Genomic DNA, 57671 nt, shown 5'->3' on the forward strand with positions numbered 1-57671 from the left:
GAGGCGCATTATAGGGAGTTCCTGACAGGCTGCAACCCCTAATTTCAAATAATTTTCCAACCGGCTATAAATGCGTCAAAAACGGTGTTTTTGGGTAAAAAGAAAACAAAAAGGGGCGATAAATCGCCCCTTTCCATTTCACTATTACTGTTTGGCCACGATGTGCCCGTCTTCAACATCTAATACGACAGGGATACCTGGTAATAATTTGCCAGAAAGTATCTGCTGCGCCAGTGGGTTTTCAATTTCCTGCTGGATGGCACGTTTCAACGGTCGCGCCCCATATACAGGATCGAACCCAGCTTCGCCCAGGAACTCCAGGGCCGGTTCGGTAATAGTGACTTCGTAGCCACGTTCTTCCAGACGTTTGTACAAACGCTCCAATTGAATCTTGGCAATAGAAGCCAATTGCGCCCGACCCAACGGATGGAAGACGACGACTTCATCTATACGGTTAATGAATTCAGGACGGAAGTGATGGCTGACCACTTCCATAACCATGTTTTTCATTTCCGTATAGCTTCTTTCACCGAAGCGTTCCTGAATTAAATCAGACCCCAAGTTAGACGTCATGATGACGACGGTATTACGGAAATCTACTGTTCTACCTTGACCATCGGTCAGGCGGCCATCATCCAACACCTGCAATAAGATGTTGAACACATCCGGATGCGCTTTCTCGACTTCATCCAGCAGAATCACTGAATAAGGACGACGACGTACCGCTTCGGTGAGATAACCCCCTTCTTCATAACCGACGTAGCCCGGAGGTGCCCCGACCAAACGAGATACGGAATGTTTCTCCATAAACTCGGACATATCGATACGAACCATCGCGTCATCGCTGTCGAACAAGAAAGTCGCCAGCGCTTTACACAATTCGGTTTTACCTACCCCAGTTGGGCCGAGGAATAGGAATGAACCGATCGGACGGTTAGGATCTGACAAACCGGCACGGCTACGACGAATTGCGTTAGAGACGGCCTCAACCGCTTCGTTCTGGCCAATAACTCGCTGATGCAGGTCTTGTTCCATACGCAACAGCTTGTCGCGCTCGCTTTCCAGCATCCGCGCAACCGGGATCCCGGTCCAGCGCGCCAGTACGTCGGCAATTTCCGTTTCAGTTACCCGGTTACGCAGCAACTTCATGGTTTTGCCTTCGGCCTGAGTGGCTGCAGCCAGCTGTTTCTCCAGCTCAGGAATTTTTCCGTACTGCAATTCGGACATCTTGCCAAGATCGCCAACGCGACGAGCCTGCTCCAAGCTGATTTTGGCCTGTTCCAGTTCGGTTTTAATATTCTGAGTACCAGTTAAAGAGGCTTTTTCGGCTTTCCACTCTTCTTCCAACTCTGAATATTCACGTTCTTTTTGTTCTAATTCAGCATTGAGCATTTCCAAACGTTTCTTACTGGCGTCGTCAGACTCTTTATTCAGCGCCTGCTGTTCCAGTTTCAGCTGGATAATCCGACGTTCCAGACGATCCAGAGATTCCGGTTTGGAGTCCATCTGCATACGCAGACTAGAACCGGCCTCATCTATAAGGTCGATGGCTTTATCTGGCAACTGACGGTCGGCAATATAACGATGCGATAAGGTCGCAGCCGCCACAATCGCTGGGTCAGTAATTTGCACATGATGGTGCAATTCATAACGCTCTTTCAGACCACGCAAGATGGCAATGGTGTCTTCTACCGTCGGTTCTGCTACAAATACTTTCTGGAATCGACGCTCTAACGCCGCATCCTTTTCTATATACTGACGATATTCATCCAGCGTAGTGGCACCGACGCAGTGCAATTCACCGCGAGCCAACGCCGGTTTCAGCATGTTGCCTGCATCCATTGCACCGTCGCCTTTACCTGCGCCGACCATGGTGTGCAACTCGTCAATAAACAGAATGACGCTACCTTCCTGCTTGGCTAGGTCGTTCAATACGCCTTTCAGCCGTTCTTCAAACTCACCGCGATACTTAGCACCAGCAATCAACGCGCCCATATCTAATGAAAGCACGCGTTTATGTTTCAAACCTTCCGGCACTTCACCGTTGACAATTCGCTGAGCCAAACCTTCCACAATGGCGGTTTTACCCACCCCTGGCTCACCAATCAGTACCGGGTTGTTTTTGGTACGACGCTGTAATACTTGAATGGTGCGACGAATTTCTTCATCACGGCCAATAACCGGATCGAGTTTGCCGGACTCCGCGCGCTCGGTCAGATCAATGGTGTATTTTTTCAATGCTTGGCGCTGATCTTCCGCACCAGCGTCATCAACGGTTTCTCCACCACGCATTTGTTCGATTGCCTTGCTGATTTTATCGGTTGTTGCACCTGCGGCTTTCAATAGATCGGTCAACGAACCGCGATCTTCAAGCACCGCCAGAACAAATAATTCTGAAGAAATAAATTTATCTGCGCGTTTTTGCGCCAGTTTGTCGCAAAGATTAAGCACCCGCACTAATTCGTGGGATGGCTGAACATCGCCGCCGGTACCTTCAACCTGCGGCAGACGTCCTAGAGCCTGATCGATTTCCGTGCGCAAACGCGCAACGTCGATACCGGCTGAGGTTAACAATGGACGAACCGTGCCCCCATCCTGAGTGAGCAAAGCGCTCATCAAATGTAACGGTTCAATAAACTGGTTGTCGCGCCCAAGGGCCAAAGACTGGGCATCGGCGAGGGCAAGCTGGAATTTACTGGTAAGACGATCCAGACGCATAACACCTCCAATACTGGTCAAAATTGCTACTGGAGATTAGATGAGGTCATCCCTCAGCTTTTCAAGGTTATCTTAGCCAATATATTTGAGTTTTGTGGTATGCGTCATTGGATCGTCCTAATTCAATAGGTTAGATCAACCAGATTAAACTTGCCAAGCGGCCGGTAATTCCTTCGCGTCGATAAGAGAAAAATTGTTGCTCATCACTCACTGTACAAAGGTCGCCACCGTACACTGCGTGGATACCCGCAGACTCTAGCCGCTGACGGGCTAGTAGGTAAATGTCTGCCAGATATTTGTCACCAAACGGAGTAAACGCCAGCGCAGCTTGGGGGTCTGCGCTAACGAATGCCTGTTTTACTTCGGCTCCCACTTCAAATTGCCGAGGCCCAATCGCCGGACCTAGCCAGGCAATAATCGAGGAAGGTTTCGCGCTGAATTCTGCCAAAGTCTGTTCAAGAACGCCGGCACATAAGCCACGCCAGCCAGCATGCGTCGCCGCCACTTCGTCTCCCGACAGCGAACAGAACAAGACAGGTAGGCAGTCTGCAGTCATCACCGCGCAAACCTGCCCTGGCACATTACTGTATACCGCATCGGCCTGAATATCCGCAGCAGGCTCGCCGGTCAGGCGTAGAACTCGCGTGCCATGCACCTGCTCTAGCCATTGCGGAGCCTGTGGCAGCGCCGCCTGCGTAATTAATTGCTGGCGATTCTGCTCCACATCAGCCGGGTTATCACCTACGTGCGCCCCTAAATTCAGAGAATTATAAGGCGGCACACTAACACCACCGCTGCGGGTGGTGCTACACGACTTAACGCTGGATGGCTGTGGCCATTGCGGCAGAATCAGTGACTTCATTACCAATCCATCTGATCTTTAAATTCTAAAGTATCGGCTTTCAAAGCGGTGATCAGCTCAATCATGTCTTCCGGCAGAGCGGCATGCCACTCCATCTGAACGCCACTGATTGGATGATACAAACGCAGCATGGTGGCATGCAGCGCCTGGCGATCGAAACCACGCAGCACGGCAATGAAATTATCCGATGCGCCTCTTGGCGGACGCGGACGACCACCGTAAAGCTGATCGCCCACCAGCGGATGGTTAATATGCGACATATGCACGCGGATCTGGTGAGTACGGCCCGTTTCCAAGCGCAAGCGCAAGCGCGTGTGCGCGCGGAAATGTTCCATAATACGGTAATGTGTCACCGCGGGTTTACCCATAGGATGAACCGCCATGTGAGTACGTTTAGTCGAGTGACGAGAAATTGGCTCATCAACCAGACCGCCAGCTGTCATTTTGCCAATGGCAACAGCTTCGTATTCACGAGTGATTTCGCGCGCCTGAAGCGCTTCAACCAAACGCGTCTGAGCCGGGACGGTTTTCGCCACGACCATCAAACCTGTGGTGTCTTTATCCAGACGATGAACGATACCAGCGCGGGGAACATCCACTATTTCAGGGTAATAATGCAATAACGCATTTAATACCGTGCCATCAGGATTACCAGCGCCGGGATGCACCACCAAACCACGCGGTTTGTTGATAACCAGAATATCGCTATCTTCGTACACAATATCTAATGGAATTTCCTGCGGTTCCCAGCGAGCTTCTTCTTCTATTTGAGCGTCAATCGCGACGATCTCGCCACCCAACACTTTTTCTTTTGGCTTATTAATTGTCTTACCATCGACCGAGACCCTATCATCCAAAATCCACTCTTTTATGCGAGATCGTGAATAATCAGGGAACAATTCGGCCAAAGCCTGATCTAAACGTTGACCGAGTTGAGATTCGGCCACCGTTGCGCTGAGTTGTACTTGTTGTGCCATATGCAGCTTCTTCGTTAACGTTGGGTTTTGACGGCGATGCCGTTTAATATAATGTGCTATTGTATCTAGATCTTTGTCGGGAGCTTAACGGACAGTCTCCCGGAATAACACTTCGAGGATAATCAAAACGTCATGACGCGTATGAAATATCTGGTGGCTGCCGCCACGTTGAGCCTGGTGCTGACCGGTTGCTCCAGTAACAAGGACGTGGTTCCCGACAACCCGCCTTCTGAGCTCTATGCTACCGCACAGCAAAAACTGCAGGACGGTAACTTTAAGGGAGCTATTACGCAACTAGAAGCGTTAGATAATCGCTATCCTTTCGGGCCTTACTCCCAGCAAGTGCAGTTGGATTTGATTTATGCTTATTATAAATCTGCCGATTTGCCGCTGGCTCAGGCCTCGATCGATCGCTTTATGCGCCTCAATCCCACACATCCTAACATTGATTACGTATTATATATGCGTGGTCTGACTGACATGGCTCTGGATGACAGTGCATTACAAGGCTTCTTCGGGATTGACCGTTCAGACCGCGACCCTCAGCATGCAAGAGCTGCTTTCCGCGATTTTAACCAGTTAATTCAAAGCTATCCTAACAGTCAGTATGCTACGGATGCCCAAAAACGCCTGGTGTTCTTGAAAGACCGACTGGCCAAGCATGAATTGGCCGTTGCTAAATACTACACTAAGCGCGGTGCTTACGTTGCGGTAATTAACCGCGTTGAGCAAATGATGCGCGATTACCCAGACACAAAAGCGACTCGCGATGCACTGCCGTTAATGGAAAATGCCTACAAGCAGATTCAGTTGAATGCGCAGGCAGATAAAGTCAGTAAAGTGATTGCAGCCAACCCGGCATAATGGAATGACTGCGCTGGCGTGAGCCTATGAGACAAAACAACGGTAGCTTCGGCTGCCGTTTTTGTTTCCATTAGTCGCAAAATTGAACGCCCATCTTGCCTTAATTGATAAAACGGCCTTTCTCCCTATTCCCAAAATAGGGAAACCTGCACGGCAATTTGAGTCACGGGGGAGCATACAAAACCCAACCCGACCTGGATCTGAAAGTTTGGGGGAGACTAAGCCATTGAAGGGGGTAGTAAAAGCAGAATTTCGGCTCCATTATCGCTGGCCGATCTTATCGATAGTGCGATATTTACCCCAATGATTCAAGCCCTTAAATCACTTTCCTAATACTGGCTCACAGTTCAGGCCGTCTTTGCAAAAAGTGACAAAAAAATGTGATTTAGATCATTCTATTTGCCGAAAAGAGAGGTATGCTGAAGTTATCCAAGACGGAGAAGACAACGAGGTAAACCATATGACAGTAGTCAATATTACTAGCAAACAAATGGATATCACCCCTGCAATTCGTAAGCATGTTGAAGACCGTCTAACCAAACTGGATAAGTGGCAGGCTCAGCTAATAAATCCGCATATCGTGCTGTCTAAAGACCCTGAAGGATTTGTTGTTGATGCCACCATAGGTACGCCAAACGGCCCTCTGGTAGCCAGTGCCAAGCACGATGATATGTATGCCGCAATCAACGAGCTGATCGCGAAATTAGAACGACAACTAAACAAAGTTCAGCACAAAGGTGAGGCAAAACGTACCGCCGCGAGTATCAAAAATGTCAATCTGATAGAGGAGCCTGAGCAAGAAGAGTAACGGGTTAACCATCTTATTGAGGATCTAACGCGCCTTCGGGCGCGTTTTTTATTGACGCCATAACCGGCGGCAGTTAAGTTAACTTCATTCGTGACTATTAGGCCATCAACCATCACATGAGCTACAAACCGTTTTTCTTCGCATTCTTTTTTACCTTCCCCTAATTGGGAGGCGTTTCGTCGTGTGATAAAGAATGCGAAGACGAACAAACAAGCCTCCCAACCGGGAGGCTTTTTTTATGCATAAATCATTTGGCAAAAATAATAAGGCAGACCCTATGACAGACAATCCGTTACTGGTGCTACGAGAACGTATCAGCGCATTAGACTTAAAGCTGTTGGCGTTACTGGCAGAACGCCGCGAGTTGGCAATCGAAGTGGCCCGAGCCAAGCAACATAGCCATCGTCCAATCCGTGATAAAGAACGTGAAAAGGATTTACTGCAGGCTTTGATTACTGCTGCTAAACCTTACGATCTCGACGGATTTTATATCACCCGTCTGTTCCAACTGATTATTGAAGACTCGGTATTGACCCAACAGACACTGCTGCAACACCAGTTGAATCAAACTACCGCTCATTCAGCACGCATCGCATTTCTTGGCCCAAAAGGCTCTTACTCTCATTTAGCCGCGCGTCAATACGCCGCCCGTCATTTTGATAACCTGATTGAATGCGGCTGCCTGAAATTCCAAGATATCTTTACTCAAGTAGAAACCGGTCAGGCGGATTACGCGATTTTACCGATCGAAAATACCAGTTCAGGCTCTATCAATGATGTTTACGATCTGCTGCAACATACAAGCCTGTCGATAGTCGGAGAATTAACCAACCCGATCGAGCACTGCATTCTGACGGCTACGGATACCGATTTAAGTCAGATTGAAACGGTTTACAGCCACCCGCAGCCTTTCCAACAATGTAGCCAGTTCATTAACCGTTTTCCACACTGGAAAATCGAATATTGCGAAAGCACCGCCGCCGCAATGGAAAAAGTTGCACAGCTGAACTCCCCAAAAGCCGCCGCATTGGGCAGTGAAGCCGGTGGCGCGCTCTATGGTTTGCAGGTACTGGAACACAACTTGGCCAATCAGCAGCAAAACATCACTCGTTTCATCGTGCTGGCGCGTAAAGCTATTGATGTTTCTGAGCAGATTCCAGCTAAAACCACGTTGATTATGGCTACCGGTCAACAATCAGGGGCATTAGTCGAAGCTCTGCTGGTCTTGAAAGAACACGACATCATTATGACCAAGCTAGAATCTCGGCCAATCAACGGGAATCCGTGGGAAGAAATGTTTTATATTGATGTGCAAGCTAACCTGCGTTCCGAAGCGATGCAAAAGGCGCTCAGCGATTTGACGCCAATAACCCGTTCACTAAAAGTTCTGGGCTGCTATCCGAGTGAGAACGTGGTACCGGTTAACCCAAGTTAATCGCCGATCGCTACCTATTTTTGCCTATAAAAAAAGTCATCCCAAGCGAGCGGGATGACTTTTTTACTGGCTAACAGCATAAATATTAACGATTACTGCCGATTATCATTTGCCTGGCGCAGCAAAGAGCGACTTTCCAGCAGGAAGCGCTCAGCATAATCACCGAACCAATGCTCCACCTTCTGGAAGCTGGAAACAAACGCCTGCTTGTCACTTTGTTCTAACAGCTTAATCGCATCACCAAATCGCTGGTAGTAACGCTTAATCAGCGCCAGGTTATCTTCCGACGACATAATAATATCTGCGTACAACTGCGGATCCTGAGCAAACAGTCGCCCGACCATCGCCAACTCCAACCGGTAAATCGGCGAGGACAGAGCCAAAAGCTGTTCAAGCTGAACATTTTCTTCCGCCAAATGCAGACCATAGGCAAAAGTGGCAAAGTGGCGCAGCGCTTGGATAAAGGCCATATTCTGGTCATGTTCAACCGCGCTGATACGATGCAGCCGCGCCCCCCATACCTGCAACTGTTCCAATAACCATTGGTAAGCTTCTGGCTGACGACCATCACAATACACCACGACCTGCTTCGCCAGACTGCCCACATCCGGACCAAACATCGGATGCAGACCAACAACTGGCCCTTCATGCGCTGCCAGCATCGATTGCAGCGGACGATTCTTCACCGATGCCAAATCCAGCAAAATGCAGTCTGCCGGTAGCTTAGGTAATCTAGCAATCACTTCTTCTGTTGCGTGGATAGGTACGCTGACAATCACCATTCCAGCATCGTCCAGAATCGATTCCGCCTGCGACCAGTCTTCTTGCTCCAGCGTTTTTACCTGATAACCCGAAAGTAATAACATCCGACCAAATAACTGCCCCATCTGCCCTTTACCACCGATAATCACGACGGGACGCAGCTGTGGGTACAGGGTTTTAAAGCCTTTGTCATTCTCGCTGGTATATGACTCTCGCATCACCCGGCGTAAAACGTCTTCAATTAAATCGGGTGGAACACCCAGCGCCTCGGCCTCTTTGCGGCGAGACGCCAGCATGGCAGACTCACGATCCGGCACATAAATCGGCAAACCAAAGCGGCTTTTGACTTCTCCCACCTCAGCCACCAGACTCAAGCGCTTCGCCAGCAAATCCAGCAGCGCTTTATCCACTTCATCAATTTGATCGCGCAATGCGGTCAACTCAGCCACCATAACGACTATTCCTCTACAGTCCGCGCCGCCAGCGCCGGGCTTAATTCTTTATGCATCGAACGTAACAGCGTTTCCGTTGTTTCCCAGTTAATACAGGCATCGGTCACGGAAACACCGTAGCGCATCGTTTCTCGCGGTTGCTCAGATGACTGGTTCCCCTCATGCAGATGACTTTCCAGCATCACTCCGATAATCGAACGATTACCTGCTTTGATCTGCTCAACAACCGATTCAGCTACTGCAGTCTGGCGACGGAAATCTTTATTCGAATTTCCATGACTGCAATCTATCATCAAGGATGGAGTGAGTCCCGCGTCCTGCATTTGTTTTTCACACTGCGCCACGTCTTCCGCGCTATAGTTAGGCGTTTTACCGCCGCGCAGAATCACATGACCGTCTGGGTTGCCCTGAGTTTGCAACAGACACACCTGCCCAGACTGATTAATACCAACAAAACGATGTGGCATAGATGCGGCACGCATCGCATTAATCGCCGTACCTAAGCTTCCGTCAGTTCCGTTTTTAAAACCGACAGGCATAGATAAGCCCGATGCCATTTCACGGTGAGTCTGGGATTCAGTGGTACGAGCACCAATGGCCGACCAGCTGAACAGATCGCCGAGGTATTGCGGGCTATTCGGGTCAAGTGCTTCAGTCGCCAGCGGCAATCCCATTCCAACTAAATCTAGCAGCAGACGCCGAGCGATATGCAGGCCTGCTTCCATATCAAAAGATCCGTCCATGTACGGGTCGTTAATCAAACCTTTCCAACCTACGGTAGTTCTTGGTTTTTCAAAGTACACGCGCATAACGATGTACAGGCTATCGCTCAATTCAGCAGAGAGGAGTTTTAGACGACGAGCATAATCCAACGCAGCATCCACATCGTGAATGGAACAAGGACCGCAAACCACCAACAAACGCGGGTCGCGCCCCTGAACGATATCAGCAATGGTTTTGCGCGCCGAAGCAATTGCATATTGATCATTTTCACTCAATGGGAACTGATTCTTCAGTTCTTCCGGCGTAATCAGTATTTGTTCAGCACTGATATGAACGTTATTGAGTGCGTCTTTTTGCATGATCATATTTCCTACCTACCTCTGTTAAGCGAGTATCGTTTCATTTGCGGTGTCGTTTCTGAGTTCCACAATATCATGCCATGTAAACTTTTCAATCCATAACTGTAAATAAATAATTACCGTTAACTTTACACCCACAATATGACTAACTTTTGCGGGATGTCGCAGTTTGTACAGTTGGTTCTCCAAGCAGCAAATCGCCATGATAAAATGAGCAAAATTTGTGGAGGAAGTATGCTGAGAGCGATCATCGTTGATGATGAACAACCTGCGCGCGAAGATTTACGCGAGCGATTAAGTGAAGAGCAAGACATTGAGGTTATCGCTGAATGCAGTAACGCTATAGAAGCTATCCCCGCAATTCAGCGGCTCCAGCCGGATGTCGTATTTCTCGATATTCAGATGCCCCGGATCAACGGACTGGAGCTCGTGAGCATGCTAAACCCAGAGAGCATGCCCCACATTGTGTTTGTCACTGCCTTTGATGAGTACGCTGTTCGCGCCTTCGAAGAACATGCTTTCGACTATCTGCTCAAACCCCTCGACCAGCAACGATTGGCTAAGACTCTCATTCGTCTACGTCGAGGTCTAGCTGTAAATAATAACTTACACAAGATCACCGAGCCGATGCTACGTCACATCCCCTGCTCAGGGCACAATCGTATCTTTCTATTGAAAATAGAAGAGGTCGAATATCTCAGTTCAGAACTTAGTGGTGTACACGTGGTGGGCATGGTGCAATCAGGTTATACCCAACTCTCTTTGAAAACGCTGGAAGAAAAAACGCCTTTTATTCGCTGTCACCGCCAATATATGGTGAACACGGAACAGCTAGGCGAAATACAACTTATGGATAACGGTTCAGCAGAAGTTGTCACCCGTACCGGAAAGCACATACCGGTTAGCCGACGTTATCTAAAACCACTTAAAGAGAAGTTAGGCATAGCCTGATATCATCATCTAAAACAGCTATCGTAAAACAGCTATCGCAAATCGGTTGCAGAAGAACTTAACCATGAAATATAAGCAGATGATGATCGTTGCGCTGTTACTTAGCGGCTGTAGCCATTCTCTTGGCCCTAATGATGGCGTCAAAGACCCGACGAGCTGGTATGACATCGGATTCAGTGATGCTCAGGGCGGGTTGATTGTCAGGGATAATGAGACGCTGGCCGAATGGTATGGCAATCCACACATTAATCGCGACTATTACCTATCAGGTTATCATGCTGGGCAACAGGATCTTTGCCAGCCTGCCCGCTTGAAAATTCGCTTTGAACGGGGCGATAATTTCCCTACCAGCTGTGATTCAGTTAAAGATGCCGAAATACTTCAGCAAATCTGGATTAATTAAATAGCTAATTAAAGCCTGCCTCAACAATATATCGAACAATATTAAAACAAACGTTTTACATGAATAACCATCAGGGATAACTAATATTACCCCTTTCTTTTTTCTCGACTAAAAATTATAAAAAACAGATCTTCCTCTCGGTTTTAATTCATTCAATAAATAAGAAGCGCTCTCTTGATATTAGCCAAGTTTTTGCTTTAGCGATCTGTGCTTTGATGGCTATAGCAAAGAAAAATATGACATTTTAAAAACAGGATTGGCTAACAAGCTTTTTTCATACAGAAAAATACAAGGGATCGTTATGATAACACTGCAATTTGCAATTATTATTCTGTGCCTATTAATCGGCACTCGCTTTGGGGGCATGGGGCTGGGCCTTATTAGTGGCATCGGCTTATTTATTTTAACCTTTATATTTGGCCTTGAACCGGGTAAACCACCGGTTGATGTAATGCTGACGATATTAGCGGTTATTGGCTGCGCTTCGGTATTACAAACCGCTGGCGGATTAAATGTCATGATGCAGTTTGCCGAACGCTTATTACGTCGACATCCGCAACATATAACGCTATTAGCCCCGTTCACAACCTGGTCATTAACCTTTTTATGCGGTACCGGACATGTGGTTTATACCATGTTCCCGATTATTTCAGATATCGCAATCAAGAAAGGAATCCGTCCCGAGCGCCCAATGGCCGTCGCTTCCGTTGCTTCGCAGATGGCTATTACCGCATCGCCGGTATCAGTGGCCGTAGTTTCTCTGGTGTCTATTATTGGCGCGGCTCATGGCATCGGGCATGCCTATAGCATACTGGAAATTTTGGCGATTTCTGTTCCTGCGTCATTAGTGGGCGTGTTAGCCGCGGCGCTGTGGAGCCTACGCCGCGGTAAAGATTTAGATAAAGATCCTGATTTTCAGGCCCGAATAAAAGATCCGGAGCAACGCGCCTTCATATATGGCAGTACTGATACGCTGCTGAATCAGGTTTTCCCGAAACAGGCTTACTGGTCAACCTGGATATTCTTTAGCGCCATCGCCATCGTCGTATTACTCGGTGCATTTGGAGATTTACGTCCAGCGTATGAAGTTAAAGGCGTACTTAAACCGCTCTCTATGAATCTGGTTATTCAGATGATGATGTTAATTGCCGGTGCAGTGATTCTAATGGGCTGTAAAGTTAAACCGAGCGATATTTCAAGCGGTGCTGTATTCAAAGCGGGCATGGTAGCGATTTTCTCGGTATTCGGCGTCGCCTGGATGAGTGATACTTTTTTCCAGGCACATATGGGAGATTTAAAACTGGTGCTGGAAGACGTGGTAAAAAGCCAGCCGTGGACCTATGCCATTGTACTGTTTTTGGTTTCTAAACTGGTAAACAGTCAGGCGGCGGCATTGGCAGCGATTGCTCCTATGGGGTTGCAATTGGGTGTCGATCCTAAAATGCTGATCGCCTTCTTCCCTGCGGCCTACGGTTACTTTGTATTACCGACTTATCCCAGCGATCTGGCCTGCATCGGTTTTGACCGCTCCGGCACGACAAAAATTGGCCGTTTTATCATTAACCATAGTTTTATCATCCCTGGTTTAATCGGCGTGGTGTGTTCCTGTATTACCGGTTATCTGCTGGTAAATACCTTTATGTAATAAAGTCCGTTGAAAAATCGTCAAGGGGTAAGAAATTGCCCCTCTACCTATAAAAATAAACTTAAGTCAGAAGACTCAGTAAACACGAAGGAGATAAAGCTAAAAAATTAAATTTATTGCCCCATCCCCTGATATTTTATCCAATTATCACAAACAAAATATGGTTTATTGCCGGTTCATCTTCCCTGTTTCCTGCCATAAAAAATAATTGCTAATAATAATCTTATATGTGAAATGCGTTTATTATAATTTATTTGAAGATTGGCAATATCTTATGAATAACTTTGATCGCAAGTTGATACAATGCCGGCCGCATTATCAATCTTATTCTTTTTTACCATGGAAGCATTATGTTCTCTTTGCGTCATACCAGGGCGTTACCTTTTTATTTCAGTACCTTAGCAATCTCTATGTTCAGCGCATCAGCTTTGGCCGATGCTACCGTGTTTACCGCACTTGATGATCCTGCTACTGCTAAACACAGTTTTGTCGGTAATGTCGAAGCGGGTTATAACGCTCAATCGGGGAATACTAATAACTCAACCCTGACGGCCAATTCCACTTTGACCTGGTTCCAACCCAATACGGCTTATAGCCTTTGGGGTTCCGCAAGAAACACCAGCTCCAATGAGGTAAGATCTTCAGAGCGCTATCAGTTAGGTGGACGTACTCGCTATAATCTAACCGATCGCAACTACCTGTTCGGTCAAGCCAGCTGGTTGAACGATCGTTATAACGGCTACGATTCTCGCTCCGTACTCACAACCGGTTATGGTCGGCAGATTCTTACCGGCGCTTTACATAATCTGCGTGTGGAATTCGGTCCAGGCGTTCGTCATGACGAATTCTATCGTGGTGGTCGTGCCACTAAAGCATTGGCCTATGCTGGCGCCAACTATACCTATCAGTTGACCGATAACACCGTGTTTAGCGAAGGCGTTTCAGCTTTAGCCAACGAAGAAACTACTCTGAACTCTGAAACCGCGTTAAACGTGGCAATCAATAAGAGTTTTGCCCTGCGTCTGGCTTATGTTGTTACTTACAACACCAAGCCTCCGGCCAGCGCCCCCAAAAATACCGACACTACAACCTCAGTCACGCTGGTTTACGGTCTGTAATAGTCTGAATATTCTTAGCGTGGCGCAGTCACGCTAAGATTTTCCTCGCTGGCTCTCCCCTTCTTATGACTAACTCATCCGTTTATCCCAACTGTTCACGGCTCGGCCCCTGAAAATGAATCGCGTTGATATGGCAACTACGCGGCTGAGTGACGACAAATTTAACCGTTTGCCAAATAGATTGGCCGGTTAACAAGCGTTGGTTAGTCTGATTATGATGAGAAATATTTTCGTCAAACCCAAAGGTTTCAAAATCTGGGGGATACAGCGCGGTCACGCGGATATTTTCAGCGGCTAAGCTCTGGGAAATATTGTGGCAAAAACCGCTAAAACCCTGCTTAGCGGCGAAAAATGCGGGATGAGCGTTAGATTGAGTGAAATTCGGCACGCCACAGACAGAAACCATCGCGATAATATCGCTGCCCTGCTCTCTATTCATCCTCGGTAGCAACGCTTTGGTCAGTAAAATAGACCCCGTTAAACCGGTATTAATAGTGCTAACAATATCCTCATCGCCACCACCGGTTTGTAAATCCCCTTCCAACCATTGAGCCGCACTTAGCAATAGGATGTCTATCGGCTTTTCATGTTTTAGTAAACCATGAGAAAACTGCCGGACTGAGTTCACATCGGAAATATCACACTCATAGGCCTCGGCACTACCACCTTCGGCGCGAATAATCTCCACGGTTGCCTGCGCCTGAGCGATAACTCGACTACATAAAGCAACTTCAACACCTTCCCGCGCTAACCATACTGAAACTGCCTGACCAAAATCGCGCCCACCGCCGGTCACCACAGCTCTTTTTCCTTGCAGCATTTTCTTCCTCTTATTGGCTTTAGCTTTCAATTGATTGAGATACAGCCTAGCCAGAGTCAACCTCATTATCAAAGCATTTACTTGGTTTATTCGAGGCGACGCGCAAAAAATATAAACAAAATAACGGAGGTAGCCGGAATGGCGGTTTATATCAATAAGAAAGGTAAGCGGGAACATTGAGAGACTTTACAGATAAAAAAAGGGGTCAGCCAATGGCCAACCCCTTGATAACTATTAACTATTGGATGAAGCCTGAGCTGTATCTTAGTTAATACGGTTAAGACGCTCTTTGATACGAGCAGACTTACCAGTACGCTCACGCAGGTAGTACAGTTTCGCTTGACGAACGGCACCACGGCGCTTAACAGTAATGCTGTCGATTACTGGGGAGTGAGTTTGGAATACACGCTCAACACCTTCGCCGTTGGAAATTTTACGAACAGTGAATGCAGAGTGCAGACCGCGGTTACGGATTGCGATAACCACGCCCTCGAATGCCTGCAGACGTTTTTTAGCACCTTCAACGACCCATACCTTAACTTCCACGGAATCACCCGGACGGAATGCAGGTACGTCTTGCTTCATCTGCTCTTGTTCGATTTGCTTGATAATATTGCTCATAATAAGTCTCTTACCCTAGGTAAACTGATATATCAGGATCGTTTGCACACGGCGAAACGTTCCTTTCATAGTTCTGTCGCTCAGGCCTCTTGCTCCTTTCGGAACTCAGCCAGCAACACCATTTGCTCGTCAGTCAGAGCTAGGCTTTCTAGAAGTTCAGGTCTTCTAAGCCAGGTACGGCCCAGCGACTGCTTTAAGCGCCAGCGACGAATCTCAGCATGGTTGCCCGACAGTAATACTGGCGGAACTTCCATCCCTTCCAACACCTCCGGACGGGTATAGTGCGGGCAATCCAGCAATCCATCAGCGAAGGAATCTTCCTCAGCCGAGGCCTGATGACCCAGTACGCCCGGTATAAAGCGGGATACAGAATCGATCAGAGTCATTGCCGGCAGCTCACCGCCGCTGAGAACGTAATCCCCAATTGACCATTCTTCATCAATTTCGGTTTTGATTACGCGCTCATCAATACCTTCGTACCGACCACACACCAAAATCATCTTCTGGTTGGTTGCCAGTTCGCAGACACCCTGTTGGTCCAGTTTGCGTCCTTGAGGTGACAGATAAATCACCTTTGCTCCCTCGCCTGCCGCTGCTTTTGCTGCATGAATGGCTTCCCTTAACGGTTGCACCATCATCAGCATTCCCGGGCCACCGCCGTATGGGCGGTCATCCACGGTACGATGCCGATCGTAGGTAAAGTCACGAGGACTCCAACACTGCACGCTCAGCAGGCCATTTTTTACTGCCCGGCCAGTTACCCCAAAATCGGTTATTGCGCGGAACATCTCAGGAAACAGGCTGATAACACCAATCCACATCGTTTTGTTCCACTCGCCGTTGCCGTTTAATTCAGAGGTCAAAAACCAGGATCCCAATCTACTTCAACACGTTGAGCAGTGAGATCGACATTCTTGATAACCTGCCCATGAAGAAACGGGACCAACCGCTCCTTCATACCGAATGCATCTTTCAGGTTTGCTTTGACTACCATTACATCGTTAGAACCGGTTTCCATCATATCGATGATTTTACCCAGTTCATAACCGGTTGTGGTTACTACCTGACAGCCCATAAGGTCTTTCCAGTAGTAATCATCACCTTCTAGTTCTGGTAATTGTTTCGAATCCACCATAATTTCGCAATTAGTTAGCAGATTCGCAGCATCCCGATCGTCAACGCCTTTGACTTTGATGATCAAATCCTGACTGTGGCGCTTCCAGTCTTCCAACTCGACGTGCTGCCACTTACCGGCCTGCTGGATAAACCACGGCTGATAGTCAAAAATGCTTTCGGCGTTCTCGGTGGATGAAAATACTCTGAGCCAACCGCGAATGCCGTAAGTTGAACCCATTTTGCCGAGAACAATCGGCTGCTCGGGAACCACTGGATTGAGTTGTTTGCTCATAATAACCACCACCGCGACAGATTAAGCTGCTTTCTTAGCGTCTTTGATCAGCGCAGAAACGCGATCAGAAACGGTTGCGCCCAGGCCGATCCAATGTTCGATACGGTCCAGGTCCAAACGCAGTGCTTCAGCCTGACCAGATGCGATCGGGTTAAAGAAGCCTACACGTTCGATGAAACGACCGTCACGAGCATTACGGCTGTCGGTCACTACTACTTGATAGAACGGACGCTTTTTAGCGCCGCCACGAGCCAAACGAATTGTTACCATAACATCCTCTTTAGTTAATAAAACAACTGAACCCCATCGGGGAACGGGGTTCAGTTGCAATATAAAAAGCCCGAAAATTTTACTCATTTTGGCGCAAAAAGCAATCTAAAGCGTAGATTCCTGTCCGCTACTTTTATAATGAGGCCAATTTTCATCGTTTACCGCCGTTTCTGGCGGGAAATTGATAACCCTTTTCTCCTGAATGCTTATCAGAGCGAATGAGGGCATTAACGGCCAGGGAAACCCGGTGGCATCATACCTTTCATGCCACGCATCATTTTGGCCAGACCGCCGTTTTTCATTTTCTTCATCATGCGCTGCATGTCATCGAACTGTTTCAGCAGGCGGTTCACATCCTGAACCTGCATACCGGAACCCGCTGCGATGCGGCGCTTGCGAGAACCTTTGATGATTTCCGGCTTGGCACGTTCTTTCAGCGTCATCGAGTTGATGATGGCCTCCATCCGCACCGTCACTTTGTCATCCATTTGAGATTTCACGTTATCAGGCAACTGGCCTGCACCGGGCATCTTGCTCAACATGCTGGCCATGCCACCCATATTGCGCATTTGTTTTAACTGATCTAGGAAGTCGTTCAGGTCAAACCCGTCGCCTTTCTTCAGCTTGGTCGCTAATTTTTCCGCCTGTGCGCGGTCAACTTTGCTTTCAATGTCTTCAATCAGGGAGAGAACATCGCCCATCCCCAAAATACGGGAAGCGACGCGATCCGGATGGAATGGCTCCAACGCTTCGGTTTTCTCGCCCACACCGAGGAATTTAATCGGCTTACCGGTGATATGACGAATCGACAGCGCGGCACCACCACGAGCATCACCGTCTACCTTGGTCAGTACCACGCCAGTCAACGGCAGCGCTTCGTTAAACGCTTTCGCCGTGTTGGCAGCATCCTGACCGGTCATGGCATCGACAACAAACAGCGTTTCTACCGGATTAATCGCGGCATGAATCTGTTTGATTTCGTCCATCATGGCTTCATCAACGTGCAAACGACCGGCAGTATCGACGATCAGCACATCAAAGAATTTCAGTTTCGCCTGCTGTAAAGCCCGATTAACAATATCAATCGGTTTTTCCTGCACATCCGACGGGAAGAATTCAACGCCAACCTGTTGCGCCAGCGTTTCCAACTGTTTAATCGCCGCAGGGCGATAAACGTCGGCAGAAACCACCAGCACTTTTTTCTTCTGTTTTTCTCTCAGGAACTTACCCAGCTTAGCTACGCTGGTTGTTTTACCCGCGCCTTGCAGACCGGCCATCAAAACGACCGCCGGCGGTTGGGCTGCCAGATTGAGCTCATTATTGATCTCGCCCATGGCGCCAATCAGCTCATTCTTAACAATTTTTACGAATTCCTGGCCCGGCGTAAGGCTTTTATTGACCTCATGGCCAACTGCACGCTCTTTAACACGGTTGATAAAGTCGCGAACCACCGGCAAGGCAACGTCGGCCTCAAGCAATGCCATGCGGACTTCACGCAGGGTTTCTTTAATATTTTCTTCTGTCAGCCGGCCACGGCCGCTGATATTGCGCAGTGTGCGCGATAATCGATCGGTTAAGTTCTCAAACATCGTCTCATGCTCAACGTGGAAACAGGCCGCCCGGGCGACACAATGGCGGGATTATAACACGAAGCGCGCGCGATCTCTGCCTTCACGTAGGAGAACGGTTGGAGCATGGCGCAGCTAACGTTATACTGGTTATCTAATTCACTCAGCCGATACCTATTAACCGCTATGCCCGTGTTCTCTATTTTGGCTCTAGTTGCCTATTTACTTAGTCTGGGACTGATTATTCCCAGTTTGGTGAGGAAGAGCAGCGCTTACCGACGGCTAGCCCTGGTTTCTGCCGTAGTGGCGCTGGTTTGCCATGGCATTGCACTGAAACATCAAATATTTGATGTTGGCGATGGTCAAAACCTGACTTTGCTGAATATTGGCTCTATTGTCGGTTTGATGATCTGCTCGATCATGACATTCGTTGCCTCTCGTGGGCGCGGCTGGTTCCTGCTGCCGATCGTTTACAGCTTTGCCATGATCAATCTGGCCCTCGCCAGTCTGATGCCCGGCGAATTCATTACCCATCTGGAAGGCAGCCCGGCGTTATTTATCCATATTGGGCTTGCGCTATTGGGTTATGCCACGCTGATTATTGCCGCGCTGTATGCCATGCAGCTCGCCTGGCTGGATTATCTGCTAAAGAATAAAAAGCTGACATTCACCGCCGATATGCCGCCACTGATGAGCATTGAGCGAAAAATGTTTCACATTACGCAAATTGGCGTAGTGCTGCTGACGTTAACGCTCTGTACCGGTTTGTTATATATGGATAATTTGTTCAGCAAAGAGAATATCCATAAAGCCGTGCTGTCGATTATGGCGTGGTTTGTCTACATTATTCTACTGTGGGGTCATTATCACGAAGGGTGGCGCGGCCGCCGCGTGGTCTGGTTCAGCTTTGCCGGTGCATTCTTACTGACTCTAGCCTATTTCGGCAGCCGCCTGCTGCAAGAAATCATGATCGGCTAACGACTAACGACACTCTTCCGCCCAACCTACGGCTCCTGTTACCCTGACCGGAGCCTTCATCTATCGCTATAAGGAATATTGCGTTGGACCAGGTCTCTACCAGTACACTTATCATCATTCTGATCATTATGGTCGTGGTATCGGCGTACTTCTCAGCCTCAGAAACCGGCATGATGACGCTAAACCGCTACCGCCTACGCCATTTGGCCAAGCAAGGAAACCGTTCTGCCCGCCGTGTGGAAAAACTATTACGCCGCCCGGACCGACTAATTAGTCTGGTTCTTATTGGCAATAACCTGGTTAACATTCTCGCATCGGCGCTAGCTACCATCGTTGGAATTCGACTGTACGGTAACGCAGGCGTGGCAGTTGCCACTGGCGTATTGACCTTTGTGGTGCTGATTTTTGCTGAAGTGATGCCAAAAACCATCGCTGCGCTCTATCCTGAGCGCGTCGCCTTCCCTAGTAGCGTACTATTGGCTCCTTTGCAGAAAATCATGCTGCCGCTGGTCTGGTTGCTGAACAGCATTACGCGCTTGCTGATGCGCCTGTGCGGTATCAAAGGCAATGTTCATGTCAGCGATGCAGTAAGTAAAGACGAATTACGCAGTATCGTGAATGAATCACACTCGCAAATTTCCCGTCGTAATCAGGACATGCTGATATCGGTGCTGGATCTGGAAAAAGTCACAGTCAGCGACATTATGGTGCCGCGCAATGAAGTGGTTGGCATCGATATCAATGATGACTGGAAGTCCATTATGCGCCAGCTAACTCATTCCCCTCACGGACGCATTGTGCTGTATCGCCAATCGCTGGATGACGCGATTGGGATGCTACGAGTGCGTGAAGCCTACCGACTGATGACCGAGAAAAAAGAGTTCAACAAAGAAAACCTACTGCGCGCGGCGGATGAAATCTATTTCATTCCAGAAGGCACACCGCTGAACGTTCAACTGGTCAAATTCCAGCGCAATAAAGAAAAAGTCGGCATGATTGTCGATGAATACGGCGATATTCAAGGACTGGTTACGGTAGAAGATATCCTGGAAGAAATTGTCGGAGATTTCACTACATCAATGTCCCCTACGTTAGCGGAAGAAGTGAATCCACAAAGTGATGGCTCAGTAATTATCGACGGCACCGCCAATGTTCGGGAACTGAATAAAGCCTTTAATTGGTCGCTGCCGGTCGACGCCCGCACCATTAACGGCATGCTACTGGAAACGCTGGAAGATATCCCTGAAATTAACGCTCAGGTCCGCATCGGCCATTACGAGATCGAAGTATTGGACGTACAGGACAATATGATTAAACAGGTCAGAGTGACTCCGGTCGATCATCCGCATTCATCGCTTAATCCGCAGGAATAACCGTAGAGTGATTAACTCGCGCGCGATAAACATACTCTCAATAAAAAAGACGCTCTCGCGTCTTTTTTGTTTTCCGGCATACCAACGGTGCTAGATATGCAGTTCAGTCAGTTTCTCTTTCGGTAATGCCAACTCATCGTTATGGTTTATCCGCACACCACGCTCTATGATGTTTTTGGCAATTTCCTGCGCTTCTTCCAGTGAATGCATTTGGTAAGTCCCACACTGATATTCATTCAGCTCAGGAATTTTACGCTGGTCGGTGACTTTCAGCACATCAGCCATCGCCGCTTTCCACGCTTCTGCCACACGCTGCTCGTCAGGTGTGCCAATCAGGCTCATATAGAAACCGGTACGGCAGCCCATTGGGGAGATATCAATAATTTCCACGCCCTGACCATTCAGATGATCACGCATAAAACCTGCGAATAAATGCTCCAGCGTATGAATACCTTTCTCCGGCAAAACTTCTTTATTTGGCACGCAGAAACGTAAATCAAACACGGTGATTGCATCGCCGTGAGAGGTTTTCATCGTCTTAGCAACGCGAACGGCCGGTGCTTTCATAATGGTGTGGTCAACTGTAAAACTGTCCAATAATGGCATCTTGTTACCTCCTCAAAAAAAATCATTTCTCGCAGAAGAATTTTTTTTCGAACCCAATGAAACTTTTTTAAATCACCGCCGTCTTAATATGTGAAAGACGCGCATTTGTTATCATCATCCCTGTATACAGCGATGTTAATTTGGCCACATTGATTGTGGCCTTTTCTTTTTCTAGCGACCTGCGTGTATCGCCAGATACTCTTCAAAGCTTAGCTCATCACCACGTTCTAGCTCACCTTGCCGAATCCAGGAACTGTCACGTTCAGCTGACAGCTGTTCTTCAGTCAATATTTCCAACGGCTCACTGCGTAATATTTCGCGATAGCGTTCAGCCAAATCCAGCCCAACACCGCCGATTCCTTCCGCTTTCATTGCCTGTAAAATACGAGCAGAGAATGTCAGATCCGGATTATCGAAGGAAGCAACTAGCTCATCACATACATCCTGATAAGCCCGGCTGTCTTTGCCGTCCAGCACTTCTGCCACCCGGCGCAGGTCGTTAAACAGCGCTTTACCGACTTTATCTAACGGTTCACGAGTGCTATCGCAGCCAATACCAATAGTCTGACCGGGTTTACGCCCTTCCAGAATCACACGATTCCAGTTTTTACGCGTACAAAGTAGCTCATCGCTGCTCATTTCCGGCGCATCGGCCAGCACGCACCAGATCAAAAATAGATCGAGGAAACGAGCCTGTACGGCATCAACACCAATTGGAGAGAACGGATTGATATCCAGCGAGCGCACTTCGATATATTCGATCCCGCCGCGCAGCAACGCGTCTGAAGGTGACTCACCTGATTTAGTTACGCGTTTTGGTCGAATCGGAGCATATAGCTCATTTTCGATTTGCAATACATTGCTATTGAGCTGTAAGTAGCGATCGCCATCTTTCAGCCCCAGCGCAGCATACTCTTCCGAAGGCGTATGGATTGCACGTTTCAATCCATCAACATAAGTATTCAAATCATTAAAAGTAATGCCCAAATTGCTCTGTGATTTATTGGTGTAACCCAAATCACTCAGGCGTAAAGACGTGGCATAAGGCAAATAGCACATACCGTTATCATTACGCTCAAAAGGCAATGCGGTCTCACGTCCTTGCAAAAATGAAGAGCAAATCGCTGGCGAAGCACCAAACAGATACGGAATCACCCAGCCAAAGCGATAATAGTTACGGATCAGGCGGAAATAACCGGCAGAGATCTCTTCTTTACCACTTTGTTCGTCTTCCACACCCGCCCACGCCTGCCAAAACTCAATAGGCAGTGAGAAGTTGTAATGTACGCCGGAAATGGTTTGCATCAGCGCGCCATAGCGGTTTTTCAATCCTTCACGGTACAGCGTCTTGAAGCGTCCAACGTTGGAAGAACCGTATTTAGCGAGTTCGATATCCTGCTCAGCACCGATAAAGCACGGCATGCTGAGTGGCCACATACGCTCATCGCCAAGTTTACGCGCAGTGTAACGATGAATATCACGCAAAAAAGCCAGCAAATGATCGATATCGCCGTCTACCGGAGTGATAAACTCCAGTAAAGCTTCGGCAAAATCAGTCGTGATCCATTGATGTGTCAACGCCGCCCCGAGTGACTCAGGGTGTCCCGTCGCAGCCAGTTGGCCATCAGCGGTCACACGCAATGTTTCCCGCTCAATGCCGCGGCGGATTCCTTTTAATGCATTAGGATGCGCTTCCAACCAAGAAAGCGCCTGTGATACGTCCGGGATCAAATCGACCTCCCGCTCTTAAAAACCATAGCCCGTAAGCATACTGAAACTGCGTCAATGTGACTATGTGAAGTCATCACATCTTTATTGCCACCAGGCAATCCCTTCCAGCGTTAACACAGTAATAACGATGTAACGCACGGCTTTTCCCACACACAGAAAAAAAACCACCAGAGCCCAGGGCATACGCAGCCAGCCTGCCAACACACACATCAAATCGCCTACCACCGGCAACCAACTCAGCAAGAGAGCGGCTGGGCCAAAACGCTGGAGCCAGCCCAACGTCATATCCAGCCCGCGCTGCGGTTTTAACGCCGGTAACAGGCGGCCTATAACTACATTTGTTAAGCCACCCAGCGTATTACCTACGGTCGCAGATAACACTAATATCACCGCGGGCGCACTGCCCGCAGTTAGCAAGGTCACTAATAGAATTTCGGAACTTCCAGGTAAGAGCGTCGCGCTAAGAAAACTGCTACCAAATAACGATACTACAGCCAGCGTGCTACTCACAGCAGACGTACATCCACCACGTCCATCTTCGCCCGCTTTGCCGCTTCTACGCCGAAATCAGCGTCTTCGAACACGACACAGCGCTCCGGCACCACGCCGAGCAATTCGGCACAGCGCAAAAATGTGTCGGGTTCCGGCTTATGCCGGGTAACGTCATCAGCACCGACGATGACATCGAAGTAATCCCGAAGGCCCAAATGTCGCAACAGCGCCTCAGCCATACTGTGCTCGCTTCCGGTTCCCACCGCCATAGGTCTGCGGCCATGATAAGCCTTAACCACGTCAATGAGCGGGAGCGGCTTGACGTTATCCAACAGCATCGCCCTCACCGCTGCCGTTTTCTCCGCGGCTAACAGATGAGGATCTAACTTCAACCGATGATTATGAATAATCACCTCAGCAATTCGCCAGGTTGGAGAGCCATTGAGCGCCACCATAGCTTGCTCATCAAATTGAATACCGTGGGGCATCAACACCCTCCGCCAGGCTTGGCGATGGGTGGATTCAGTATCCAAAATCGTGCCATCCATATCGAAGATCAAGCCGTCATAGCGATCGTACATCTTTATCCCAGGATCATTGAGAAAAGGAAAAGCTACTTTATCGCAAACTCATTAAATTGTCGCTTACTGTATAACCATCTGTATTTAATCATAAAAAGCGTTATTTCGGTTAAAGATGGTCATTAGGTGAGCGTAATAAAATCAACTGGATGGGAATTCATTATCCAGTACAAGCAATTTGATGAGGTATAGAACTGGTGAATTTATAACCGCATCGTCCAATCTTGATATTTTCCATAGGTAGGAGAAATTCAGATAGCGGAAAAAAAGTCTGTGGCGTTCTACTGGCACTCGCGGGGTCTAGCCGACCAAATCAGGCTGGATGCTATTTCAAATAGCCAGAAAACAGAAAACCCCGCCGTAGCGAGGTTTCTTAATATGGTGCACCCAGGAAGATGACTCGGCTAACGCCTCGCCCTTCGGGCCGTTGCTGAAGCAACGTTGTCTCGCTACGCTCGGCTCGAACTTCCGACCGCTCGGTTCTACCGCGTTCTCCGAGACTTAAAAACAGAAAACCCCGCCGTAGCGAGGTCTCTTAATATGGTGCACCCAGGAAGATTCGAACTTCCGACCGCTCGGTTCGTAGCCGAGTACTCTATCCAGCTGAGCTATGGGTGCGTTTGATTTTTACTGCGAAGCGTTTCACCAAGTGAAACTATAACAACAAAGATGGTGCACCCAGGAAGATTCGAACTTCCGACCGCTCGGTTCGTAGCCGAGTACTCTATCCAGCTGAGCTATGGGTGCAAATAAATCTCTGATACTATCTGACAGTCATTTAACTATTTCACCATACTGCAAAATATGGTGCACCCAGGAAGATTCGAACTTCCGACCGCTCGGTTCGTAGCCGAGTACTCTATCCAGCTGAGCTATGGGTGCATAGTAAATGGCGGTGAGGGAGGGATTCGAACCCTCGATACAGCTTTTGACCGTATACTCCCTTAGCAGGGGAGCGCCTTCAGCCTCTCGGCCACCTCACCATACGCTTCTTTCGAATTGTGCCTAACTTGCTTTTAAAGAAGCTCATCGGCACTGCGTGGCGCACATATTACTTTCCTGCACTTATAAGTCAAACAATTTTTCCCAACAAACGTTTACTTGCACAATTCACAGCCAAGATGCGCAATTTGACATCGAAAAGAGTATTTTATCAACAGGCGAGATAAGGGTGCCTGTGAAATAGCGCTGTAAAAGAATTGAAGGAATATTACTGAGGCGAGTTAGATCTTGGAAGAAAAGCGAGAAAATAGCGATGAGCGAGTGAGAAATGATGCAGGGAATAGAATTTGGGGAGAGAGCAGTAGCGTCTCGCATACCACGAGACGCTGCTTCAATATCAGTAAGTCGTCGGTTGAGACTTCTCTGCTTGAATACGTTGGTAGATTTCTTCACGGTGAACAGAAACTTCTTTCGGAGCATTCACACCAATTCGAACTTGGTTGCCTTTAACTCCTAATACAGTAACCGTAACCTCATCGCCAATCATGAGTGTTTCACCAACTCGACGAGTCAGAATAAGCATTCTTTGCTCCTTGAAAAATTAAAAGAGTCGGGTCTCTCAGTTTCCCCGCCATTATCCATCATACACCGTGAAAACGTAAGCCATCGCCCCCACATAAAATGTAAGTAGCTTGGTCGCGCCTCTAACTAATACAAGTTTAGACGACACGAACAAATTTGCGTTTAACTTTGTAACCGACCTATGACAAGAAAATTGAAAAGCGCCATACTCTTCTTTGAGGTATGGCGCATTTATTTTACACGATCATTGCATGCTTACAGCCGAGACGCGACCCACGCTTCTACGCTAGCCAGCGCGGCGGGCAGAGCCTGAACATCCGAACCTCCAGCCTGAGCCATATCAGGGCGTCCACCACCTTTACCGCCCACCTGCTGGGCAATATCGGCAATCAACTCACCTGCTTTGACTCGGTTGGTCAAATCTTTGGTCACACCTACAATCAGGCTTACCTTATCGTCTGCGGTCGTAGCCAGAACGATAATGGCAGAACCCAGCTGATTCTTCAGATCGTCAACCATGGTACGCAGCATTTTCGCTTCAACGTTATCCAGTTTGCTAACCAACAGTTTTACGCCCTTCACTTCTTTCGCAGAGGAGGACAATGAAGCACTCTCCTGCGCTGCCTGCTGGTCTTTCAACTGCTGTAGCTCTCTTTCCAACGCTTTGCTGCGATCCAATACGGCACGAATCTTATCTGTCAGATTATTGCTATCCCCCTTCACCAGGTGGGCAACATCCTGTAACAGATCGCTTTGCTGATGCAGCAAAGCAATAGCACCTTCACCCGTTACGGCTTCGATACGACGAATACCTGCTGCCGTACCTGATTCAGCCAGAATACGGAACAGACCAATATCACCGGTACGATTGGCGTGGATACCACCGCAAAGTTCGGTTGAGAAATCGCCCATGGTCAATACGCGCACCTGATCGTCATATTTCTCGCCGAACAGAGCCATTGCGCCTTTTTCTTTCGCTGTATCCAATTCCATAACTTCTGTTTGAATTGGCAGGTTGCGGCGAATTTGTGCATTCACCAGGTCTTCAACCTGACGAATTTGTTCCGGCTTCATGGCTTCAAAATGAGAGAAGTCAAAACGCAGGTATTTATCGTTAACCAATGAGCCTTTCTGAGCCACATGCTCACCCAGTATTTTACGCAATGCAGCGTGCAATAAGTGGGTCGCGGAGTGGTTCAGACGAATACGATTACGGCGAGCGCTATCTACAATAGCATCAACGCTATCGTTGATACGCAAAGTACCTTGAGATAACTGGCCTAAATGACCAATCGCCTGGCCGTATTTCTGCGTGTCGGAGACAATAAAATCAGCCATAGCGCTTTTCAGTTGGCCTTTGTCGCCAACCTGACCGCCAGACTCACCGTAGAACGGAGTCTGATTCAAGATCACCACGGCATCTTCACCAGCATGAATCTCATCAACGGCTTCGCCATTGCGGAATAATGCAGTAACGGTAGCTTTCTGCTCTGCATGGTCATAGCCAGAGAATTCACTCGCGGTATCCACACGGATCAGGCTGTTATAGTCAGCACCAAAACCGCTGGATTCACGAGCACGACGGCGTTGAGCTTCCATTGCCTGCTCAAAACCAGCTTCATCAACCTTCAGATTGCGCTCACGGCATACGTCCGCGGTCAAATCAACCGGGAAACCATAGGTATCATACAGGCGGAATGCAGTTTCACCGTCCAGCGTATCGCCGGTCAGCTTGTTCAACTCTTCATCCAGCAATGCCAGACCACGTTCCAGAGTCCGTGCAAACTGCTCTTCTTCAGTTTTCAGAACCTGCTCTACCATCGCCTGCTGTTGTTTCAATTCATCAGCGGCTGAACCCATAACGGCAATCAATGGCGCTACAAGTTTGTAGAAGAAGGTATCTTTGGCGCCCAAAATATTTCCGTGACGAATAGCACGACGAATGATGCGACGCAGCACATAACCGCGGTTTTCATTCGAAGGAATAACACCGTCTGAAATCAGGAACGCGCATGAGCGGATATGATCGGCAATCACGCGCAGTGATTTGCTATTAAGATCGGTAGCGCCGGTCACTTCGGCAACGGCCGCAATCAGATCGCGGAACAGATCGATTTCATAGTTAGTATTCACGTGCTGCAATACAGCGGCAATACGCTCCAACCCCATACCGGTATCTACGGATGGTTTAGGCAGCGGCAACATGGTGCCATCTGACTGACGGTTGAATTGCATGAAAACGATGTTCCAGATCTCAATGTAGCGATCGCCATCTTCTTCTGGTGAGCCAGGAGGGCCGCCCCAGATATGGTCGCCGTGATCGTAGAAGATTTCGCTGCATGGGCCGCAAGGGCCGGTATCACCCATCTGCCAGAAGTTATCCGAGGCAAAAGGCGCGCCTTTGTCGCCGATACGGATGATACGTTCACGCGGTACGCCAACGTCATTTGCCCAGATGTTATAGGCTTCGTCATCGGTTTCGTAAACGGTAACCCACAGTTTTTCTTTCGGCAGGTTGAACCAATTTTCGCTGGTCAGTAGTTCCCATGCGAAGTTAATCGCATCATGTTTGAAGTAATCGCCAAAGCTAAAGTTACCCAACATTTCAAAGAACGTGTGGTGACGTGCGGTATAACCGACGTTTTCCAGATCGTTATGCTTACCGCCGGCGCGAACACAGCGTTGGGAAGTCGTGGCACGGGTATAGGCCCGTTTGTCCAAGCCCAAGAAAACATCTTTGAACTGGTTCATCCCGGCATTGGTAAATAACAATGTCGGGTCATTATTAGGGACCAATGAGCTGCTTGATACAACCTGGTGTCCCTTGCTATGGAAGAAATCGAGAAACGCTTGACGGATCTCAGCGGTGCTCTTGCTCATAATTGTCCCGGAATCAAGCTAAAAGAATGGCCCGCGAGCCAATAGCGCCCCCCCTTAATAAAGGGGGCTACCGGTCAGCTCACAAACAAAAAGTGGGAATAAGATAAATTTTCTTCAGAGGGAAGTAAAATCCCGTGTGCATTCATTCGATAAAATCATTGTAAATCGACTGAATTTCTTCTTGAAAGAAGCCACGATAGAGGAGATAACGCTGAACTTTTGCCTTTTCCTTCCATTCAACAGGTAAGGTTTCACCGAATTTGCGCTGAGCGACTTCCTTTGCCAGCTGACACCAGTCGATCTCACTTATTTCAAAAGCAGCCTGTGCTTGTTCTTTTTCTATGCCCTTCTGCAACAGTTCAGAGCGAATGCGCTGAACACCATATCCTTTGCGACTACGGCTGTTGATATAACTGGTAGCAAAACGAGCATCATCCAGCCAGTTGTGTTGATAGCAATAAGCAATGACTTCATCAATAGCTTTTGGGTCAATAGCCTCAGCCGCGTCATGGCTGTCAGTCAGTTCATGGGTATCGTTGTCAGTCTCTTTTTCTTCGTTGCTGCTACCACCAGAACTATAGCTGCGATGATAAAAGCTATTTTTAGCGCTTTGACCGTCGTGGCTATCGCCACCGCCATTATTCAGGTTTTGACCCCGTTTAGCGGTAGATGGGGATTTCTTCTGTCCGCGTCCCCAATTGCCTTTTACCGAAAATGACTGCGCCGCAAGTTTGCGGCGCAGTTCGGTCTCACTATGATCTCGTTGAGAGAGCAATCTCATCGCACGGCTTAACAGGTCATTCATTACTTTTAATCACAAGTAGAGAATCCCATCCCCTTAAATTTCGAGTTGCGGCAGTGACAGCGCTAACATTCTCACGGATTCCAGAAACTGAGTTAACTCAATCCAGAATTTGTCTAATTGCTGCATTACCGCAATACAAAGCTTATCGGGTTGATATTTTGCCAAGTAATAGGATTATGACTATGCGGCTATCACTTCAGCTTCAGCCTATTAAAACTCTTCGCTAGTCTCATCATTAGCTTCATCGGCAAAATCACCGGCTGCCGCAGTCGATTGTTCACCTGCACCACTCAGCAACATTTCACGCAGTTTCTTATCGATCTCTGTTGCAATAGCTGGGTTTTCTTTCAAATAATTACTGGCGTTAGCTTTACCTTGACCGATTTTGTCACCGTTGTAGCTATACCATGCACCGGCTTTCTCAATCAGCTTATGTTTAACACCCAAGTCCACCAATTCACCGTTGATGTTAATGCCTTCACCGTAAAGAATCTGGAATTCAGCCTGTTTGAACGGCGCAGCAATTTTGTTTTTAACCACTTTGACGCGAGTTTCACTGCCCACAACCACATCGCCTTCTTTCACCGCACCGATGCGGCGAATATCCAAACGAACGGAAGCATAGAACTTCAGGGCGTTACCACCGGTGGTGGTTTCCGGGTTACCGAACATCACACCAATTTTCATACGAATCTGGTTAATGAAGATCAGCAAGGTGTTGGCATTTTTCAGGTTACCCGCCAGCTTACGCATAGCCTGGCTCATCATACGAGCAGCAAGGCCCATGTGAGAATCGCCAATTTCGCCTTCAATTTCTGCTTTTGGCGTCAGAGCGGCTACGGAGTCAACGATGATCACATCAACCGCACCTGAACGAGTCAACGCATCGCAAATTTCCAACGCTTGCTCACCGGTATCAGGCTGCGAACACAGAAGATTATCGATATCTACGCCTAGTTTTTTCGCGTAAATCGGGTCAAGGGCGTGCTCGGCATCAATAAAGGCACAGGTTTTACCTTCACGTTGCGCTGCGGCGATAACCTGCAGCGTCAAGGTAGTTTTACCTGATGATTCAGGGCCATAGATCTCAACAATGCGACCCATTGGCAAACCACCGGCTCCCAGAGCGATATCTAATGATAATGAGCCGGTAGAAATCGTTTCAACATCCATTGAGCGGTCTTCGCCAAGGCGCATAATAGCGCCTTTGCCGAATTGTTTTTCAATCTGGCCCAGTGCTGCTGCTAATGCCTTTTGTTTGTTCTCATCAATAGCCATTTTTACTCCCTCTCTGGCAAGGTAAGGTCGCCCTTATCGTCACCACTGAATGTTGTTTTGTGCAGGAAATTAGCGCTAATTATACTGTACAATCATACAGTATCAAGCCTATTTTTTTAGAAATTTATCAACCAGCGTCTGAAGCGCGAAAATAGTGGCCTGCAAACGTATCTCATCGCGATTACCATTAAAAGCGCGCTTCTCCGCCGATACCTGTCCAGCCTTTGTTGCAAAACCGAACCAGACGGTACCTACGGGCTTAAATTCAGTACCGCCGTCAGGCCCTGCAATCCCACTAACGGAGAGTGCGAAATCAGCCTGCGCCGCGTGTAATGCCCCCACGGCCATCTCACGTACTACCTCTTCGCTGACTGCACCATACGCATCCAGGGTGGTTTCCGCTACGCCAAGCAAATCGTGTTTTGCTTCATTACTGTAAGTCACAAATCCGCGATCGAAATAAGCCGAACTACCGGCGATATCCGTCAAGGCTTTCGCTATCCATCCGCCGGTGCAAGATTCAGCGCAGGTAACGCTGGCCCCGCGAGCCTTGAGCAACTCACCGGCGTCAATGCTGAGCTGACGCAGTTGTTGTTCGTTCATCATGCCCCCTTATTCTATGAAAATATTTCAGTGGCGATAGTAGCACTTCTCTTAGTTTGTGCTGCACTTCTGCCAATAGATGCGAGGCGTTTCGCATGTGGAATTCAAAGTGCTTGTCCGGACAGCGCTTTACCTATCATGCTTAGCTGGTAGTATCAAAGAAGCTTATAAATCATCTAATTGATTGCAGAGAGGTAATACCCGAGCAGGCTGGCGTGACGTGATTTCTCTATCTGACTGATTTTACGTCCGACTTTTAGGCCTGTACGCCGACGATCATTTCAGGACACAAAAACCAGGACGATATAGTGAAAAAAATTCTGAACGCATTCTTCCCACTTTACACCGCGACGGTGCTCATGTTGTTGGGTTCTGGCCTGCTGACGACCTATATCTCACTGCGTTTAACATCGATTAACGTATCCGGAGCCCTGATCGGGGCCATTATTGCCGCTAACTACATCGGATTGGTTATTGGCGGCAAAGTCGGTCATTTTCTTATTGCCAGAGTCGGGCATATTCGCGCCTATGTCGCCTGTGCTGGTATCATTACCGCGGCAGTATTGAGCCACGGATTAACGGAATACATACCCGCATGGGTCATACTAAGGCTAATTATTGGCCTGTGTCTGATGTGCCAGTTTATGGTACTAGAAAGCTGGTTGAACGATCAGTCATCCTCGAACCAACGTGGCGCGGTATTCGGTTTTTATATGGCAGCGACCTACGCCGGTATGGCGCTAGGTCAGGTAGTTCTGATGCTACAGCCCGATCTGGGCCTCAGCACATTGATGGTGATAGCTTTATTCTTTGCTCTTTGCCTGGTTCCTATCGCACTAACAACCCGTAGTAATGCCCAGCAAATGTCACCAGCGCCAATGGAATTAAAATTCTTTATCCGTTCTATCCCAAAAATTCTAGCCTCAACCTTGGTTATTGGCATGATTGTCGGCTCTTTTTACGGGCTTGCGCCGGTCTATTCCAGTCTGCAATCGCTGACAACTGAGCAAACGGGTCTGTTCATGGCACTGTCAATTTTTGCTGGACTGGTTGCCCAGCTTCCATTGAGTTGGTTATCCGATCGTTATAACCGAACTTTATTGATTCGTATCAACGCCATATTACTTGCCATCACCGCGCTGCCGCTGGCCATCTGGCCGCATATTCCTTTTCGTTTATTAATAGGTCTAGGGTTCATCGTTAGCATGTTGCAATTTACCCTTTACCCATTAGTCGTCGCGCTGGCTAACGATATGATTGAGCCGGAACGACGCGTTTCTTTGGCTGCTTGTTTACTGATGTCATTTGGCGTGGGAGCCAGTATCGGACCACTGGCGGTCGGTGCGCTGATTGCGCCTTTGGGGGGCAATATTCTATATGCTTTCTTTGCTTTATGCGGTGTAGCGCTGGTTTCTCTCAGTCGCACAGTGAAACAGGATGAATCAGACTTTGTGAATGACGCACCGGTGCCTCATATCGCAATGCCCGATAGCCTAGTCAGTTCTCCCCTTTCACCGGCTCTTAACCCTAGTTTTGACGAACAGATGATTCAAGATATTATGCCTCCGTTAGAGGCGGTAGAACCGAATGGCGTAAAAACCGTCCAGACAGTGCATCCTTAACATCGTTTAAAAAGCCTGTTACGGCAGGCTATTTTATTGGTTTATTGCCGATGAGAGGTAAATAGAACCAATAAAAATTTAAAAATAACACCTGCAAATTGATAAAAAAGGAAATGTGAAATGACATTAACCGAGTGGATTTTGACCGGAATTGTGCTTGGGTTGGTTGTCGGCGGTGTAATGACTTTTTTCAAAAATAAGAAATAATCCACTGGGATTCAAAGCAACGACAGATTATTTCTGGTTACGCCATAAATACATACGGAAAATGCGATCTATCCCCTATAAAAGAAATGGCGTCATCGCTTAGCTGACGCCACATATAGTAGGATCGGAGCCAAAGGATACTTAAAAAAAATATACCGGCTTGATTTACCTTAGTTTCGATAACTGATGTTGCAAGTGAGAGAAAATGTCTAATAAACCGTTCCACTATCAAGACCCCTTCCCTTTAAAGGAAGATGATACCGAGTATTACCTGGTCAGCAATAATCATGTCTCCGTCTCGCAGTTTGAAGGTCATGATATTCTCAAAGTCGAACCAGAAGCCCTCACCCTACTCGCCCAACAAGCTTTCCACGACGCATCGTTTTTACTCCGCCCAGCCCATCAAAAACAAGTCGCCGCAATTCTTGACGATCCTGATGCCAGTGAAAACGATAAGTACGTTGCTCTGCAATTTCTGCGTAACTCGGAAATCGCGGCCAAAGGTATTTTGCCAACCTGTCAGGATACCGGCACAGCGATTATCGTAGGGAAAAAAGGCCAGCGCGTCTGGACCGGCGGTAATGATGCGGAAGCCTTGTCCCGTGGGGTATACAACACCTTTATTGAAGATAACTTACGTTACTCGCAAAACGCCGCACTGGACATGTATAAAGAGGTCAATACCGGCAGCAATCTGCCTGCGCAAATCGACCTGTACAGTACCGAAGGGGAAGACTATAAATTCCTGTTCGTCACCAAGGGGGGAGGTTCAGCAAACAAAACTTATCTGTATCAGGAAACGAAAGCACTGTTGTCTCCCGGCAAACTCAAAACCTTCCTCGTTGAGAAAATGCGCACTTTGGGAACCGCCGCCTGCCCGCCCTACCATATCGCTTTTGTCATCGGCGGTACTTCGGCGGAAAGCACGCTGAAGACGGTAAAACTGGCTTCCACCAAATATTACGATGGTTTGCCAACCGAAGGTAACGAGCATGGGCAAGCTTTCCGCGATATTCAGTTGGAAGAGGAATTACTGAAAGAAGCTCAGGAATTAGGGTTAGGCGCGCAGTTCGGTGGCAAATATTTTGCCCACGATGTACGCGTAATCCGCTTGCCACGCCACGGCGCATCTTGCCCAGTAGGAATGGGAGTGTCTTGTTCCGCCGATCGCAATATTAAAGGCAAAATTAACCGTAAAGGCATCTGGCTGGAAAAACTGGAACATAACCCAGGGCAATATATCCCCGAACATTTACGTCAGGCCACGGAAGGTAAAGTCGTAAAAATCGATCTGAACCGGCCGATGAAAGAGATCCTAAAAGAGCTGTCACAGTATCCGGTATCTACGCGCCTATCTCTGAGCGGTACAATTATTGTTGGCCGTGATATTGCCCACGCCAAATTGGAAGAACGCCTGAAAAATGGTGAGGGATTGCCGCAATATGTCAAAGATCACCCGATCTATTACGCAGGCCCAGCAAAGACACCGGAAGGTTATGCATCTGGTTCCCTAGGACCCACCACCGCAGGCCGAATGGATTCCTATGTGGATCTACTGCAATCCCACGGCGGCAGTATGATCATGCTCGCCAAAGGCAACCGCAGTAAACAGGTAACGGACGCCTGCCAGAAGCATGGCGGCTTCTATCTCGGCAGTATTGGTGGTCCAGCTGCAGTATTGGCGCAAAACAGTATTAAAAGTCTGGAATGCGTGGAGTATCCCGAGCTGGGTATGGAGGCCATCTGGAAAATCGAAGTAGAAGATTTCCCGGCTTTTATTCTGGTCGATGATAAAGGCAATGATTTCTTCCAGATTATCCAAGCATCTAAATGTAATCGCTGCGGCTGATCATTAGCCGCAGGTAGATTGACTCTTATCGTCCGGCAGAAATCTGTCGGGCTTTATTTTACAAAAATAAAAAAATATTTTCTTGATAAAACCCTGCCAATACTCATTCTAAATATTAACTATCGCATACTGTTTGACATATTTTAAATTCATCTTAGTTTAGCGAAAAGCCGCCCCTCTAAAATAAAAATATATATATCAAAAACTATATCCACAATAATATTAATCACCTCTTAGATATATCATGATTTCTCCAATTAGGTACCATAGCGCTTAAATCTTATAGCAAATATAAAACCTAATTATTCGTACTCATCTTAAGCTCTACACAAGTCAGCCTGTCGCCCCAAAAAACTAATTAATGATATTTAAGCCAAAGATAAGAGAAAGGCATCAGCAATTAGAATAATTTATATGCACTAAATCGCTAATGGCACCTATGATATTTCAATATTTTATCTATCAGTCCATGCAGATAGACACCAAATTTATTAATTCACCACATTGGAATAATTCAACTATGTTAAATATACTTTATAGCTTACAAACCGTCGCTCCACTATGGTGGGGTAGCTTGGCAATACTTGGCCTTTGCATCGGTAGTTTTCTTAATGTCGTCATTCATCGACTACCGATTATGCTCAAGAACAATAATCATCATGAATTTAACTTGTGTATACCGCGTTCGTTTTGCCCACATTGTAATCATTCACTGAAATGGCATGATAACATTCCTATATTCAGCTGGTTTCTACTAAAGGCACAATGCCGACAGTGCCAAAATAAAATCTCTCTCCGTTATCCCATGATCGAGTTAGCGACTGTGGCTTTAACATTATTTATCAGCATGATTATTCCTGCCGGATATACGCTTCTGGCTGCATTAGTCTTTACATGGGCATTAATAGCGTTAACCGCAATTGATATTGAGCATTTGCTATTGCCGGATAACCTCACGCTTTCTTTGCTATGGGGTGGCCTGATTTTTCATTTATTCGATCAAACCTTGGCACTCAGTGATGCCGTTATCGGTGCAGTGGGTGGATATTTGGTCTTATGGTGCCTTTACTGGACATTTTGGCTGACAACGCGCCGTGAAGCCCTAGGCTATGGCGACTTTAAATTACTAGCGGCCTTAGGCGCTTGGCTCGGCTGGATGGACCTACCGGCCTTGCTTTTGATTGCGTCCCTGGCTGGGAGCAGTTTTACATTCATCACATATTTGCTTAGAAATAGGCCGCTAAGCACGCCTTTACCTTTCGGCCCATTCTTGGCATTCGCCGGTTGGTTATTGTTCCTGCATAATTACCATGAAATTAATGACGATAGCATACTGTCATTTCATATTGCGCCGAGCTTCATAGGCAAAATCAGCCAGTAACAGATTAAGAGAAGAACATTGATTATTATCGATGCCAATTTCTTCCACCAGAGCCTGATAGCGTGTTTGACTTTTCCCTTTTAGCGCTTGATAAACGGGTGCTTTGGTATCCCAATTTCGCTCCATTGCCAGTTTCATCGCCGTTTGCATGAGTATTGATTCATCGGGAATATCTTCCCTTTGGCATTCTTGTCGCAAATACATAGCACCAGAAATCAGTGCAGATAGCTGTTCGATCTGCTGTGGTGACCCCACTACTGGAGCCCTATTTGTTGGCCGCTGACATCCATTAACGAGCAATAATGGTAATAGCAGGAGCAATGGATATTTAACTGATGGCATTGATTAACTCATCGTAAAAAGATGGATTTATCATATTAGAATAGAAACTAGTCGCATAGAACCACAACATGCTTATTAAAGTTTAATATACTGATTAGGTTTTTATAATGACGAAATTTGAAATAACAAATAATATAGAATAGACATTTATTTCATTCCGTCACCTTAGTCAGCATTATATATTCTACAATATCATTTATCGTATTCCATTGTAGCCAGACATCATCAGCCAACGGTTTAGCCGTTTTTTTCTCCACCTCAATAACTAACTCTAATATTTCCAGAGAATCTATATGCAAATCTAGTATTAGTCTCGCATCCGGATTTATTTTTGATAACGGACAATTAGTTATCATAACAAGGTTTTTCTGCAACCATTGTAATATGTCTACGTATAAAATGTTGGCAGATCTATCTGTAACAGACATAACATCCTTTGGCTACGCTAAAATTCTTAACGTTGGTTCATTAGATTTTGCGTGATCTTCTATCGCTCTAATCAAGAACTGGATTAGGTTTTCCAACTTATTGAGATGGTGGCCATACTTTTCCGTTAGCTGGTTAAGAGCATTTTGCTGTCGGTTCTTTATGCTGTCGTTCCCTGCCTGCCAGGCTTGATAAGTTGCTGTAGCGATATCATCATTTCCACTATGGTTATTCCTTATTACCCCATCAGAATTCTCAAGACTTTTAAATATACTCTTTAAATTATCCAAGTTAGGTAAAATATAAATACAACCTTTTTCTTCATCCCAAGTTACATTTAACTCTGGTGACAGTTCTTTCTTCCAATAATTAAATCTTTTTTCATCCCCCGTTAATGTATAAAGTGCTTTTACGTTTGAAAAAGCATTTTCATTTAACCTTCCAGTTTCTGTATTATAAAAACTCGATTCATTACTATAGATAATGAGTTTATCGTTTAGACTAGCGGCAAAACTCCTTTTTTTAAAATCAATTTTATTTGCATCACTCCCAGCCCCAACATATTTTGACTGCGTACTTAGCCCCTCGCTAAAAGCTTCGTAATACTTGCTATATTTCTCAACTATTTCTTTATGCTTACTCTGAAAATCTTCATAACCGATATCGACAACTTCAATAAGACTTTTTATATGTGGCGGTATATTGATCTCATCATGACTATAATCTGAAGATAACACCTCATATTTCTCATCAATATCATCTGAGAGTCGATTGATTAAACGTTGAGTATCACCCTTCGTTACACCCGTTTTTTCCAAGGTGGTAAATTTTCTTACCCCATAATCTTCACTCGCCAATAAATTTAACCAATCACGCCTTAAATTAGAAGAATCATTATCATCTGAGTAACGTGATATTATAGAATCAAAAAAGTCATTATTGATCACATCACCGCCCCCACTATTTAGCTGGGAATGTAAAGATTCAGTTTGACTAGCATTCGGTTTGATCGACGCTGCGCTCCCTGAAGATATTATCATAACTATTACTCCCTAATTTGAATAATCTAGCCGCGAATGATTTTCGCAGATGTCATATTTTGACCAGAAATTATCCCGTTGATCGTGTCCTGCATGCTTTTAAACATCGCATTAATATCGCTAGCGGCCCTTTCTTTTTCACGCAAAATAGTCTGTGTTATATCTGAGGCAGTATTTTGCATCATCTTGTTGGCTTCAATAGTTTTAACTTCCGCCATGTTGATACCCGAAACCATCTGGCCACCATTAGTCGCCATATTAGAAATAGCACCGCCCACTATCTCCAATTTACGCCCAGTATTGCTGTTTGGTTTGACCGCACTCAACGATGAATTGAGATCTTGGGGAAGTTCCCTAGCCGGTTTTATTTGTATCTTATCTTTGGGGTGATTATGTATCTCTTTGGAAGACATCATATCTCTTGGTTCATTCAGCGTTCTTATTTTATTATTTTTCATTGATCCAACCGCATTCATGCTTGCACCTCCTGAATCCGTAATATTGACGTTCTGCCTGACATCACTAACTTTATTAGTCGCAATATTCGGCTGCTGCGGTTTGATTTCTGCATTTAGCATCTTATTTTGCTTATTTAAGCCGCCTAGCTGTATACCGCTACCGGCGCCAACCATGACAGAACCTATAACAAAGCTGAATATGGCCCCGAGCAGTTGCTGCTTGCCCTCTTTTACTGTTGATTCTGCGGCATTTTCAGCCATTGTAGCGCTTAGCGAAGCCAGGAAAATGTTTATCTTGGCGTTGCTTTCATCCGCTGTCATCCGTTGCCTCTGTATCATAGCTCTGATGAATATCATTAAATTATCCGAAGTAAACCCATCAAAGTAGGACACGTTATCTACACCAACCTCGCGTGCAATCAAGGCTCCAGAAATTTCGTGTAAGAACTCAGGTACGGGTACGTTTGTAAAATAATCTAGCTGCGTCTGTTGTAGCGCTGAGTGTGGAAAAGGTCTTTTATTAGGAGTGTCCTGAGAATACAGCTCCATGAATTCATTTAGATTTTTTGATAAACCAAACAAAACACTTTCATCGATTTCTCTCTGAGGGGATGCAAGAGTCACCCCCGAATATGGGAATTTTAATGATCCCTCCTGCAAACCAGATAAAGCATTTAAATTCAGGCTATTTATTGTTCCCTCATCTGATACACTAGAATTTATTGGAATATTTTTCTGATTGGAATTTATCGCAAGATGATAAAGATGAGTTTGGGATTTGACATTAAAGTTTGAACTCATAATAACTCCATTTATCGAGATTAAACTGTTTTAATAATCAGGTTCTATCGCAAAATAATTAATTCGCAATACTTCTAACCACGGCCAATTGATTTTGTTGAGATTGATGCATCCCTTCAATCATACTATCCAAATGTTCAGCGCCTACTTTCGTAAATGTTGAAAGTGCCTCCATCATGCGCCGAATCAATTCGTTTATTGAACGAATAAACTCTGTATTTAATGTTAAATCTGCAAATATATTTTTTGCATCCAAGTTATAATCAGCAGAAATAATATTTAGCGTTCCAGATATCGCTACGTTGTTCACATTCACCGCGGCACCCGTTACTTTTGAACCAATTTCTACCTTGCGCAAAGTCGTCTCACCAAGATTCACTGAGTTATTAATTGCCTTTCCTACACGGCTAATGCTTTGGCTCAGGCTATCCCCCACCTTTCCAGCAGTATTCCTTACAGCCTGCGCTGCGGCTTTGGGCAGCAATTTTGCACCTGCTTTAAGCACACCATTGCCTATGAATTTCGCAAGAGACGATGCCATATTTTTCACGAAGGATGACAATGAAACCAGAGAAATCAGAAGGAAAGCAACAGCCGCTAATACCACGCCAACAATTTTACCAATCTCCTCCGCTTTATCCTTGGGTACGCCGCAAGCAACCAGGACCTTGGTTATACCAGTGGCGATTTCTTTGGCGAGCATTTGCATTAAGCTGCTATTTCCTGTTGCTTCAAGCACTACATCTGCCACCGCCATAGCGATACCGACCGCGGCCACACAAACCATTAACGCAGACGCAGCACCGAGAGTAGCAACCGTGGCAACAACTGAAACAGCTATCATCACGTAACTAAGAATTTTACTCGCGCAGGATGCCGCCTTACTGGTCTCTTCGGCTTTTTTTTGCGATGCCTCACACTCTTTAGCTTTTTTTTCTGCATCACGGCAGGCGGTTTCGTCTATCTTTTCCAGCACAGCCTTTTGTCGTAACGCATTATCAAGATTCAATTTCCCAATCAGCTCTTTCAGCAGAGCAGAAAGAATCGCAAGTTGGCCTAACGCACTTATATGTCTTTCCTTATCGATGCTTCCGGGTGCGCGGTTACCTACTTCTGTAAGAAACCGTTCTATTTCCTCATGCGAGGTAGACGCTTTTTTTGCTATGACTAAGGCATCAGTAACTGCGTAAGCGGCCTGTTTCTCTTTTGCATCCAAACGTAGTTGAACCGTAGCAATTTCCTTATCTAAACGAGTCAATCCAGATTGTGGATGAGAGGCAGTTTGAGCATCAGCACCCATGGTTTCAGGGATGATAGCTACATCTTTTTGCACTGAGGAAGTATCTAAACTAAATGAATTTTGTGAGCCAAAAGAGTGTGGTTTCTGAGCAACGGCACGCCCCTTCGCCTTTAAAATATTTAGCAAATGGCGTTCTTTCTCGACGTCTTCTGTATACCTATCCGTTCGTTGATTTGCCGCGCGCAGCTCAATATTTGCTTCCTCAAAAGATGCCACTAAATCATGACCTTGAAGGCGAATCGCTTCCGATTCGACGTTGAGCTGTTTCAGTCGATTCCGCATATTACCGATAGTATCTTTATGGAAAATATCCTGTAAGTTGAGCATGGCTTGCAGTAATGCCGTATTGCCATTTAAGTAATTACCCGTTGTTAATGGCGCAGCCTGATCCGCTAAATTAGCCTCAGTAGGATGATTCTCAGAATGAGCCGTATTCTGCAACCGGCTCGCCAAAGGAGCCTTTGTCATTAATTGCGGTTTCGTTAGCGACGGGGCTCCGTTAATACCTTTACGTTGTCGGCTCAATTGTTCCTCTGCCGCTAATTCTCGACAGGCATCCTCAAGAGCCAAAACTTCTTTGCCGGCATTATCTTTCGCGGTCAATAGCCCACCCGGCCCCACTCCCGCAGCAACAAAAGATAAAGCATGATTAATTCTATCTCTGGTCAGTTTACTGGGGTCAATAGTCATAATGTATTCCTTTAAATAAGTTGATCGTCCCTGCCCCTTACATCAGGGTTTATTTTCTTCTAAGTTTTGTTTGAGTGCAGACAAATAAGCCTGAGCCTTTTGTTTTAATTCAGCATTGGCTGTATTAATCGCTGTGGTCTCAAAACAATGCAAAGCCGCCGAAGTTTTTTTTAGCATCATATTACATTGCCCAGCATGAAATAGTGGTCGGTAATCATCTTTCGCGAGCATAAATGCCAATGCATATAATTCAGTTGCCTTGTCATAACGTTTTTTTAATTGATAAACTGCTGCTAATCCCATGACATAATCCGAATTATAAAAATCATAAATACTGAGGAATCTAAAAAATGTTTCTGCTTCATCTAACTTACCTTGGTGATAAAACTCATAAGCATATGCATAGATTCCTTGCATCGTAGACTCAGGAATATCATGTATATCTTTGAATGTTATACCATCCAACAATGCCTGACAGACATCATCAATATATTTCTCATCTTCAGTAATGGCAGTATTTATCAGAGCCTGTTCTACATTCGTTGATTCACTCATCGCGTTCTCCTTATGTTATATAACCAGACGGCCCTGATATACCAAGGTCAGTCTAGATGAAACTTACGCTCGCTATCTTTTAAAAAACGATTGAGAAATATAGAATAATTATCATAAATAATCCTATAATCACTTATGTTCATCATGATGTATTTGCATTATTTATTATTAACATCAGTAAAATCATCACTATCAATCCCACTACTAGTATCAGATTTTACCTCATCAACTAGCTCTTCTGCCGGAGGCAGATATATCCCCATGTTTTCTAATTCAATTCTTTTTAACCAAATAATAATATTAATTATATCCAGCATGTCATTGTCTCGGATGAAACTAAAAATATTACTATTACGGTAGATCCTGCGTGCTAACATGATATCTCTTACAACAGGAATTCCTTCCGACTCTGCAAATGCGATAACTGCGAGCGCTTCTGCATTCTTCGCTTTAACCACTACAACAGGGAAATCTGCGACTTCTGGATCGAAATAAATACCTAAAGCAATATGTGTTGGATTAGCCATCACAAGTTGCGAGCTTTTTATACTATGCTTTGTTTCCTCTGACAGAATATCCATATGTATCTCTTTTCGAACATGTTTTATCATTGGGTCTCCCTCACTTTCTTTATACTCTTTTTTTACTTCTTGCTTCTCCATTTTTAAATCTTTTATAAACAAATAAATCTCAGCTAAAGTATCCAGAAGTAATAATATTAATGATGATGAGAGAAACACAAAAATAAAAACAACACATAGCCATGACCATTGCTCTATCATTTCACTAAGCTGAGCCTGGTAAAGCATAAATACATCACGTTTCCATACCATGATGAATATATAAATTGATGTAGAGAAAGAAAATAAATATAAAATTGCCTTAACTAATTCCTTTAATGGCCTGATACCAAATATCTTTTTCATCCCTGAGATTGGGTTAAGATGAGAAAAGTTTATTTTTAACGCCTCTGTTGCCAGCCTGAAACGACTTTGCAATAAAGAAAGTAAAACCCCAGGCAATAAACAGAATAATAAAACAGGCACTACGGCATAAAGAAAAATTTGATACAACTCATCTAGATAGGCAGGTATGTTAATCTCTTCTGGCGCTAGTAGCACCTTTTGTAGCAGTTCCCCTATATTCTTAAGACTAGAGAACCCACTAATTGCCAGGGAACCACAAACCAAAACCGCGGCAGCAACCATATCCTTTCCTTTAAAGCTCTGCCCTTTTTTCGCAGAATCGCGGATTTTTTTGTCAGTAGGTTTCTCAGTCTTCTCTGCCATTCCATTCTCATATAAAAATATACTTCATCGAAATTTAAATAAAAACATCTGAATCTATTTGATCGTAAAAATATCTAATAAAGGAGACATATCTATCATAGATACTAATATTGACGGTATTTCATTATGGAAATAAATTAAAAAAATGCTAAATGCAATAATAGACTTTATCGCTAGAGAGAGGGAAAAAGCATTTAGTTGCGGGCAAAAACGTGAATATAACCCCAGAGCAACCTCACTAAGAAATAATGTCACCAGAACCGGTGATGCCAGTATCAACCCCTGACTCACCAATGAATTTAACCAGGTCCCCATTATCAGTGGTTCAAAATGAGAAAATCCCTGACAGAATGGCATCATGCGATAACTATCAGCAAAAGCCCCGACTAATTTATACAAACCACCCTGAGCCAGAAAAATCATGCATATAACATAGTTAAGAAATGCAGAAAACTCTGATGAATCAATGCCATTAGCAGGATCAATTGTATCACTAATTGTCGCACCTCGCTGATTATCAATTATCTCACCGATAATATTGGCTACTAAAAAGGGTAAACAAATTAGAAAAGCAAAGATAATGCCGATTAATAGTTCATATAATACAACGTCAATAATTTCACGCTGTTCCCTGACATCATCGCCTGTGGATAAATATGGCCACAGACCTAAACTTATATAGATAATTAGGCTATTCTTAATCACTATTCCATTAAGCAGCTTAGTGTTTAAAAATGGTAAGAGAAAGAAAACGGGAGCAATGCGTAAATAGGCAATGCTTAGCGTAATCATGCCAGAACTAAATGTATCGTATAATGAAATATATAAATTAATAACATTATTATTCATACAGTATTTAGGTTAGCGGTTGAAGCGCAATAGATAATACCTCTAGGGTAAAGCTCATGATTTTATCTGCTAACCATCCTGAAATCATAAATAATGAGCCGAATACTGCTAGTAATTTCAAACCAAAAGGCAAAGTTTGCTCCTGCAGCTGAGTTACCGTCTGTATTAATCCGACAACTAACCCAACTATAGTCGCAACCAATACGGGAATAGCAGATAAGATAACAATAAGTAGCATTGCCTTATTACTGGCATAAATGATCTGTTCCATAAGCTACTGCTGAGAAAGTTCAATGTATTGCATAATCAAACCTTTAGATATCAGGGACCATCCATCTATAGCCACAAATAGAATAAGCTTTATAGGTACAGAAATTGTCACCGGACTCATCATCATCATACCTAGTGCCAACAGTATGCTTGAGATAATTAAATCAATCACAACAAAAGGCAGGTAAATATAAAAACCGATCTCGAAAGCAGACTTTATCTCACTGAGTGCATAAGCCGGTAAAAGTGAAAATAGGGATGCACCTTCATTTTCAATATCAACGTCTTCCTCGCTACGCCCAAGTTGAACAGATTCAAAAAATGAAATCAATTCAGGATCAGAGTATTTATTTAAATAATATTTATATTTACCCAGCCCTCCATCAATAAATTCCTCAATCGAGGTTGAGTCTGTTATTATTACTTTTCTCATTTTTGAGTACTCGTTAATATCACTAATTACGGGCATCATCACAAAAAGAGATAGAAGTAATGCAACTCCGTTCAATGCAATATTAGACGGGATCTGTTGTACTCCCATCGCATTACGAACCATAATAAGAACAATTGATATTTTTAAAAAACAAGTGCCAGAAGCTATAATAAATGGCAACAGTGAAGCAATTGCTATTATTGCAATAAGCGATATATCATCAGGCATTTTTATCTACTCTATCTTGCCTAAAGTGGCCATTTTTGTTACTTCAACTCCTAAAGCATCATCAATATAAATTAATTCGCCTTCAGCAAACAGGTGATTATTCGCGTAGATTTGTATTTTTTTCTCTATTTCTGGTTCTAGTTCAAACTGAAATCCAGCCTGAATTTTTGATAGCTCATCCAAACTTATGGACTTTTTACTAAGAACAAAAGTTAAAACCACTGATATTGCTGATAATTTTATAGGAAGAGTGATTAGTTCTTCGTCAGGATTCTCATTCAAAATATCCAAAAAATCATTTTCAGTATCATCTTCATTATCAACTAATATGTCCACAATAGTCGCTCCCTGATCTTGATATAAAAATGTTGCTATGGCTCTATCTGATACCTTAAGTTGCATTAAAGTATTTTGCACTAAAAGAACATCTCTCAACTCCAATGAATTTAATAATCTATAACTTATGTTACTGGTTCCTATAATCCATCTACTCATTATCGATAGATGTCTTAAAGATTCAATTTTTCCTTTGACTGGCATTAAATAAATTGGTGCACGGGACAATAAAATCCAGCCAACTGGGTTTTCACGAACTTTCAACCAATGCTTCTGTTCTGTTTCCTCAGATAAAATATCAATGTTTTGTAATGAATAAACTCCAGAAAATATTTTTTTATCACAAACTTCATTTTTAAATAATTCTAATAGCTTCTGTTCACAGATGTATTCCCAAGCTAGTCCAGCCATTTCTGGCCAAATATATCGGCACCAATCAACAAGATCGATAGCTCCAATTAACCTCTCTTTAGAGCAACAAAGCTGGAAAATAGCATATGTTCTATTGGCTACTATCGTTTCCGACAGCACTTGTGGTTCATAGTCAAACTGCTGTTTTATTATTAGTGCATGCTCCTGAGTGGCCCGCCGAAAATTAAACATTATGGTTTTTCTTCCTGATCCGAGTATCCATAGTCGAATCTTCTTTCTCTGTATTTTTTACGTGGTTCAAAGATCATCGTCCGTTCTGTTTCCAGCAAATGATAATTTTCATTTAAAATAAACTGCACGTTCTCATCAGAAACCGTTGCAAATATTTTCTGCATCTTTGCTAGCTGAATTCTGACTGAAGGAGTATCACTCCATGACGAAAATCGATAATGTAACCCACGTGATGTATGCTCTGAGTTCTCAGGTGGTAAGGGAATATACTTGCTCATCACATTCTCAAAAAAATCATCTAAAATTCCTGTTTCATCACCATAAAACGTAGGCGTTAGATCTATTTTCTGTAACCCAGGCATGCCTACCTTACCTAAAAATCCATCCGTTGCGTCCACTTCTCTTGACCAACTCAATCCAATAGGCTCAGAAAGACACTCTGACTCCAATACTAATTGCTCGCCCCCCGTGGCTCTCATTACGTCAATAAGTTCTTTATTCTGTAGCGATGAAATCAATATCTCTCTACTCTTCTCACCTGAGTTCCGACTTGGCGTGCACATATCTCGCGAATGATGTTCAACGTGATATTGATGTAATTCACACTGACCCGCAGACATAGATGAATCAGTACGAGTACTGGTGAAGTTCAACATATTAGATAAGGTTCTAAGAACCTTAGAGCTAGGTAATCCTATTTGGTTACCAGTATCCTTGTTCTTAGCGACTGAACACATATGAATAGACTCATGGCTAAATAAAGAGGTTAATGCTGTATCATGTATTTTTCTCACTTCAGGCTGAGCATTAAAAGATACTCCCTGTTTAATGTGTAATAATGCTTTTATAATAACTAAAGGTGCAAGCAGCAACCCGACCTCCTGCTGTTCACCATCAGAAGATAAACTAGTTTTTAGAAACGGCGGTTTAACCTTACTTAGCTTCTCATCAGTGAGAGGCTCACTCTCAGGTAACATTGCCACAGAAACTAGCACCGAATCGGTGATCAAAGACTTGGATACAGCATCTTTGATTGATACCGTCTCATGATGTCCGATATTAAATACCGGGTTTATTTTAGATTCGAATACCACCATGAACCGATAGCTCCTCGACTTCATTTTCCCTTGAAGTCTCAGATTTTAAACTACGGTTGTAGCGTAACCCAGTAAGATATTTTTGGAACTTTTCGCACTTTATATTAAAATCCATGACTCGCCTGACGCTTATATTTCTATTATGCTTTAGCTGCTGTAAATCCCCATCCAGTGTTTCTATCTGATATTTTAATAAGGATATTTCTGTCAAAACTATTGTCTTTTGGCGGCGATTATCAAAAAAATCCTCTCTGGTAAATTCCATGTTCTGATCGAATAATCCAGCTTGTATATCTAAAGTATCGAGCCGTGTAGAGATACTTTCAATTTTCTCACTCACTAATGCTATTTGTTTATTTATTGAGTTCAATTCACTCTGGGAACGCTTCAGTTTTTTTTCAAGTAAACGTAAGTAATTTCTACCTTTAAGAAGTAAGTTCATGTAATGCTCTTTGTGTCTCCAAAAACAAACTCTTCATACCCGCCTTCTGTTTTAAAAACTGTTCTATTTCCTCTTTTCGATCTAATGCTCGATCATTTTCCTGATTTTCACCACGCTGATACTCTCCTAAATCCAGATAAAGTTGAATTTCATCTAATCGGGTCAACATATCCCGTAAATCTATGGCAGACTGATAATGCTCCGGAGTCACGATCTTCGGAAAAATTCGACTGACGCTCTTTAATATATCAATGGCCGGATAATGCCCTCGCCCGGCTAATTTATAATTAAGATAAATATGACCATCTAGAATTGAGCGAATCTCATCACCAATGGGATCTATCTCCTCCTCACTTTCTAGCAATATTGTATAGAAAGCCGTAATAGAGCCTTGTTGCATATTCCCTGGTCGCTCTAATAAAGAAGGAAGTTGCTCAAATACAGAAGCTGGATAACCACGCCGGGCGGGTAACTCCCCGGCTGACAGCGCAACATCCCTAAGTGCTCTGGCATAGCGCGTCATAGAATCAACAAATAGCACTACATTCTTTCCTAAATCACGAAAATATTCCGCTATTGATGTAGCCAGCAACGCTGCATTGCAACGCTCCACCGAAGGGCTATCGGAGGTAGCATAAACCAGAACGGTTGAGTTTCGACGAGGAGAATCAGCTATTTCATTAATGAATTCTGTCACTTCTCGTCCCCGCTCTCCAACCAAAGCTACAACACAAACATCAGCATCAGAATGCGCTATTATCATATTCATCAACGAAGTTTTGCCTGCACCAGCCGCTGCGAAAATACCCAAACGCTGCCCTCTGCCGCAGGTAAGTAAACCATCAATCGCTCTGATTCCCGTATCAAATCTGTTACCAATTGGACGCCTCTGTGTGATTTCTGGTGGCGATGAATCTATATTCCTCCACTGCAGCGGTTGGTTATTGGTAGGTTCAGAATAATTGTAGAAAGACTGAACCTCCTCACCCGAGGCCTTAAATACTTTTCCTAACAAATATCCGCTCATAGGAAACTGAAAGGGTCTACCCAATGGAAAAATAACCACATCAAGAGAAAGCCCCTGAACTCGACCTATTAGGCTTAATAGAGTTTGCCCTGAGCAGAAACCGATAACCTGAGCTTTAGCGATTAACTCTCCATCAGTCAAAGAGCGTTTAATCATACATATCTCACCGATGAAACACCTCGGTAATGGAGCCTCGATTAACACACCGCTTATTCTGGTTGGATGTGCACCATAATCAAATAATCCCATAATTTAATAAATCAAAATTTCTTCAAGATGCGTGCTACGACTGAAGAACTCTTCCAGACTATTAGCAAACAGATTCAAATCATCCAATGCAGAACTATGCAAAACAGCGCTCATAATTAATACATTATCATGGACAAGTAACTCTGGCTGTCCTGGTTGAAAGCAAGAGGACTGATATTCTAATATTGAGTTAAGTAGCCTCCCCCCAACCAGCTCGATTCTAGATGGGATGTATTCAGATAGTGACATCCAGAGAATAATATCATCGCTGTGCATATCAACATTAATAGCCTCTCTTCCGTCAAGCTCAAGTTGAATGGTAGAGTGGCAATCAAGATTTTTATTAACTAAATCATCACGCCCTACAGAACTAAGGAAAGTATTAAGCATCTCAATAAACTTATATTTCATATAAACTCCATTTATATTGTTTTTATTACATTTATTTTTGTAGATTCTGAAATTTCATTAAAGGAGATTACCTCTAAATCAGGAAAACGACCTTCTACTATTTTTTTAACGAAACGACGAATGTCAACAGGAACCAGAACAATCAGATCTCTCAAAGAGATATTTACATTATTTATTGCCAGCGAAAGTGATTGAATTATATTCTCCGCATTATCTGGCTCTAAATTTAAAAATGTCCCTCCTGATGATTGTCGGATTCCTTGCCTGATAGTATCTTCAACTCCCGAACCAAGCATTAATACATTCATTACGCCTAAAACAGAGAACTTATCTGATATATATCGGTTTAACGTACATCGAATATGCTCAACTAACATCAGGGTATCTTTCTCTTTAGGAGCCCATTGCACCAAAGATTCCAAAATTAGCTTCATGTTTCGTATTGATATTTTTTCGGCCAAAAGCCTTTGAAATACTTCTGTAATTTTTTGTACTGTGGCATGCCTATAACATTCTTTCAGTAATTCTGGACATTTTCCTTCCAGATCATCCAATAAATTCTTGGCTTCCTGAATACCAAAAAACTCGTGGATATGACGCAATAATAGCCCGCTAACGCAACCGACCATTTCCGTTATATCATCACAAAAATTCAGACCTAGCGCCGTCGCATTTTTCTGGTTTTCACTATCAATCCATTGACTCGAAGAACCATTATCTTCTTGTATAACAAATAACTCTATGCCTAAAATATCCAGTTCATCAGTTGAGCCAATGATTTTCAAATGACCAAATTTTATACTAAATTCACCAGCAAATATTTCATTGATAAAGATAATTATCTTTTCTGGGTCAATGGTCGGTGAGTAATTTATCGCTATATCTGGAACTCGATATCCGAACTTTATGAAAATATCTTTTCTTATTTTTAGTGAAAAATTTCTATCTTCTAATACTTTCTGATGAATAACAGACACTGAAACAATTATAGGCAGAGTTTCTGGAACATAATCATCAATACTTTCTATAGTCCTGGTTGTCTCGCCGGTCGTAACATCATTAGGAGCATCTATAACCCCCGTAGGCACTTTATTTACTGATTTAACTTCTTTACTATTTTTATAAAACCGATAAAAATACACCGCAAAAAGCAGACAGGAAAGCACAATGAATATGAAAGTTGGAAATCCAGGTAAGAAACCTATGGTACAAGTTATAATTGCGGTAACCAGAAGAGAAAAGTCATTATAAAATAGTTCTGAAACAATATTCTCACCCAGGTTTTTATCATTCCCACTCACCCTAGTAACAATAAAACCCGCACTGATGGAGATAAGCAGTGCGGGGATCTGTGCAACCAAACCATCCCCGATCGTCAGAAGTGTATAACTACTGAGCGCTGTGGACATATCCATACCCATCTGCGCAACACCTACAGAAATCCCCCCAACAAGATTGACAAAAATAATGATGATACCTGCTATAGCATCACCTTTAATAAACTTCATCGCACCATCAAAAGAACCAAATAACTGACTTTCTTGTTCTAGATCGCCACGCCTTATTTTTACCTGATCGTTATCAATAATTCCAGAACGCGCATCAGCGTCAATACTCATTTGCTTGCCAGGCATAGCATCCAGAGAGAATCTCGCGGCCACCTCAGCAATGCGCTCTGAACCTTTGGTGATTACAATAAATTGCACAACAGTCACTATGGCAAAGACGACTATCCCTACGACTAAATTGTCTTGAATAACAAATTTGCCAAAAGTAGCAATAATATCTCCGGCATCAGCCTCTAATAGAATCAGTCTACTGGTACTAATCGAGAGCGCTAGTCTAAATAACGTACTGATAAGTAAAATAGAGGGAAATGTTTTGAAGTTGAGAATATTGGTAATATAAAATGATCCCATAAAAATAAGTACAGAAATCATTATATTTAAACCGATCAAAAAATCGATTAAGAAAGTTGGCAAAGGAACGACCAGCATAGCTATCACTGTCATCATTACCAAAAGAACCATTAACTCAGGTTTATTCCTAAGTTGAATCAGGAACCATGACAGTCTATGCATTTTCATCTCTACTTTTAAATTTATTTACTCGCTTCACTGCATCTTCTTGCAATTTTATTTGACTAATTTCTTCCTTCATTAAATAGATGAGCTTATCCCTTTTCTCTAACGATAAAAAAACCTCTACAGACACACTAGAGAAGCCACTCAATAACAACTGTAGAAAAATCGCCTTAGTTTCATATGTCACTAATGATAATTTCTCAGAAAAAAACCTTGCCAATATCACTTTATAATTATCTATATTCCTGATCCCAGAAACGAAAAGATTAGACAAATCCTGATCATTATTTATATTAATGAGTTCTGTACTGATTATTTTTTGCAGAAAAAGAATCTCTACTGATTGAATCTCTCTTAAACCACCAATTCTACGAAACAGATCACCAAACTCTACAACGTTAATATTTCCTGTAGGAATAGATTGCAAATCGCAAGCGAGTGAACGTGTTAGGTAACGCAACATGACTTCTCGCTGCTGACTCGTTATTTCACTTACCCATTGTTCATAAATATAAATGATTGGGCCATCGTAGCAAATAAAGTCACGATATATATCGCGCAATTGAATCGATGTCTTATCCAATGAGTGCGAAAACAACCTTGCCGATAATGCAACGTTAGCACCCGCCTCAGTCCTACGCTCTGTATCTTCTTCGGTTAAAGCATTTTTCAACTTATTTAAATTACTAACGATCTTATTGGTTAGTTTTTTTCGGCGTAAGAGCTCAAAAATAGCCATTAACATGTCGCTGGGATCAGGAAAGAACTGAGCCAGAAAAGAACGTAATTTTGGAGGCGTCATTTCCTCACGATTAATGATTTTTTCAATATGACTTACTTTTTCGTCAGCGTTATCATCTAATATTCTCTCGATAAATACCGCATTATCATCACTCGCTGAACGTAATTCCTTACGCCGATTAAACTGAGCGGCTAACATCGCCATGGATGCATATTCGCTAATGTTATCGATGATTCCTTGCCCACGTAGCGTATTCTCACTGTCATCAGCAGTGTTTTTAACTTCCTCATTCTTGTCACGTTGCGCCGAGATATAACGTGAGTTTCCTCCAAGCGGGGTTATGGCCATGGGCTATCCATATAGTTCTGTAATAATTTTATCGTTCCTTGTAGCTGTTCATTTTTGTTTGTTATTCTATCGCTCAAGCGCTCTTTTTCTGAAAATTGCCGACCATCCCAGGTCTCTGACTCACTTAATAAACGAGGCTGGATAAGAAAAACCCTAATCATTTTTTGTTGATTAGTACTTCTATAGCTAAACAGTCGCCCTAAATAAGGGATGCTACCCAGTAATGGGATTTTCTCTTCGGTTTCTTCTATTTGTTCGCGGGTATATCCACCGATAAGTAGACTGCCATCTTTGGCTATTCGAGCAACAGTACTGATATGAGTTCTATTGACTATAGGTAAACCACCAATCTTTTCTACATCCCCACTACTGCTTCGATCGGGAGAACCGTCCTCAATATTTACATCCATTTCAACCTGCCCTCCATGCGAAATTCGCGGTAATACGCTCACCATAGTGCCGTAGGTCACCTGCTCAAGAGTTGCAACCCTTTCACCTTCCAGCCGAGCATAGAAACTCGAACTGTTATCAAATAGTGCCGGGACGTTTTCCTGCGTCAATACGATAGGTCGAGAAACTATTTGTGCATCACCGGTACGACTTATTGCATCAATACGGGCCAGAAACCTAGCGCTATTTGACAGATTGCTTTGATTGAAAACAATGCCGCCCCCGCCAGCGGCTACGCCACCAACCTGCCAACGGACGCCCACTTCATCTAATTTCTTTTTCGATATATCAATAATCCAGAGAGAAAGTTCAACTTGCCGACGTGAAACATCTAGAGCATTGACTAATTGATAAACATAGCGAGTTTGTTGCGCGGAGCCTGTAACTAATAGACTATTACTATCAGGATAAGCAACTACGGAAAAGTTGCTACTTCCAGTGTCAGTAACCGCGCCGTAATTTTTTTGTGCTAAATCTAGCGCCGCCGGTGGTAATGGAAAGCCTGCTTCTACTTGACTTGAAATATCCTCACGCGGAATAACATGAACTTTGTTACCTAAAGCATTTTTACTGAACAATGAATTAATAACGGTGACCATTCCAGGAATCGTTACGGCTTTACCACGTTGGCTAAATATACGGTCTTTTACCGAGGAGTGCTTTAACGGGATAATAGTCACATCAGTCCCTGCTTTCTCCTCTACTTGAATCCGCTCATCCAAGTAACGTGCTGTCGCTAATACTAATTCGACATAAAGTGGAGGACCTGCAACATAGACTACAGTTGCTTTACCCTCTGAACGTAGCGGATATCGAGAATCATAAATCCCAGTAGTCTTAATATAGTTAAGCAACTCACTCCAACTTGTTGCACGCAAGTTTATTAGTTCACTACGAATTTCACTATTATCATATACATATATACTGGTTCCGTCGTCATACCATATTAGAGCCGTCCGTCTGGCTAATGACTTAAACATTTCCTCCGGTTGTGACATATCAAAATTTCCAGTCACTTTTTTTTGCATTGCAATTTTGCTAAGAATAATTGGCTTTTCTATCCTAGATGAAACGACGTCAAATACCTTATTGATCTTTATATTATTCGCAATAAATGAACTCTGACTTTTTTCCCGGTCTACCGGCGTGGCGGTAATAACCTCTCCCAATCCTGGAGATGCATAGCTAGAAATCAATAAAGATAAAATGAATATCTTAGAGAAAAGGTATGGATTAATTTTCATATAAACCACTCTCCAAGTGCCTTATCTCAGATGGAGTGACCCCAAAATTTCTTTTTATATCTAATGTAAAATGAGACGCAGAGCAGTAACCACAAGCTAACCCTACATCCAATATTGACATATCACTTTCAATTAGCAGTAAGACCGCGGTTGCCATACGCCAACTCATCATCTTTTTTTTCGCCGATGAATTAAAACTTTTGCGACATAGAAATCTAAAGTATGGGGAGGATAATCCATAATTTTTACTCAACTGCGCTATTTTTATATTTTCTCCATTAGATGACTGGGAAATAAGATAACGGAATATTCCATATGCTTCATATCGACGCAGGATATTCAATAATGAGACATAATTACTTCTACCTCCCATGACTTCTGAAATAAGTAAACCACTCACTTCAGAACCACCCCAGGTTGGGTGATTTCTGTCACACCAGACAGGGACTGAGTCTTCAAATTTGATCTCACTATCGGCGGGAGGCCTTTTACCTCTATTTGATTGTAATTTAGCTTCATCAAGCGTTGCCAAGATTTCAATAGCACTAAATATAGGTATCCCGACGATGTTCCAATCTCCGGAAACTTGGTTTAAGTCTTCCAGTCTCGGAGCAATTAAGAGTGAAGAGTCTAATACCAGACGATTTTCTTTCCGTATAAATGATGGGTATTCTAATATAGACCCTTTCGTCATCGGCCTAACATAGAAAATCATGCAATCAAGAGTAGGCAGTTCTCCGTTCACATTGTTGCCCGTAATTATGTTTATACTCATGAATAAAAAACCTTAACAGGAAGAAACATCTGATTATTTAAACACCGCCACATCATTAAATCTGGTTATACTCTACAACTGTCAACAATCATATTCTTTGGAAGAATTCGGAAAAAAACTTCCTTTGTAAATAAAATGCCAACAAAATAAAACATAAGAATTAGTGCGATTGATTCCGATGAGTAATAGATTCAAATCGGTAATAATAACCAAACTTTAAAGATGTTAGTAAACTATTTTAGTTGTATTCTCTTTGAGAAATACAGTTCATCATCAATGACTGATTTTTACACCCATAGAACCGTTGTCACTATGAATAATAACCCTGATTTTTATATAATAAAAATAGCTTCTGGTCGAATGGCTGGCACTGAATTATTGTTTAAATCTAAAGGTTGCCTGATCTTTGCGAATACAGAGACAGATTATAATGTGGTGATGGATGAAGAAAACGACTTAATCAGTTACTTTTTCCCTATTGATAGTGGGAGTTATAAGTTAACCTTCTTTTCATCCTATGCCAATGAAGCAGACCAATCAGAGACTAAACTATCAGTTATTTTTGAGGATTTAGATAATGAACATAACACGCCTAAACTGACTGACGATGTTAAATTGCAAACAGTCTTATTCCCCGATACGTTCCCTATACTGGTTAAATCGGTCGATGACTCATGGAATTATGAATCATTCGATCAGACAGAACAAAAAGACGCAATGGAATCTTCTCTACCACAACAAAATGAAAGCCTCATAAAGAGAGGAGTATCTAAGAATCTAATTGTCATATTTATTTCAATGTTAGTTGTTGGTTTTATTTTATTAAAAGTCATGACTGACAGTAGCAACTCTAGTTCGGAAATGAATAAAATCATTGGAAGTAACATATCAAAATTTTTAGGTGAATCATCAATTCCTTTCACCATTATTCTGCAAGAAGAAGGTAGAGGGAAAGATCAAGTTATTGTCAATAACCGCCGTGATGCCGATTGGGTATCTCAGCAATTGCTCACATCAAACTATGCTGGTTTAGTTGACATACTTTTAGTCAGCGAGTTAGAAACAGAGCTAATGTCCTTAATCACACCATCTTCATCGTCAATCTTAAATATTGATATGAGTTATCCTTGTTCACCTATTGTTAAGTTATTGAAAAGCTCAGATCACTTATCAGACGTAGAAAAAATAAATGAGCTCATAAAATCTAGAGTTAGCTGTGTTAATGAGATAGATGTTAAAGTTTATCATAAGAAAGCAATTTTCGATGATGCAATAAGAGGAATGAAAGCAAGTAATGTACCATTCAGAGTTATAAAAGATGAAAAAAAGCCTATTGTGGTTGTTAGCTCCAATCTTAATGACAATCAGTTAATATCAACCATGGATTTTGTAAAAAAATTCATTAGTGAATGGGGGAGTAATTACATCCAGTTTTCTATTTCACTCAGTGATGATGATTTATATGAAGGAGTATTTATTAATGATATAAATGAAAATATAAAAATTAAGAATAATCATTGGAACTTTAAACAACATTCTTACTAAGAAGATAAAGAGAGATTAATCATGCCAACAACATTATCCACGCCAAACTATACCGTTAAGAATTTTGAAAAAACAACGCCACTATCAGGTCAAACAACCAATTTTGCTTATGATATTGCAGGGAAATTCACAGAGCCCACAAAAAATCTAATGAATAAAATCGAGGCCGCGCAGAAAAGTGCTATAGAAGATATCTCTAACCCAATTAAGCTAATAGATTATACATTGTATCTAGGACAATATTCTGCACTTAGGCAAGCGCAATCTAACGTTGCCAAGAAACTTCTCGACCTTACATCCGGGATTATTCGTAATATTTAGAACTATATAATATAAACTAGAGCATTGCACATGAGTCATTTAACCAGTCTAATCTCATTTAAAAATAAGCTCCCTGATATTGGTAAACCTGTTTTCGACGGAGCAGGCCAGATCGAAGGGGTAATAAAAAAATTGTTCAGCCAGCAAGCTGCCGCAACCAGTCAGGAGAAAGCTGCAATAGTTAATTTAATCGAGCATGGAAATATAACTGATCCCGCAGAGTTAATCAGAGTCGGTCAAATACGATTGGGAAAACATGCTGAAGTTGTATCACTGGCGAATACATTGGTTCGTAAAGGTATTTCAGCTGTAGAAACTACGATAAAATCTCAATAATGATGCGAATAAGCCGGTTTTTATTATGTGCAGCCATAGCTCTATTTTTGACTGGCTGTGATAGCCAAGATTTACTAACCGAGCTAGATCAACGTCAAAGTAATGAAGTCCTGGCGACCTTACAGCAATACGGTATTCAGGGTAAAAAAAAGGCAAATGGCAAGTTGGGTTACTCCATTCATGTTTCTAAAAATGATTTTATTGCGGCAGTCGATTTACTAAAGCAATATAACTTGCCTTCCAAAGAATCCGTAGAGATTATTCAGGCATTCCCCAGTGATTCTTTAGTTGCCTCACCTCATGCAG

56 protein-coding genes, 4 tRNA genes, 1 other RNA gene and 1 other annotated feature (1 of these 62 running past the window's edge) are annotated in these 57671 nt (G+C 44.1%); of the genes, 17 read left to right on the forward strand and 44 right to left on the reverse strand.

The features are described 5' to 3' along the window. Nucleotides 1-144: 144 nt before the first annotated feature. From clpB to rluD, 3 genes are all read right to left on the reverse strand, one after another. Nucleotides 145-2718 (reverse strand): ATP-dependent chaperone ClpB, encoded by a 2574-nt coding sequence (gene clpB / locus AD970_RS15580; RefSeq protein WP_049601067.1) that lies wholly within the window; start codon nucleotides 2716-2718, stop codon nucleotides 145-147. Between the two features lie 130 nt (nucleotides 2719-2848). Then, complete coding sequence (gene yfiH, locus AD970_RS15585; RefSeq protein ID WP_049601070.1) at nucleotides 2849-3580, reverse strand: purine nucleoside phosphorylase YfiH; 732 nt, start codon at nucleotides 3578-3580, stop codon at nucleotides 2849-2851. Beyond that, nucleotides 3580-4557, reverse strand: coding sequence for a 23S rRNA pseudouridine(1911/1915/1917) synthase RluD (rluD, locus tag AD970_RS15590; protein ID WP_049601073.1), 978 nt, complete (start codon nucleotides 4555-4557; stop codon nucleotides 3580-3582). Before rluD ends, yfiH begins: the two co-directional genes overlap by 1 nt. A gap of 132 nt (nucleotides 4558-4689) precedes the next feature. Here rluD and bamD point away from each other — a divergent pair, with 132 nt between their 5' ends. The 4 genes from bamD (at nucleotide 4690) to pheA (ending at nucleotide 7664) form a co-directional block, all read left to right on the forward strand. Beyond that, a complete protein-coding gene (gene bamD, locus AD970_RS15595) occupies nucleotides 4690-5421 on the forward strand; it encodes an outer membrane protein assembly factor BamD (protein ID WP_049601075.1) in 732 nt (243 codons plus the stop codon). Nucleotides 5422-5881: 460 nt separating this feature from the next. Continuing rightward, on the forward strand, nucleotides 5882-6229 hold the full coding sequence (raiA, locus tag AD970_RS15600; RefSeq protein WP_049601078.1) for a ribosome-associated translation inhibitor RaiA: 348 nt from the start codon (nucleotides 5882-5884) through the stop codon (nucleotides 6227-6229). A gap of 115 nt (nucleotides 6230-6344) precedes the next feature. Then, nucleotides 6345-6469 (forward strand) — a sequence feature (Phe leader region). Continuing rightward, a complete protein-coding gene (pheL, locus tag AD970_RS19975) occupies nucleotides 6346-6393 on the forward strand; it encodes a pheA operon leader peptide PheL (protein ID WP_201030833.1) in 48 nt (15 codons plus the stop codon). It overlaps the preceding feature by 48 nt. Before the next feature lie 37 nt (nucleotides 6470-6506). Then, the gene (gene pheA, locus AD970_RS15605) at nucleotides 6507-7664 is read left to right on the forward strand and encodes a bifunctional chorismate mutase/prephenate dehydratase (protein ID WP_049601345.1); all 1158 of its coding nucleotides are present in this window, start codon (nucleotides 6507-6509) and stop codon (nucleotides 7662-7664) included. 92 nt (nucleotides 7665-7756) lie between these two features. Here the strand turns inward: pheA and tyrA are convergent, their stop codons facing one another. Continuing rightward, nucleotides 7757-8878 carry a bifunctional chorismate mutase/prephenate dehydrogenase gene (tyrA, locus tag AD970_RS15610; RefSeq protein WP_049601080.1) on the reverse strand — a complete coding sequence of 374 codons (1122 nt, stop codon included), beginning with the start codon at nucleotides 8876-8878 and terminating at the stop codon, nucleotides 7757-7759. A gap of 5 nt (nucleotides 8879-8883) precedes the next feature. After that, nucleotides 8884-9960, reverse strand: coding sequence for a 3-deoxy-7-phosphoheptulonate synthase (locus AD970_RS15615; protein ID WP_049601083.1), 1077 nt, complete (start codon nucleotides 9958-9960; stop codon nucleotides 8884-8886). Nucleotides 9961-10194: 234 nt separating this feature from the next. On the opposite strand from AD970_RS15615, the gene btsR reads away from it, so the two are divergent. The 4 genes from btsR (at nucleotide 10195) to AD970_RS15635 (ending at nucleotide 14077) form a co-directional block, all read left to right on the forward strand. Next, nucleotides 10195-10911, forward strand: coding sequence for a two-component system response regulator BtsR (gene btsR, locus AD970_RS15620; protein WP_049601085.1), 717 nt, complete (start codon nucleotides 10195-10197; stop codon nucleotides 10909-10911). A 64-nt stretch (nucleotides 10912-10975) separates the two neighbouring features. Then, complete coding sequence (locus AD970_RS15625; protein ID WP_049601086.1) at nucleotides 10976-11314, forward strand: DUF2799 domain-containing protein; 339 nt, start codon at nucleotides 10976-10978, stop codon at nucleotides 11312-11314. Nucleotides 11315-11615: 301 nt separating this feature from the next. Beyond that, nucleotides 11616-12959: an anaerobic C4-dicarboxylate transporter gene (locus tag AD970_RS15630; RefSeq protein WP_049601089.1), complete on the forward strand. Its 1344-nt coding sequence runs from the start codon at nucleotides 11616-11618 to the stop codon at nucleotides 12957-12959. 350 nt (nucleotides 12960-13309) lie between these two features. Further along, nucleotides 13310-14077, forward strand: coding sequence for a DUF481 domain-containing protein (locus AD970_RS15635; RefSeq protein WP_049601091.1), 768 nt, complete (start codon nucleotides 13310-13312; stop codon nucleotides 14075-14077). Nucleotides 14078-14159: 82 nt separating this feature from the next. Here AD970_RS15635 and AD970_RS15640 read toward each other — a convergent pair whose 3' ends face one another. The 6 genes from AD970_RS15640 to ffh all read right to left on the reverse strand — a co-directional run bounded on the left by AD970_RS15640 (nucleotide 14160) and on the right by ffh (nucleotide 18785). Then, entirely contained in the window at nucleotides 14160-14897 is a 738-nt protein-coding gene (locus tag AD970_RS15640) for an SDR family oxidoreductase (RefSeq protein ID WP_049601094.1), read from the reverse strand. 264 nt (nucleotides 14898-15161) lie between these two features. Beyond that, entirely contained in the window at nucleotides 15162-15518 is a 357-nt protein-coding gene (gene rplS, locus AD970_RS15645; RefSeq protein ID WP_004877229.1) for a 50S ribosomal protein L19, read from the reverse strand. 80 nt (nucleotides 15519-15598) lie between these two features. Beyond that, nucleotides 15599-16339, reverse strand: a complete 741-nt coding sequence (gene trmD / locus AD970_RS15650) for a tRNA (guanosine(37)-N1)-methyltransferase TrmD (protein WP_049601097.1) — start codon at nucleotides 16337-16339, stop codon at nucleotides 15599-15601. Between the two features lie 38 nt (nucleotides 16340-16377). Continuing rightward, nucleotides 16378-16926, reverse strand: coding sequence for a ribosome maturation factor RimM (gene rimM / locus AD970_RS15655; RefSeq protein ID WP_049601098.1), 549 nt, complete (start codon nucleotides 16924-16926; stop codon nucleotides 16378-16380). Nucleotides 16927-16947: 21 nt separating this feature from the next. Then, nucleotides 16948-17196: a 30S ribosomal protein S16 gene (gene rpsP, locus AD970_RS15660; RefSeq protein WP_004877236.1), complete on the reverse strand. Its 249-nt coding sequence runs from the start codon at nucleotides 17194-17196 to the stop codon at nucleotides 16948-16950. Nucleotides 17197-17423: 227 nt separating this feature from the next. Beyond that, nucleotides 17424-18785, reverse strand: coding sequence for a signal recognition particle protein (gene ffh / locus AD970_RS15665; protein ID WP_049601101.1), 1362 nt, complete (start codon nucleotides 18783-18785; stop codon nucleotides 17424-17426). Between the two features lie 165 nt (nucleotides 18786-18950). On the opposite strand from ffh, the gene AD970_RS15670 reads away from it, so the two are divergent. Continuing rightward, complete coding sequence (locus AD970_RS15670; protein ID WP_049601350.1) at nucleotides 18951-19742, forward strand: cytochrome C assembly family protein; 792 nt, start codon at nucleotides 18951-18953, stop codon at nucleotides 19740-19742. Nucleotides 19743-19825: 83 nt separating this feature from the next. Next, nucleotides 19826-21115, forward strand: coding sequence for an HlyC/CorC family transporter (locus AD970_RS15675; protein WP_049601103.1), 1290 nt, complete (start codon nucleotides 19826-19828; stop codon nucleotides 21113-21115). Between the two features lie 90 nt (nucleotides 21116-21205). Here the strand turns inward: AD970_RS15675 and luxS are convergent, their stop codons facing one another. The 14 genes from luxS to pncC form a co-directional block, all read right to left on the reverse strand. Further along, the gene (gene luxS, locus AD970_RS15680) at nucleotides 21206-21721 is read right to left on the reverse strand and encodes an S-ribosylhomocysteine lyase (RefSeq protein WP_049601106.1); all 516 of its coding nucleotides are present in this window, start codon (nucleotides 21719-21721) and stop codon (nucleotides 21206-21208) included. 171 nt (nucleotides 21722-21892) lie between these two features. Then, nucleotides 21893-23452, reverse strand: a complete 1560-nt coding sequence (gshA, locus tag AD970_RS15685) for a glutamate--cysteine ligase (RefSeq protein ID WP_049601108.1) — start codon at nucleotides 23450-23452, stop codon at nucleotides 21893-21895. A gap of 81 nt (nucleotides 23453-23533) precedes the next feature. Next, a complete protein-coding gene (locus AD970_RS15690) occupies nucleotides 23534-23962 on the reverse strand; it encodes a YqaA family protein (RefSeq protein WP_049601111.1) in 429 nt (142 codons plus the stop codon). Then, the gene (gene yqaB, locus AD970_RS15695; protein WP_049601114.1) at nucleotides 23959-24525 is read right to left on the reverse strand and encodes a fructose-1-phosphate/6-phosphogluconate phosphatase; all 567 of its coding nucleotides are present in this window, start codon (nucleotides 24523-24525) and stop codon (nucleotides 23959-23961) included. Before yqaB ends, AD970_RS15690 begins: the two co-directional genes overlap by 4 nt. A 379-nt stretch (nucleotides 24526-24904) precedes the next feature. Further along, nucleotides 24905-25031, reverse strand: a non-coding RNA gene (locus AD970_RS19040) — RtT sRNA. A gap of 35 nt (nucleotides 25032-25066) precedes the next feature. After that, nucleotides 25067-25143, reverse strand: a tRNA-Arg gene (locus AD970_RS15700). 52 nt (nucleotides 25144-25195) lie between these two features. Continuing rightward, nucleotides 25196-25272, reverse strand: a tRNA-Arg gene (locus AD970_RS15705). A 58-nt stretch (nucleotides 25273-25330) separates the two neighbouring features. Further along, nucleotides 25331-25407 (reverse strand) — tRNA-Arg (locus AD970_RS15710). Nucleotides 25408-25415: 8 nt separating this feature from the next. Next, nucleotides 25416-25508: transfer RNA gene (locus tag AD970_RS15715), tRNA-Ser, on the reverse strand. 356 nt (nucleotides 25509-25864) lie between these two features. Next, nucleotides 25865-26050 carry a carbon storage regulator CsrA gene (gene csrA, locus AD970_RS15720; protein WP_002209449.1) on the reverse strand — a complete coding sequence of 62 codons (186 nt, stop codon included), beginning with the start codon at nucleotides 26048-26050 and terminating at the stop codon, nucleotides 25865-25867. A 254-nt stretch (nucleotides 26051-26304) separates the two neighbouring features. Further along, the gene (gene alaS, locus AD970_RS15725) at nucleotides 26305-28929 is read right to left on the reverse strand and encodes an alanine--tRNA ligase (RefSeq protein ID WP_049601116.1); all 2625 of its coding nucleotides are present in this window, start codon (nucleotides 28927-28929) and stop codon (nucleotides 26305-26307) included. Between the two features lie 142 nt (nucleotides 28930-29071). Continuing rightward, nucleotides 29072-29734, reverse strand: coding sequence for a recombination regulator RecX (recX, locus tag AD970_RS15730; protein WP_049601118.1), 663 nt, complete (start codon nucleotides 29732-29734; stop codon nucleotides 29072-29074). Between the two features lie 210 nt (nucleotides 29735-29944). Continuing rightward, nucleotides 29945-31012, reverse strand: a complete 1068-nt coding sequence (gene recA, locus AD970_RS15735) for a recombinase RecA (RefSeq protein ID WP_049601121.1) — start codon at nucleotides 31010-31012, stop codon at nucleotides 29945-29947. A gap of 108 nt (nucleotides 31013-31120) precedes the next feature. After that, on the reverse strand, nucleotides 31121-31615 hold the full coding sequence (pncC, locus tag AD970_RS15740; RefSeq protein WP_049601123.1) for a nicotinamide-nucleotide amidase: 495 nt from the start codon (nucleotides 31613-31615) through the stop codon (nucleotides 31121-31123). Nucleotides 31616-31923: 308 nt separating this feature from the next. Here pncC and AD970_RS15745 point away from each other — a divergent pair, with 308 nt between their 5' ends. The 3 genes from AD970_RS15745 to AD970_RS15755 all read left to right on the forward strand — a co-directional run bounded on the left by AD970_RS15745 (nucleotide 31924) and on the right by AD970_RS15755 (nucleotide 36674). Further along, nucleotides 31924-33237 carry an MFS transporter gene (locus tag AD970_RS15745; RefSeq protein WP_049601125.1) on the forward strand — a complete coding sequence of 438 codons (1314 nt, stop codon included), beginning with the start codon at nucleotides 31924-31926 and terminating at the stop codon, nucleotides 33235-33237. Between the two features lie 412 nt (nucleotides 33238-33649). After that, nucleotides 33650-35293 (forward strand): class I fumarate hydratase FumA, encoded by a 1644-nt coding sequence (gene fumA / locus AD970_RS15750; protein ID WP_049601127.1) that lies wholly within the window; start codon nucleotides 33650-33652, stop codon nucleotides 35291-35293. 520 nt (nucleotides 35294-35813) lie between these two features. After that, nucleotides 35814-36674 (forward strand): prepilin peptidase, encoded by an 861-nt coding sequence (locus AD970_RS15755; protein WP_049601353.1) that lies wholly within the window; start codon nucleotides 35814-35816, stop codon nucleotides 36672-36674. Here AD970_RS15755 and gspS read toward each other — a convergent pair. The 19 genes from gspS to AD970_RS15850 all read right to left on the reverse strand — a co-directional run bounded on the left by gspS (nucleotide 36630) and on the right by AD970_RS15850 (nucleotide 55163). Continuing rightward, entirely contained in the window at nucleotides 36630-36929 is a 300-nt protein-coding gene (gspS, locus tag AD970_RS15760; protein WP_235786948.1) for a type II secretion system pilot lipoprotein GspS, read from the reverse strand. The genes AD970_RS15755 and gspS overlap by 45 nt on opposite strands. A gap of 239 nt (nucleotides 36930-37168) precedes the next feature. Beyond that, on the reverse strand, nucleotides 37169-37444 hold the full coding sequence (locus AD970_RS15765) for an acyl carrier protein (RefSeq protein WP_053215279.1): 276 nt from the start codon (nucleotides 37442-37444) through the stop codon (nucleotides 37169-37171). Nucleotides 37445-37456: 12 nt separating this feature from the next. Then, on the reverse strand, nucleotides 37457-38482 hold the full coding sequence (locus tag AD970_RS15770; RefSeq protein ID WP_049601131.1) for an IpaD/SipD/SspD family type III secretion system needle tip protein: 1026 nt from the start codon (nucleotides 38480-38482) through the stop codon (nucleotides 37457-37459). Between the two features lie 26 nt (nucleotides 38483-38508). Further along, complete coding sequence (locus tag AD970_RS15775; RefSeq protein ID WP_049601135.1) at nucleotides 38509-39741, reverse strand: hypothetical protein; 1233 nt, start codon at nucleotides 39739-39741, stop codon at nucleotides 38509-38511. A gap of 58 nt (nucleotides 39742-39799) precedes the next feature. Beyond that, nucleotides 39800-41731, reverse strand: coding sequence for a type III secretion system translocon subunit SctE (sctE, locus tag AD970_RS15780; RefSeq protein ID WP_049601136.1), 1932 nt, complete (start codon nucleotides 41729-41731; stop codon nucleotides 39800-39802). A 42-nt stretch (nucleotides 41732-41773) separates the two neighbouring features. After that, entirely contained in the window at nucleotides 41774-42286 is a 513-nt protein-coding gene (gene sicA / locus AD970_RS15785) for a type III secretion system translocator chaperone SicA (RefSeq protein ID WP_049601141.1), read from the reverse strand. Between the two features lie 158 nt (nucleotides 42287-42444). After that, nucleotides 42445-43575 carry an EscU/YscU/HrcU family type III secretion system export apparatus switch protein gene (locus AD970_RS15790; protein ID WP_049601142.1) on the reverse strand — a complete coding sequence of 377 codons (1131 nt, stop codon included), beginning with the start codon at nucleotides 43573-43575 and terminating at the stop codon, nucleotides 42445-42447. 54 nt (nucleotides 43576-43629) lie between these two features. Next, entirely contained in the window at nucleotides 43630-44424 is a 795-nt protein-coding gene (sctT, locus tag AD970_RS15795) for a type III secretion system export apparatus subunit SctT (RefSeq protein ID WP_049601145.1), read from the reverse strand. A 7-nt stretch (nucleotides 44425-44431) separates the two neighbouring features. Continuing rightward, nucleotides 44432-44695, reverse strand: coding sequence for a type III secretion system export apparatus subunit SctS (sctS, locus tag AD970_RS15800; RefSeq protein WP_049601148.1), 264 nt, complete (start codon nucleotides 44693-44695; stop codon nucleotides 44432-44434). 3 nt (nucleotides 44696-44698) lie between these two features. After that, nucleotides 44699-45355: an EscR/YscR/HrcR family type III secretion system export apparatus protein gene (locus tag AD970_RS15805; protein ID WP_049601152.1), complete on the reverse strand. Its 657-nt coding sequence runs from the start codon at nucleotides 45353-45355 to the stop codon at nucleotides 44699-44701. Nucleotides 45356-45361: 6 nt separating this feature from the next. Further along, nucleotides 45362-46294 (reverse strand): FliM/FliN family flagellar motor switch protein, encoded by a 933-nt coding sequence (locus AD970_RS15810; RefSeq protein ID WP_049601155.1) that lies wholly within the window; start codon nucleotides 46292-46294, stop codon nucleotides 45362-45364. Continuing rightward, nucleotides 46294-47391, reverse strand: coding sequence for a SpaN/EivJ family type III secretion system needle length determinant (locus tag AD970_RS15815; protein ID WP_049601159.1), 1098 nt, complete (start codon nucleotides 47389-47391; stop codon nucleotides 46294-46296). Before AD970_RS15815 ends, AD970_RS15810 begins: the two co-directional genes overlap by 1 nt. Beyond that, nucleotides 47372-47833 carry a hypothetical protein gene (locus AD970_RS15820; protein ID WP_049601160.1) on the reverse strand — a complete coding sequence of 154 codons (462 nt, stop codon included), beginning with the start codon at nucleotides 47831-47833 and terminating at the stop codon, nucleotides 47372-47374. Before AD970_RS15820 ends, AD970_RS15815 begins: the two co-directional genes overlap by 20 nt. After that, nucleotides 47817-49109 (reverse strand): type III secretion system ATPase SctN, encoded by a 1293-nt coding sequence (gene sctN, locus AD970_RS15825; protein WP_049601162.1) that lies wholly within the window; start codon nucleotides 49107-49109, stop codon nucleotides 47817-47819. Before sctN ends, AD970_RS15820 begins: the two co-directional genes overlap by 17 nt. A gap of 3 nt (nucleotides 49110-49112) precedes the next feature. Further along, nucleotides 49113-49520 (reverse strand): InvB/SpaK family type III secretion system chaperone, encoded by a 408-nt coding sequence (locus tag AD970_RS15830; RefSeq protein WP_049601164.1) that lies wholly within the window; start codon nucleotides 49518-49520, stop codon nucleotides 49113-49115. An 11-nt stretch (nucleotides 49521-49531) separates the two neighbouring features. Then, nucleotides 49532-51601 (reverse strand): EscV/YscV/HrcV family type III secretion system export apparatus protein, encoded by a 2070-nt coding sequence (locus AD970_RS15835; protein ID WP_049601166.1) that lies wholly within the window; start codon nucleotides 51599-51601, stop codon nucleotides 49532-49534. Next, nucleotides 51594-52694, reverse strand: coding sequence for a type III secretion system gatekeeper subunit SctW (sctW, locus tag AD970_RS15840; RefSeq protein WP_049601168.1), 1101 nt, complete (start codon nucleotides 52692-52694; stop codon nucleotides 51594-51596). The genes AD970_RS15835 and sctW overlap by 8 nt, the downstream gene beginning before the upstream one ends. Next, the gene (gene sctC, locus AD970_RS15845) at nucleotides 52685-54388 is read right to left on the reverse strand and encodes a type III secretion system outer membrane ring subunit SctC (RefSeq protein WP_049601173.1); all 1704 of its coding nucleotides are present in this window, start codon (nucleotides 54386-54388) and stop codon (nucleotides 52685-52687) included. The genes sctW and sctC overlap by 10 nt, the downstream gene beginning before the upstream one ends. Then, entirely contained in the window at nucleotides 54378-55163 is a 786-nt protein-coding gene (locus tag AD970_RS15850) for a helix-turn-helix domain-containing protein (RefSeq protein ID WP_049601175.1), read from the reverse strand. The genes sctC and AD970_RS15850 overlap by 11 nt, the downstream gene beginning before the upstream one ends. 312 nt (nucleotides 55164-55475) lie before the next feature. Between AD970_RS15850 and AD970_RS15855 the strand changes: the two genes are divergently transcribed. The 4 genes in view from AD970_RS15855 to sctJ are tightly spaced (at most 30 nt apart) and all read left to right on the forward strand, a layout consistent with a single transcriptional unit that may run on beyond the window. After that, the gene (locus AD970_RS15855) at nucleotides 55476-56708 is read left to right on the forward strand and encodes a PrgH/EprH family type III secretion apparatus protein (RefSeq protein ID WP_049601178.1); all 1233 of its coding nucleotides are present in this window, start codon (nucleotides 55476-55478) and stop codon (nucleotides 56706-56708) included. 21 nt (nucleotides 56709-56729) lie between these two features. After that, on the forward strand, nucleotides 56730-57029 hold the full coding sequence (locus tag AD970_RS15860) for an EscF/YscF/HrpA family type III secretion system needle major subunit (protein WP_049601181.1): 300 nt from the start codon (nucleotides 56730-56732) through the stop codon (nucleotides 57027-57029). A gap of 30 nt (nucleotides 57030-57059) precedes the next feature. Further along, nucleotides 57060-57365 carry a type III secretion system inner rod subunit SctI gene (gene sctI / locus AD970_RS15865; protein WP_049601183.1) on the forward strand — a complete coding sequence of 102 codons (306 nt, stop codon included), beginning with the start codon at nucleotides 57060-57062 and terminating at the stop codon, nucleotides 57363-57365. Then, nucleotides 57365-57671 carry the start of a type III secretion system inner membrane ring lipoprotein SctJ gene (gene sctJ / locus AD970_RS15870; protein WP_049601185.1) on the forward strand. Its footprint extends 437 nt past the window's final position, so the window shows 307 of its 744 coding nt (coding positions 1-307); the start codon lies at nucleotides 57365-57367; the stop codon falls past the right edge of the window. The genes sctI and sctJ overlap by 1 nt, the downstream gene beginning before the upstream one ends.

The sequence above is a fragment of the Yersinia nurmii genome, from assembly GCF_001112925.1.
GTDB classification, from domain to species: domain Bacteria; phylum Pseudomonadota; class Gammaproteobacteria; order Enterobacterales; family Enterobacteriaceae; genus Yersinia; species Yersinia nurmii.

What these genes read in the sequence shown, in the direction of transcription:
- clpB (WP_049601067.1), bottom strand. Translation starts at nt 2,718, where the DNA reads ATGCGTCTGGATCGTCTTACCAGTAAATTCCAGCTTGCCCTCGCCGAT.
- yfiH (WP_049601070.1), bottom strand. Translation starts at nt 3,580, where the DNA reads ATGAAGTCACTGATTCTGCCGCAATGGCCACAGCCATCCAGCGTTAAG.
- rluD (WP_049601073.1), bottom strand. Translation starts at nt 4,557, where the DNA reads ATGGCACAACAAGTACAACTCAGCGCAACGGTGGCCGAATCTCAACTC.
- bamD (WP_049601075.1), top strand. Translation starts at nt 4,690, where the DNA reads ATGACGCGTATGAAATATCTGGTGGCTGCCGCCACGTTGAGCCTGGTG.
- raiA (WP_049601078.1), top strand. Translation starts at nt 5,882, where the DNA reads ATGACAGTAGTCAATATTACTAGCAAACAAATGGATATCACCCCTGCA.
- pheA (WP_049601345.1), top strand. Translation starts at nt 6,507, where the DNA reads ATGACAGACAATCCGTTACTGGTGCTACGAGAACGTATCAGCGCATTA.
- tyrA (WP_049601080.1), bottom strand. Translation starts at nt 8,878, where the DNA reads ATGGTGGCTGAGTTGACCGCATTGCGCGATCAAATTGATGAAGTGGAT.
- AD970_RS15615 (WP_049601083.1), bottom strand. Translation starts at nt 9,960, where the DNA reads ATGCAAAAAGACGCACTCAATAACGTTCATATCAGTGCTGAACAAATA.
- btsR (WP_049601085.1), top strand. Translation starts at nt 10,195, where the DNA reads ATGCTGAGAGCGATCATCGTTGATGATGAACAACCTGCGCGCGAAGAT.
- AD970_RS15625 (WP_049601086.1), top strand. Translation starts at nt 10,976, where the DNA reads ATGAAATATAAGCAGATGATGATCGTTGCGCTGTTACTTAGCGGCTGT.
- AD970_RS15630 (WP_049601089.1), top strand. Translation starts at nt 11,616, where the DNA reads ATGATAACACTGCAATTTGCAATTATTATTCTGTGCCTATTAATCGGC.
- AD970_RS15635 (WP_049601091.1), top strand. Translation starts at nt 13,310, where the DNA reads ATGTTCTCTTTGCGTCATACCAGGGCGTTACCTTTTTATTTCAGTACC.
- AD970_RS15640 (WP_049601094.1), bottom strand. Translation starts at nt 14,897, where the DNA reads ATGCTGCAAGGAAAAAGAGCTGTGGTGACCGGCGGTGGGCGCGATTTT.
- rplS (WP_004877229.1), bottom strand. Translation starts at nt 15,518, where the DNA reads ATGAGCAATATTATCAAGCAAATCGAACAAGAGCAGATGAAGCAAGAC.
- trmD (WP_049601097.1), bottom strand. Translation starts at nt 16,339, where the DNA reads ATGTGGATTGGTGTTATCAGCCTGTTTCCTGAGATGTTCCGCGCAATA.
- rimM (WP_049601098.1), bottom strand. Translation starts at nt 16,926, where the DNA reads ATGAGCAAACAACTCAATCCAGTGGTTCCCGAGCAGCCGATTGTTCTC.
- rpsP (WP_004877236.1), bottom strand. Translation starts at nt 17,196, where the DNA reads ATGGTAACAATTCGTTTGGCTCGTGGCGGCGCTAAAAAGCGTCCGTTC.
- ffh (WP_049601101.1), bottom strand. Translation starts at nt 18,785, where the DNA reads ATGTTTGAGAACTTAACCGATCGATTATCGCGCACACTGCGCAATATC.
- AD970_RS15670 (WP_049601350.1), top strand. Translation starts at nt 18,951, where the DNA reads ATGCCCGTGTTCTCTATTTTGGCTCTAGTTGCCTATTTACTTAGTCTG.
- luxS (WP_049601106.1), bottom strand. Translation starts at nt 21,721, where the DNA reads ATGCCATTATTGGACAGTTTTACAGTTGACCACACCATTATGAAAGCA.
- yqaB (WP_049601114.1), bottom strand. Translation starts at nt 24,525, where the DNA reads ATGTACGATCGCTATGACGGCTTGATCTTCGATATGGATGGCACGATT.
- csrA (WP_002209449.1), bottom strand. Translation starts at nt 26,050, where the DNA reads ATGCTTATTCTGACTCGTCGAGTTGGTGAAACACTCATGATTGGCGAT.
- alaS (WP_049601116.1), bottom strand. Translation starts at nt 28,929, where the DNA reads ATGAGCAAGAGCACCGCTGAGATCCGTCAAGCGTTTCTCGATTTCTTC.
- recX (WP_049601118.1), bottom strand. Translation starts at nt 29,734, where the DNA reads ATGAATGACCTGTTAAGCCGTGCGATGAGATTGCTCTCTCAACGAGAT.
- recA (WP_049601121.1), bottom strand. Translation starts at nt 31,012, where the DNA reads ATGGCTATTGATGAGAACAAACAAAAGGCATTAGCAGCAGCACTGGGC.
- pncC (WP_049601123.1), bottom strand. Translation starts at nt 31,615, where the DNA reads ATGAACGAACAACAACTGCGTCAGCTCAGCATTGACGCCGGTGAGTTG.
- fumA (WP_049601127.1), top strand. Translation starts at nt 33,650, where the DNA reads ATGTCTAATAAACCGTTCCACTATCAAGACCCCTTCCCTTTAAAGGAA.
- AD970_RS15755 (WP_049601353.1), top strand. Translation starts at nt 35,814, where the DNA reads ATGTTAAATATACTTTATAGCTTACAAACCGTCGCTCCACTATGGTGG.
- AD970_RS15765 (WP_053215279.1), bottom strand. Translation starts at nt 37,444, where the DNA reads ATGTCTGTTACAGATAGATCTGCCAACATTTTATACGTAGACATATTA.
- AD970_RS15770 (WP_049601131.1), bottom strand. Translation starts at nt 38,482, where the DNA reads ATGATAATATCTTCAGGGAGCGCAGCGTCGATCAAACCGAATGCTAGT.
- AD970_RS15775 (WP_049601135.1), bottom strand. Translation starts at nt 39,741, where the DNA reads ATGAGTTCAAACTTTAATGTCAAATCCCAAACTCATCTTTATCATCTT.
- sctE (WP_049601136.1), bottom strand. Translation starts at nt 41,731, where the DNA reads ATGACTATTGACCCCAGTAAACTGACCAGAGATAGAATTAATCATGCT.
- sicA (WP_049601141.1), bottom strand. Translation starts at nt 42,286, where the DNA reads ATGAGTGAATCAACGAATGTAGAACAGGCTCTGATAAATACTGCCATT.
- AD970_RS15790 (WP_049601142.1), bottom strand. Translation starts at nt 43,575, where the DNA reads ATGGCAGAGAAGACTGAGAAACCTACTGACAAAAAAATCCGCGATTCT.
- sctT (WP_049601145.1), bottom strand. Translation starts at nt 44,424, where the DNA reads ATGAATAATAATGTTATTAATTTATATATTTCATTATACGATACATTT.
- sctS (WP_049601148.1), bottom strand. Translation starts at nt 44,695, where the DNA reads ATGGAACAGATCATTTATGCCAGTAATAAGGCAATGCTACTTATTGTT.
- AD970_RS15805 (WP_049601152.1), bottom strand. Translation starts at nt 45,355, where the DNA reads ATGCCTGATGATATATCGCTTATTGCAATAATAGCAATTGCTTCACTG.
- AD970_RS15810 (WP_049601155.1), bottom strand. Translation starts at nt 46,294, where the DNA reads ATGTTTAATTTTCGGCGGGCCACTCAGGAGCATGCACTAATAATAAAA.
- AD970_RS15815 (WP_049601159.1), bottom strand. Translation starts at nt 47,391, where the DNA reads ATGGTGGTATTCGAATCTAAAATAAACCCGGTATTTAATATCGGACAT.
- AD970_RS15820 (WP_049601160.1), bottom strand. Translation starts at nt 47,833, where the DNA reads ATGAACTTACTTCTTAAAGGTAGAAATTACTTACGTTTACTTGAAAAA.
- sctN (WP_049601162.1), bottom strand. Translation starts at nt 49,109, where the DNA reads ATGGGATTATTTGATTATGGTGCACATCCAACCAGAATAAGCGGTGTG.
- AD970_RS15830 (WP_049601164.1), bottom strand. Translation starts at nt 49,520, where the DNA reads ATGAAATATAAGTTTATTGAGATGCTTAATACTTTCCTTAGTTCTGTA.
- AD970_RS15835 (WP_049601166.1), bottom strand. Translation starts at nt 51,601, where the DNA reads ATGCATAGACTGTCATGGTTCCTGATTCAACTTAGGAATAAACCTGAG.
- sctW (WP_049601168.1), bottom strand. Translation starts at nt 52,694, where the DNA reads ATGGCCATAACCCCGCTTGGAGGAAACTCACGTTATATCTCGGCGCAA.
- sctC (WP_049601173.1), bottom strand. Translation starts at nt 54,388, where the DNA reads ATGAAAATTAATCCATACCTTTTCTCTAAGATATTCATTTTATCTTTA.
- AD970_RS15850 (WP_049601175.1), bottom strand. Translation starts at nt 55,163, where the DNA reads ATGAGTATAAACATAATTACGGGCAACAATGTGAACGGAGAACTGCCT.
- AD970_RS15855 (WP_049601178.1), top strand. Translation starts at nt 55,476, where the DNA reads ATGAATAATAACCCTGATTTTTATATAATAAAAATAGCTTCTGGTCGA.
- AD970_RS15860 (WP_049601181.1), top strand. Translation starts at nt 56,730, where the DNA reads ATGCCAACAACATTATCCACGCCAAACTATACCGTTAAGAATTTTGAA.
- sctI (WP_049601183.1), top strand. Translation starts at nt 57,060, where the DNA reads ATGAGTCATTTAACCAGTCTAATCTCATTTAAAAATAAGCTCCCTGAT.